53 protein-coding genes, 1 tRNA gene and 1 riboswitch (2 of these 55 only partly in view) are annotated in these 55,059 nt (G+C 71.4%); of the genes, 29 read left to right on the top strand and 25 right to left on the bottom strand.

Annotated features, from left to right (window positions below; all coding sequences use genetic code 11):
- On the top strand, nucleotides 1-662 hold the 3' portion of the coding sequence (locus tag ACIOWN_RS25920) for a PDZ domain-containing protein (RefSeq protein ID WP_362353295.1). It extends 436 nt beyond the left edge of the window; only the last 662 of its 1,098 coding nucleotides appear in the window; its start codon lies off the left edge, out of view; it ends in the stop codon at nucleotides 660-662.
- A 63-nt stretch (nucleotides 663-725) separates the two neighbouring features.
- Here ACIOWN_RS25920 and ACIOWN_RS25915 read toward each other — a convergent pair whose 3' ends face one another.
- Complete coding sequence (locus ACIOWN_RS25915; protein ID WP_362353293.1) at nucleotides 726-1,268, bottom strand: PPA1309 family protein; 543 nt, start codon at nucleotides 1,266-1,268, stop codon at nucleotides 726-728.
- Between the two features lie 176 nt (nucleotides 1,269-1,444).
- Here ACIOWN_RS25915 and ACIOWN_RS25910 point away from each other — a divergent pair, with 176 nt between their 5' ends.
- From ACIOWN_RS25910 to ACIOWN_RS25900, 3 genes are all read left to right on the top strand, one after another.
- Nucleotides 1,445-4,459 (top strand): UPF0182 family protein, encoded by a 3,015-nt coding sequence (locus tag ACIOWN_RS25910; protein ID WP_401983472.1) that lies wholly within the window; start codon nucleotides 1,445-1,447, stop codon nucleotides 4,457-4,459.
- 217 nt (nucleotides 4,460-4,676) lie between these two features.
- Nucleotides 4,677-6,506 (top strand): tetratricopeptide repeat protein, encoded by a 1,830-nt coding sequence (locus tag ACIOWN_RS25905; RefSeq protein ID WP_401983427.1) that lies wholly within the window; start codon nucleotides 4,677-4,679, stop codon nucleotides 6,504-6,506.
- A gap of 87 nt (nucleotides 6,507-6,593) precedes the next feature.
- Nucleotides 6,594-6,667: transfer RNA gene (locus ACIOWN_RS25900), tRNA-Met, on the top strand.
- A gap of 157 nt (nucleotides 6,668-6,824) precedes the next feature.
- Here the strand turns inward: ACIOWN_RS25900 and ACIOWN_RS25895 are convergent.
- Nucleotides 6,825-7,241, bottom strand: coding sequence for a Fur family transcriptional regulator (locus ACIOWN_RS25895; RefSeq protein WP_362353289.1), 417 nt, complete (start codon nucleotides 7,239-7,241; stop codon nucleotides 6,825-6,827).
- A 143-nt stretch (nucleotides 7,242-7,384) separates the two neighbouring features.
- Here ACIOWN_RS25895 and ACIOWN_RS25890 point away from each other — a divergent pair, with 143 nt between their 5' ends.
- Nucleotides 7,385-8,836, top strand: a complete 1,452-nt coding sequence (locus ACIOWN_RS25890; RefSeq protein WP_401983426.1) for a catalase — start codon at nucleotides 7,385-7,387, stop codon at nucleotides 8,834-8,836.
- A gap of 72 nt (nucleotides 8,837-8,908) precedes the next feature.
- Here ACIOWN_RS25890 and ACIOWN_RS25885 read toward each other — a convergent pair whose 3' ends face one another.
- Together ACIOWN_RS25885 and hisN are read right to left on the bottom strand one after the other, a co-directional pair.
- Nucleotides 8,909-9,319: a cyclic nucleotide-binding/CBS domain-containing protein gene (locus ACIOWN_RS25885; protein WP_100568159.1), complete on the bottom strand. Its 411-nt coding sequence runs from the start codon at nucleotides 9,317-9,319 to the stop codon at nucleotides 8,909-8,911.
- Nucleotides 9,320-9,496: 177 nt separating this feature from the next.
- Nucleotides 9,497-10,294, bottom strand: a complete 798-nt coding sequence (gene hisN / locus ACIOWN_RS25880; protein ID WP_401983425.1) for a histidinol-phosphatase — start codon at nucleotides 10,292-10,294, stop codon at nucleotides 9,497-9,499.
- Between the two features lie 204 nt (nucleotides 10,295-10,498).
- Here hisN and ACIOWN_RS25875 point away from each other — a divergent pair, with 204 nt between their 5' ends.
- Complete coding sequence (locus ACIOWN_RS25875) at nucleotides 10,499-11,104, top strand: TetR/AcrR family transcriptional regulator (protein ID WP_362353283.1); 606 nt, start codon at nucleotides 10,499-10,501, stop codon at nucleotides 11,102-11,104.
- 25 nt (nucleotides 11,105-11,129) lie between these two features.
- Here the strand turns inward: ACIOWN_RS25875 and ACIOWN_RS25870 are convergent, their stop codons facing one another.
- From ACIOWN_RS25870 to ACIOWN_RS25855, 4 genes are all read right to left on the bottom strand, one after another.
- Entirely contained in the window at nucleotides 11,130-11,453 is a 324-nt protein-coding gene (locus ACIOWN_RS25870) for a multidrug efflux SMR transporter (protein ID WP_100568156.1), read from the bottom strand.
- Nucleotides 11,454-11,571: 118 nt separating this feature from the next.
- Complete coding sequence (rsgA, locus tag ACIOWN_RS25865; protein WP_401983424.1) at nucleotides 11,572-12,582, bottom strand: ribosome small subunit-dependent GTPase A; 1,011 nt, start codon at nucleotides 12,580-12,582, stop codon at nucleotides 11,572-11,574.
- Between the two features lie 18 nt (nucleotides 12,583-12,600).
- Nucleotides 12,601-13,917 carry a 3-phosphoshikimate 1-carboxyvinyltransferase gene (gene aroA, locus ACIOWN_RS25860; protein ID WP_362353279.1) on the bottom strand — a complete coding sequence of 439 codons (1,317 nt, stop codon included), beginning with the start codon at nucleotides 13,915-13,917 and terminating at the stop codon, nucleotides 12,601-12,603.
- A gap of 109 nt (nucleotides 13,918-14,026) precedes the next feature.
- Nucleotides 14,027-14,749 carry a M50 family metallopeptidase gene (locus ACIOWN_RS25855; protein WP_362353277.1) on the bottom strand — a complete coding sequence of 241 codons (723 nt, stop codon included), beginning with the start codon at nucleotides 14,747-14,749 and terminating at the stop codon, nucleotides 14,027-14,029.
- A 50-nt stretch (nucleotides 14,750-14,799) separates the two neighbouring features.
- On the opposite strand from ACIOWN_RS25855, the gene ACIOWN_RS25850 reads away from it, so the two are divergent.
- The 10 genes from ACIOWN_RS25850 (at nucleotide 14,800) to ACIOWN_RS25805 (ending at nucleotide 25,045) form a co-directional block, all read left to right on the top strand.
- Nucleotides 14,800-15,615, top strand: a complete 816-nt coding sequence (locus ACIOWN_RS25850; protein ID WP_362353275.1) for an SOS response-associated peptidase — start codon at nucleotides 14,800-14,802, stop codon at nucleotides 15,613-15,615.
- A gap of 28 nt (nucleotides 15,616-15,643) precedes the next feature.
- On the top strand, nucleotides 15,644-16,288 hold the full coding sequence (locus ACIOWN_RS25845; protein ID WP_401983470.1) for an alpha/beta family hydrolase: 645 nt from the start codon (nucleotides 15,644-15,646) through the stop codon (nucleotides 16,286-16,288).
- 254 nt (nucleotides 16,289-16,542) lie between these two features.
- Nucleotides 16,543-17,238: an RNA polymerase sigma factor SigR gene (gene sigR / locus ACIOWN_RS25840; protein ID WP_362353273.1), complete on the top strand. Its 696-nt coding sequence runs from the start codon at nucleotides 16,543-16,545 to the stop codon at nucleotides 17,236-17,238.
- Nucleotides 17,235-17,546: a mycothiol system anti-sigma-R factor gene (rsrA, locus tag ACIOWN_RS25835; protein ID WP_100568150.1), complete on the top strand. Its 312-nt coding sequence runs from the start codon at nucleotides 17,235-17,237 to the stop codon at nucleotides 17,544-17,546. The genes sigR and rsrA overlap by 4 nt, the downstream gene beginning before the upstream one ends.
- A 137-nt stretch (nucleotides 17,547-17,683) precedes the next feature.
- On the top strand, nucleotides 17,684-19,126 hold the full coding sequence (locus ACIOWN_RS25830; protein ID WP_362353271.1) for an HD-GYP domain-containing protein: 1,443 nt from the start codon (nucleotides 17,684-17,686) through the stop codon (nucleotides 19,124-19,126).
- Nucleotides 19,123-20,364 carry an HD-GYP domain-containing protein gene (locus ACIOWN_RS25825; protein WP_401983423.1) on the top strand — a complete coding sequence of 414 codons (1,242 nt, stop codon included), beginning with the start codon at nucleotides 19,123-19,125 and terminating at the stop codon, nucleotides 20,362-20,364. The genes ACIOWN_RS25830 and ACIOWN_RS25825 overlap by 4 nt, the downstream gene beginning before the upstream one ends.
- Before the next feature lie 131 nt (nucleotides 20,365-20,495).
- On the top strand, nucleotides 20,496-21,476 hold the full coding sequence (locus ACIOWN_RS25820; protein ID WP_362353267.1) for a hypothetical protein: 981 nt from the start codon (nucleotides 20,496-20,498) through the stop codon (nucleotides 21,474-21,476).
- Between the two features lie 162 nt (nucleotides 21,477-21,638).
- On the top strand, nucleotides 21,639-22,289 hold the full coding sequence (gene def / locus ACIOWN_RS25815; protein WP_362353265.1) for a peptide deformylase: 651 nt from the start codon (nucleotides 21,639-21,641) through the stop codon (nucleotides 22,287-22,289).
- A gap of 300 nt (nucleotides 22,290-22,589) precedes the next feature.
- Nucleotides 22,590-23,675: an epi-isozizaene synthase gene (cyc1, locus tag ACIOWN_RS25810; RefSeq protein ID WP_362353263.1), complete on the top strand. Its 1,086-nt coding sequence runs from the start codon at nucleotides 22,590-22,592 to the stop codon at nucleotides 23,673-23,675.
- Nucleotides 23,672-25,045, top strand: coding sequence for a cytochrome P450 (locus ACIOWN_RS25805; RefSeq protein ID WP_362353261.1), 1,374 nt, complete (start codon nucleotides 23,672-23,674; stop codon nucleotides 25,043-25,045). Before cyc1 ends, ACIOWN_RS25805 begins: the two co-directional genes overlap by 4 nt.
- Before the next feature lie 21 nt (nucleotides 25,046-25,066).
- Here ACIOWN_RS25805 and ACIOWN_RS25800 read toward each other — a convergent pair whose 3' ends face one another.
- On the bottom strand, nucleotides 25,067-25,810 hold the full coding sequence (locus ACIOWN_RS25800) for a helix-turn-helix domain-containing protein (RefSeq protein ID WP_362353259.1): 744 nt from the start codon (nucleotides 25,808-25,810) through the stop codon (nucleotides 25,067-25,069).
- Here ACIOWN_RS25800 and ACIOWN_RS25795 point away from each other — a divergent pair.
- Nucleotides 25,809-26,063, top strand: coding sequence for a hypothetical protein (locus ACIOWN_RS25795; protein WP_401983422.1), 255 nt, complete (start codon nucleotides 25,809-25,811; stop codon nucleotides 26,061-26,063). The genes ACIOWN_RS25800 and ACIOWN_RS25795 overlap by 2 nt on opposite strands.
- Here ACIOWN_RS25795 and ACIOWN_RS25790 read toward each other — a convergent pair.
- The 6 genes from ACIOWN_RS25790 to ACIOWN_RS25765 all read right to left on the bottom strand — a co-directional run bounded on the left by ACIOWN_RS25790 (nucleotide 25,976) and on the right by ACIOWN_RS25765 (nucleotide 33,083).
- Nucleotides 25,976-26,989: a ribonucleotide-diphosphate reductase subunit beta gene (locus ACIOWN_RS25790; protein WP_362353256.1), complete on the bottom strand. Its 1,014-nt coding sequence runs from the start codon at nucleotides 26,987-26,989 to the stop codon at nucleotides 25,976-25,978. The two genes, ACIOWN_RS25795 and ACIOWN_RS25790, sit on opposite strands and share 88 nt — an antisense overlap.
- Nucleotides 26,989-29,355, bottom strand: a complete 2,367-nt coding sequence (locus ACIOWN_RS25785) for a ribonucleoside-diphosphate reductase subunit alpha (RefSeq protein WP_362353254.1) — start codon at nucleotides 29,353-29,355, stop codon at nucleotides 26,989-26,991. The genes ACIOWN_RS25790 and ACIOWN_RS25785 overlap by 1 nt, the downstream gene beginning before the upstream one ends.
- Before the next feature lie 122 nt (nucleotides 29,356-29,477).
- Nucleotides 29,478-29,632: riboswitch (cobalamin riboswitch) on the bottom strand.
- 45 nt (nucleotides 29,633-29,677) lie between these two features.
- Entirely contained in the window at nucleotides 29,678-30,184 is a 507-nt protein-coding gene (locus tag ACIOWN_RS25780) for a GNAT family N-acetyltransferase (protein WP_362353252.1), read from the bottom strand.
- 87 nt (nucleotides 30,185-30,271) lie between these two features.
- Nucleotides 30,272-31,882, bottom strand: coding sequence for a monocarboxylate uptake permease MctP (mctP, locus tag ACIOWN_RS25775; protein WP_362353251.1), 1,611 nt, complete (start codon nucleotides 31,880-31,882; stop codon nucleotides 30,272-30,274).
- The gene (locus ACIOWN_RS25770) at nucleotides 31,879-32,178 is read right to left on the bottom strand and encodes a DUF3311 domain-containing protein (RefSeq protein WP_362353249.1); all 300 of its coding nucleotides are present in this window, start codon (nucleotides 32,176-32,178) and stop codon (nucleotides 31,879-31,881) included. The genes mctP and ACIOWN_RS25770 overlap by 4 nt, the downstream gene beginning before the upstream one ends.
- Before the next feature lie 140 nt (nucleotides 32,179-32,318).
- Nucleotides 32,319-33,083 carry a GntR family transcriptional regulator gene (locus tag ACIOWN_RS25765; RefSeq protein WP_362353247.1) on the bottom strand — a complete coding sequence of 255 codons (765 nt, stop codon included), beginning with the start codon at nucleotides 33,081-33,083 and terminating at the stop codon, nucleotides 32,319-32,321.
- 462 nt (nucleotides 33,084-33,545) lie between these two features.
- Here ACIOWN_RS25765 and ACIOWN_RS25760 point away from each other — a divergent pair, with 462 nt between their 5' ends.
- The 4 genes from ACIOWN_RS25760 to ACIOWN_RS25745 all read left to right on the top strand — a co-directional run bounded on the left by ACIOWN_RS25760 (nucleotide 33,546) and on the right by ACIOWN_RS25745 (nucleotide 38,246).
- A complete protein-coding gene (locus ACIOWN_RS25760; protein WP_362353245.1) occupies nucleotides 33,546-34,829 on the top strand; it encodes an extracellular solute-binding protein in 1,284 nt (427 codons plus the stop codon).
- A gap of 103 nt (nucleotides 34,830-34,932) precedes the next feature.
- A complete protein-coding gene (locus ACIOWN_RS25755) occupies nucleotides 34,933-35,919 on the top strand; it encodes a sugar ABC transporter permease (protein WP_362353243.1) in 987 nt (328 codons plus the stop codon).
- A complete protein-coding gene (locus tag ACIOWN_RS25750) occupies nucleotides 35,916-36,746 on the top strand; it encodes a carbohydrate ABC transporter permease (protein WP_362353241.1) in 831 nt (276 codons plus the stop codon). The genes ACIOWN_RS25755 and ACIOWN_RS25750 overlap by 4 nt, the downstream gene beginning before the upstream one ends.
- Before the next feature lie 9 nt (nucleotides 36,747-36,755).
- On the top strand, nucleotides 36,756-38,246 hold the full coding sequence (locus ACIOWN_RS25745) for a glycoside hydrolase family 3 protein (RefSeq protein ID WP_401983421.1): 1,491 nt from the start codon (nucleotides 36,756-36,758) through the stop codon (nucleotides 38,244-38,246).
- Nucleotides 38,247-38,346: 100 nt separating this feature from the next.
- Here ACIOWN_RS25745 and nagB read toward each other — a convergent pair whose 3' ends face one another.
- The gene (gene nagB, locus ACIOWN_RS25740) at nucleotides 38,347-39,132 is read right to left on the bottom strand and encodes a glucosamine-6-phosphate deaminase (RefSeq protein ID WP_362353237.1); all 786 of its coding nucleotides are present in this window, start codon (nucleotides 39,130-39,132) and stop codon (nucleotides 38,347-38,349) included.
- Between the two features lie 730 nt (nucleotides 39,133-39,862).
- Here nagB and ACIOWN_RS25735 point away from each other — a divergent pair.
- A complete protein-coding gene (locus tag ACIOWN_RS25735) occupies nucleotides 39,863-41,329 on the top strand; it encodes a PAS domain-containing sensor histidine kinase (protein WP_362353352.1) in 1,467 nt (488 codons plus the stop codon).
- 182 nt (nucleotides 41,330-41,511) lie between these two features.
- On the opposite strand, the gene ACIOWN_RS25730 is transcribed toward ACIOWN_RS25735, so the two are convergent.
- Complete coding sequence (locus tag ACIOWN_RS25730) at nucleotides 41,512-41,769, bottom strand: WhiB family transcriptional regulator (RefSeq protein WP_016639615.1); 258 nt, start codon at nucleotides 41,767-41,769, stop codon at nucleotides 41,512-41,514.
- Between the two features lie 317 nt (nucleotides 41,770-42,086).
- Entirely contained in the window at nucleotides 42,087-43,055 is a 969-nt protein-coding gene (locus ACIOWN_RS25725; protein ID WP_398142824.1) for a diacylglycerol/lipid kinase family protein, read from the bottom strand.
- Nucleotides 43,056-43,171: 116 nt separating this feature from the next.
- On the opposite strand from ACIOWN_RS25725, the gene ACIOWN_RS25720 reads away from it, so the two are divergent.
- On the top strand, nucleotides 43,172-43,666 hold the full coding sequence (locus ACIOWN_RS25720) for a hypothetical protein (protein WP_401983420.1): 495 nt from the start codon (nucleotides 43,172-43,174) through the stop codon (nucleotides 43,664-43,666).
- Between the two features lie 56 nt (nucleotides 43,667-43,722).
- Here the strand turns inward: ACIOWN_RS25720 and ACIOWN_RS25715 are convergent, their stop codons facing one another.
- The 3 genes from ACIOWN_RS25715 to ACIOWN_RS25705 form a co-directional block, all read right to left on the bottom strand.
- Nucleotides 43,723-44,838, bottom strand: a complete 1,116-nt coding sequence (locus tag ACIOWN_RS25715) for an RNA polymerase sigma factor SigF (RefSeq protein ID WP_362353233.1) — start codon at nucleotides 44,836-44,838, stop codon at nucleotides 43,723-43,725.
- 17 nt (nucleotides 44,839-44,855) lie between these two features.
- Complete coding sequence (locus ACIOWN_RS25710; RefSeq protein ID WP_067236910.1) at nucleotides 44,856-45,272, bottom strand: anti-sigma regulatory factor; 417 nt, start codon at nucleotides 45,270-45,272, stop codon at nucleotides 44,856-44,858.
- Nucleotides 45,273-45,521: 249 nt separating this feature from the next.
- The gene (locus tag ACIOWN_RS25705; protein ID WP_326804054.1) at nucleotides 45,522-45,782 is read right to left on the bottom strand and encodes a UBP-type zinc finger domain-containing protein; all 261 of its coding nucleotides are present in this window, start codon (nucleotides 45,780-45,782) and stop codon (nucleotides 45,522-45,524) included.
- A 77-nt stretch (nucleotides 45,783-45,859) separates the two neighbouring features.
- On the opposite strand from ACIOWN_RS25705, the gene ACIOWN_RS25700 reads away from it, so the two are divergent.
- Nucleotides 45,860-47,455 carry a Na+/H+ antiporter gene (locus ACIOWN_RS25700; RefSeq protein ID WP_401983419.1) on the top strand — a complete coding sequence of 532 codons (1,596 nt, stop codon included), beginning with the start codon at nucleotides 45,860-45,862 and terminating at the stop codon, nucleotides 47,453-47,455.
- A gap of 141 nt (nucleotides 47,456-47,596) precedes the next feature.
- Here ACIOWN_RS25700 and ACIOWN_RS25695 read toward each other — a convergent pair whose 3' ends face one another.
- Nucleotides 47,597-48,514 carry a pyridoxal-phosphate dependent enzyme gene (locus tag ACIOWN_RS25695; RefSeq protein WP_362353229.1) on the bottom strand — a complete coding sequence of 306 codons (918 nt, stop codon included), beginning with the start codon at nucleotides 48,512-48,514 and terminating at the stop codon, nucleotides 47,597-47,599.
- Nucleotides 48,515-48,734: 220 nt separating this feature from the next.
- Here ACIOWN_RS25695 and ACIOWN_RS25690 point away from each other — a divergent pair, with 220 nt between their 5' ends.
- From ACIOWN_RS25690 to ACIOWN_RS25680, 3 genes are all read left to right on the top strand, one after another.
- On the top strand, nucleotides 48,735-50,141 hold the full coding sequence (locus tag ACIOWN_RS25690) for a family 2B encapsulin nanocompartment shell protein (protein ID WP_362353227.1): 1,407 nt from the start codon (nucleotides 48,735-48,737) through the stop codon (nucleotides 50,139-50,141).
- Nucleotides 50,142-50,267: 126 nt separating this feature from the next.
- Nucleotides 50,268-51,434 (top strand): family 2 encapsulin nanocompartment cargo protein polyprenyl transferase, encoded by a 1,167-nt coding sequence (locus ACIOWN_RS25685; protein ID WP_362353225.1) that lies wholly within the window; start codon nucleotides 50,268-50,270, stop codon nucleotides 51,432-51,434.
- A gap of 173 nt (nucleotides 51,435-51,607) precedes the next feature.
- Entirely contained in the window at nucleotides 51,608-52,255 is a 648-nt protein-coding gene (locus ACIOWN_RS25680) for a GNAT family N-acetyltransferase (protein WP_401983418.1), read from the top strand.
- A 37-nt stretch (nucleotides 52,256-52,292) separates the two neighbouring features.
- Here ACIOWN_RS25680 and ACIOWN_RS25675 read toward each other — a convergent pair whose 3' ends face one another.
- Together ACIOWN_RS25675 and sodN are read right to left on the bottom strand one after the other, a co-directional pair.
- Nucleotides 52,293-52,955: a class I SAM-dependent methyltransferase gene (locus ACIOWN_RS25675; protein ID WP_362353221.1), complete on the bottom strand. Its 663-nt coding sequence runs from the start codon at nucleotides 52,953-52,955 to the stop codon at nucleotides 52,293-52,295.
- Between the two features lie 284 nt (nucleotides 52,956-53,239).
- Nucleotides 53,240-53,635, bottom strand: coding sequence for a superoxide dismutase, Ni (sodN, locus tag ACIOWN_RS25670; RefSeq protein ID WP_069765939.1), 396 nt, complete (start codon nucleotides 53,633-53,635; stop codon nucleotides 53,240-53,242).
- A 146-nt stretch (nucleotides 53,636-53,781) separates the two neighbouring features.
- Between sodN and sodX the strand changes: the two genes are divergently transcribed.
- A complete protein-coding gene (sodX, locus tag ACIOWN_RS25665; protein WP_362353218.1) occupies nucleotides 53,782-54,216 on the top strand; it encodes a nickel-type superoxide dismutase maturation protease in 435 nt (144 codons plus the stop codon).
- Here sodX and ACIOWN_RS25660 read toward each other — a convergent pair.
- On the bottom strand, nucleotides 54,120-54,749 hold the full coding sequence (locus ACIOWN_RS25660) for a CGNR zinc finger domain-containing protein (RefSeq protein ID WP_401983417.1): 630 nt from the start codon (nucleotides 54,747-54,749) through the stop codon (nucleotides 54,120-54,122). The two genes, sodX and ACIOWN_RS25660, sit on opposite strands and share 97 nt — an antisense overlap.
- A 98-nt stretch (nucleotides 54,750-54,847) precedes the next feature.
- Between ACIOWN_RS25660 and ACIOWN_RS25655 the strand changes: the two genes are divergently transcribed.
- On the top strand, nucleotides 54,848-55,059 hold the beginning of the coding sequence (locus ACIOWN_RS25655; protein WP_401983416.1) for a class I SAM-dependent methyltransferase. Its footprint extends 565 nt past the window's final position; only the first 212 of its 777 coding nucleotides appear in the window; the start codon lies at nucleotides 54,848-54,850; its stop codon lies off the right edge, out of view.

Here is a 55,059-nt window from a genome sequence, read left to right as displayed (position 1 = left end):
TCATCAAGGACACCCCGGCGCAGGGCAGGCTGCACGCGGGCGACGTCATCAGGGCCGTCGACGGCACGCCGGTCAAGCAGCCCTCGGACGTCGCCAGGCTGGTCACCAGGCACGAGCCCGGACAGGCCGTGGTCTTCACGATCGTGCCGGCCAAGGACCAGGCCGCCGCCGCGAAGCAGCACAGGGCGGCGACCGTCACCAAGGACGTCACCATCACCACCGCGCAGTCCGCCGACACCGGGACCAAGCGCGCCATCGTCGGGATCTCCGCAGGGACCGACCACACGTTCCCGTTCGAGATCAACATCAAGCTCGCCGACGTCGGCGGACCGAGCGCGGGGCTGATGTTCGCGCTCGGCCTCTACGACAAGCTCACACCGGGCAGCCTGACCGGCGGGAAGTTCGTGGCCGGCACCGGGACGATAGACGACGACGGCAAGGTCGGCCCGATCGGCGGCATCGAGATGAAGACCGTCGGCGCGCGCAGCAAGGGTGCCCAGTTCTTCCTCACCCCCGCCGAGAACTGTGCGGCCGCCGCCAAGGACACCCCCTCGGGGCTCACCCTCGTCAAGGTGCACACGATCGGCGACGCGCTCAGCGCCCTGAAGGACATCCGCGGCGGCAAGGCCGCCGATCTGCCGAAGTGCACGGCCAAGGGCTGACGGGCAGCGCCCCGGCCGTGTGCCGGTCGGGTAGGGGAGTGCGGCGGGCCCAGGGCCCCCGGCTCAGTCCTCGAAGGTCGCGGTCAGGGCCTCGGCCAGCCCCGGCACCAGGTCGGAGCCGGTGAGGACCTCCGTGGCGGAGTCCTTCTCACGCAGGCGCAGGGCCGACTCCCGGGCGCCGTCGCGCAGGACCGCGACCGTCATGCGGACCTCCTGGCGCTCGGGGTGGGCGGCCACCCACTTCGCCAGCTTCGCCCCGTCCAGTCCCTGCGGGACCTGTGCCTCGGCGGACGGGGGCAGCATCATGCGCTCCACGGTCAGCGCGCAGCCGGCCACCGCCTCGGGCCAGGCGATGGTGGCGAGAAACTCGTCTAGGGGCCGGTCGGCAGGGACCTCGTCCTGCTCGACCGGGGTGAGACCGGAGGTCTCCTGCTCGTCCGCCAGGCCGAGCTGTGCCGCGAGGGCGGGTTCCTGGGCCCGCAGCCGCGCGGTGTCTACGAGGGCGAAGAGGCGAGCGGGCTGGTCCCAGCCGAGGCCGGAGGTGTACTCGTCGATCTCGAGTACCGCCCGGGTGAGCGGGTTCGCTGCCATGGGAGTGTTGGACATGGTCACAATCCTGCCTCGTTCCTGGGCGGAATCGGGAACCGAGTAAACGGTGAGTAAGTTGCATAGGTGTGGGCCCACGATTTTTGGGGCCCACCGTACGGTCCGCGGACTCGGGGGCCTGACGCAACGAATCCGAACCAACAGCGACTTTCGAGGTGCACACCTTGGCTTTCCAGATGCCGGACCGCGGCGGAGGCCCGACAGGGCCGCGGATGAGAGTGGGCCGCCCGTCCCGGCGTGCCAGGACCCTGCTCATGACACTGGGCGTCCTCGCCGTCCTCGGCATGGTCTTCGCCATGTTCGCGGGCTTCTGGACGGACTGGCTGTGGTACCGGTCGGTGCACTACTCGTCCGTGTTCACCACCACCCTGTGGACCAAGATCGGACTGTTCTTCGTCTTCGGCCTGCTGATGGCGGCCGCGGTCGGGCTGAACATCTGGCTGGCCCACCGGCTGCGGCCGCCGCTGAGCGCCATGTCGGTGGAGCAGCAGAGCCTTGACCGCTACCGGATGAGCATCGCGCCGTACAAGAAGTGGCTGCTGTGCGGCATCACGGCGCTGGTCGGGCTGATCGCCGGTGCCTCCGCCGCGAGCGAGTGGCGGACCTGGCTGATGTGGGTCAACGGCGTGGCCTTCGGCAAGACGGACCCGCAGTTCCATCTGGACGTCTCCTTCTACGCCTTCGACCTGCCCTGGTACCGCTTCCTGCTGGGCTTCGGCTTCGCCGCCACGATCCTGTCCCTGATCGCCGCGGTGCTCACCCACTACCTGTACGGCGGGCTGCGCGTCACCAGCCCCGGCGCGCGTGCCACGGCCGCCGCGACCGGGCATCTGTCGGTCCTCCTCGGCGTCTTCGTGACGCTGAAGGCGGTGGCCTACTGGCTGGACCGGTACGGACTGGCGGTGAAGTCCAGTGACTTCAAGGCGACCGGCAACTGGACGGGCCTGAGGTACGTCGACGCCAACGCCTATCTGCCGGCCAAGACGATCCTGTTCTGCATCGCCGTGATCTGCGCTGTGCTGTTCTTCGCCACCCTGTGGCGGCGCACCTGGCAGCTGCCGGTCATCGGCTTCGGCCTGATGGTGCTGTCGGCCATCCTCATCGGCGGCCTGTACCCGGCGATCGTCCAGAAGTTCCAGGTCGAGCCCAACGAGCAGGCCAAGGAAGCCGCGTACGTCCAGAAGAACCTCAAGGCGACCCGCGAGGCGTACGGCATCGACGACACCAAGGTCACCGACTACGCGGGCACGAGCGACACCCAGGACAAGGCGAAGCTGCGGGACGCCGCCGCCGACGCGGCCAGTTACCGGCTGATGGACCCCAACATCGTCTCGCCGACGTTCGAGCAGCTCCAGCAGGTGCGCAACTACTACGGGTTCCCGTCCAACCTGGCCGTCGACCGTTACAAGACCAAGGACGGCAAGGTCCAGGACACGGTCATCGGCCTGCGCGAGCTGAACCTCGCCGGGATCCCGAAGAACAACTGGATCAACGACCACTTCCGCTACACCCACGGATACGGCGTGGTCGCGGCCAAGGGCACCGAGGCCGACTCCGAGGGCCGCCCGGTGTTCACCGAGTACAACCTGCCGTCCACGGGCGATCTCCCGCGGTACGAGCAGCGGATCTACTACGGCGAGAAGACCAGCACCTACTCCATCGTCGGCGGTCCCCAGAAGGAGATCGACTACTCCGACGACAGCGGTGAGAAGACCACCAGCTACAAGGGGAACAGCGGGGTCAGCCTCTCCAATCCGCTGAACCGGGCCGCGTACGCGATGGCGTTCAACGAGCCGCAGATCCTCTACTCCGGCGCGATCGGCGACGGTTCGCGGATCCTGTACAACCGCACGCCCAAGCAGCGCGTCGAGGCGGTCGCCCCGTGGCTGACGATCGACGGGGTCTCGTATCCGGCGGTGGTCGACGGGCGCGTCCAGTGGATCGTCGACGCCTACACGACGACCAACGGCTACCCGTACTCCTCGCGCACCACCCTCGGTGACACGACGCTGGACTCGCTGACCGCCGCCAACAACCAGCGGGTGGTGGCCCAGCAGAACCAGGTCAACTACATCCGCAACTCGGTCAAGGCGACCGTCGACGCCTACACGGGCGAGGTCAAGCTGTACCAGTGGGACACCCAGGACCCGGTCCTGAAGACCTGGATGAAGGCGTTCCCGGGCACGGTCGAGCCGAAGAAGGACATCTCCCCGGAGCTGTTGTCCCACATCCGGTATCCGCAGGACCTGTTCAAGGTGCAGCGCGAACTGCTCACGCGCTACCACGTCACGGACGCGCAGACCTTCCTCAGCGGCAGCGAGGTGTGGCAGATCCCCAACGACCCGACGAACAGGTCGGGCGACGCGGTGCCGCCGTACTACCTGAGCCTCAAGATGCCCGGTGAGTCGTCCCAGACGTTCTCGCTGACGACGACGATGACGCCGAACGGCCGTGACAACCTGAGCGCGTTCATGACGGTCGCCGCCGACGCGAACACGAGCGACTACGGCAAGATCAGCATCCTGAAGCTACCCACGGGCAAGACGATCGACGGCCCGAAACGGGTGCAGAGCCAGTTCAACTCCGAACCCTCGATCGCCGAGTCCATCCGGCTGCTGAAGGGCGGCGACTCGGAGGTCGAGTACGGCAACCTGCTGACGGTGCCGCTCGACGGCGGACTGCTCTACGTGGAGCCGGTCTACCTGCGCGGCGGCGGCCTCAAGTACCCGCTGCTGCGCAAGGTCCTGGTGACGTACGGCGGCAACACCGCCTTCGAGGACACGCTCGACAAGGCGCTCAACAAGGTGTTCGGCACGGAGGGTTCGGCCACCGAGCCGCCCGGCTCCGGCACCGGCACCGGCACCGGCTCCGACACCGGCGGTGGTGGCACCGGCAGCGGCGAGAAGAACCCGCCGGCGTCGGACAACCCGACGGTCCAGGACGCGCTGAAGGACGCCCAGAAGGCCTTCGAGGACGGTCAGACCGCCCTGAAGAACGGCGACTGGCAGGCGTACGGCCAGGCGCAGAAGGACCTTCAGGACGCCCTGAAGCGGGCCGAGGACGCGCAGGCGCAGGCGGAGAAGCCCGGCGCCGGCGGCAAGAACGGCGACGGGAAGGGCGGCGCGAGCCCGGGTGCGAGCGCCAGTCCGGCACCAAACAGCAGTCCAAGCGGTAGCCCGAGCGGGGGCTGATCGCTCCCGCCGAGTCCAAGGGCCCGGATCCGTCCCGCGGATCCGGGCCCTTCGCCGTGTGCGAACGCATGTACCGACGTGCCCTGCGGCCGTGCCGCCGTGGGGAGTTGAGCGATCTGTGTTTGACTTGTCTCTCTGTGGGCATGTCGACAAAACGCTGAAGTGACCTCACTGGCTGGGGTATTACGGATGTACCCGGGTTGCAGGTGGTGCGACGATGGACGTTATGGGGGACAAGGCAACTCTGTTCGGGACGGGGCGATTTGTGCAGGATTCCGGCTCTGGTGAGACCGGAGGCGAGGCGCGCGACGAGTCCGTGGCGGCCGCGGACGAGACCGCGGAGCTGGCGCGCCGTCGCCTCGCCGCCGAGGCGGGCGACGTCGAGGCCATGAGCGTTCTCGGGGCCATGCTGCTGCGGCGCGGTGACCTCGACGCCGCCGAACCTCATCTGCGCTCCGCCACCGCGGGCGGCGACCGCGCCGCGGCCAACAACCTGGGAGTCCTGCTCCACCAGCGCGGTTACGCCGACGAGGCCGCCGGATGGTGGCGCATCGCCGCCGTCGCCGGCTCCGCGGCGGCCGCGCACGCGCTCGGCCGGTACCACCGCGAGCGCGGCGACGAGCCCGCCGCCGAGTACTGGCTGCGCCAGTCCGCCGAGCAGGGGCACGTCCTCGGCGCCTACGCCCTCGCCGACCTGCTGGAGCACCGCGGCGACGCCGGGGCCGAGCGCTGGATGCGGGTCGCCGCCGAGCGGGGGCACCGGGAGGCGGAGTACCGGCTGGCGCGGGCACTGGACCGGCGGGCCGGCCGGCAGTCCGGCGGAGAGGGTCCCGGCCTGCTGGCGGAGGCCGAGCAGTGGTACCGCCAGGCCGCCGCGCGCGGGCACCGGCGGGCCGCCCTGCACCTCGGCGCCATCCTGGAGAAGCGCGGCGACCTCAAGGAGGCCGGCCGCTGGTACCTGACCTCCGCCAAGGACGGCGAGGCCAGGGCCGCCTGCGCGCTCGGGTTCCTGCTGCGGGACGCCGGCGACCCCGAGAACGCCGCCCTGTGGTGGCTGAGGGCCGCGCAGGACGGCGACGGCAACGCGGCGAACGCGCTGGGCGCGCTGCACGCCGAGCGCGGCGAGACGCAGACCGCCGAGCGGTGGTACCGGGCGGCGATGGACGCGGGCGACATCAACGGCGCCTACAACCTCGGACTGCTCTGCGCCGAGCAGGGGCGTACCGCGCAGGCCGAGCAGTGGTACCGGCGCGCGGCGTACGCCGGGCACCGGGAGGCGTCGAACGCGCTGGCCGTCCTGCTGCTCCAGGGCGGGGACACCAGTGGGGCCGAGCCGTGGTTCTCCAAGGCGGCGGAGGCCGGGAGCGTCGACGCCGCGTTCAACCTGGGGATCCTCTACGCCGGACGGAGCGAGGACGCCCAGGCCCTGCGGTGGTACGAGCGGGCGGCGGCGGCCGGGCACACGGAGGCCGCGTTGCAGGTGGGGATCGCCCGGCTGCGCGCGGGCGACGAGCGGGCGGCCGAGCGGCACCTGCGGTGCGCGGCAGGCGGCGGCAGCCCGGAGGCGGCGTACCGGCTCGCCACCGTGCTCGACGCCCGGCGGCCACCGGCGGCCGCGCACGAGCTGGGGGAGCCGGCGATCCAGGAGAAGACCGAGTGCGAGGAGTGGTACGAGCGGGCGGCCGGCCAGGGACACCGGCGCGCGCAGGTGCGGGTCGGGATGCTGGCCGCGACCCGCGGGGACGTGGTCGAGGCGGCGCGGTGGTACCGCAGGGCGGCGGAGTCCGGCTCCCGCAACGGCGCGTTCAACCTGGGACTGCTGCTCGCCCGGGAGGGCAGTGAGCCGGAGGCGGCCACCTGGTGGGCGCGGGCGGCCGACGCCGGGCACGGGCGGGCGGCGCTGCGGCTCGCCCTGGTGCACGCGCGCCGCGGCGAGCTGGCCGAGGGGCAGGGGTGGGCCGACCGGGCCGTGGCGCTGGGGCCGGCGGAGGTCGCCCAGCGGGCCGCGCGCCTGCGGGACGCGCTGCGCGAGGAGCTGTCGGCGTGACGCGGGTCGTGTGACGCAGGTCCTTCCCGCGTCCCCGTAAACGATTTGCTTCTCGGTGCGCCGGTCACGTAATGTTGCATTCACCGACGCGGGGTGGAGCAGCTCGGTAGCTCGCTGGGCTCATAACCCAGAGGTCGCAGGTTCAAATCCTGTCCCCGCTACTGAAGGCCGAGGGCCGGAATCCGATCAAGGATTCCGGCCCTCGGTGTTTTCCGGAGACGCTTCGGGGAGCGGATCGCAAAAGAAGGACCCCCGCGCACCGTCGAGGTGCCGGGGGTCCTTCTCTCGTCTCGCGAGTGTGGCTTGCGAATGGGGCCGTCAGGCCGCCGCGCAGTTCGGGCAGAGGCCGCGGTAGGTGACCTCCACGTCCGAGACCGTGAAGCCGAAGCGCTCCGAGTCGGGCAGGTCGGCCAGCGGGTTGCCACTCGGGTGGACGTCCCGGATCGCGCCGCAGCCGGCGCAGACCAGGTGGTGGTGCGGCCGGTGCGCGTTGGGGTCGTACCGCTTGGCGCGCTTGTCGGTGCTGACTTCCAGGACCTCGCCGAGGGAGACCAGTTCGCCCAGCGTGTTGTACACGGTCGCCCGGGAGATCTCGGGCAGCTTGGCGACAGCCCGGGCATGGACCTCGTCGGCCGTCAGATGGACGTGTTCGCCGTCGAGGACCTCGGCCACCACACGCCGCTGCGCGGTCATCCGCCATCCGCGTCCGCGCAGCCGTTCCAGAAGGTCACTCATACCGACCAGCCTAACAGCAAGGGGGAATAGATCCCGAATCAGTGTGAATTTGGAGCTCTGCTTGACTTGGACTAAGTCCATTGTAGGATCGAGACTGGCTTTGGCCAAGCGACAGGAACGATGGAAATGACGCAGGAGGCGACGTGACCCAGGGGCCGCTCACGACGGGGACCGGTGCTCCGGTTGCCGACAACCAGAACAGCGAGACGGCGGGGGTCGGCGGCCCGGTGCTCGTCCAGGACCAGCTCCTGCTGGAGAAGCTCGCCCACTTCAACCGCGAGCGCATCCCGGAGCGCGTGGTGCACGCCCGTGGCGCCGGCGCCTACGGCACCTTCACGGTCACGGCCGACGTCACCCAGTACACGCGTGCCGGGTTCCTCTCCGAGGTCGGCAAGCGGACGGAGACCTTCCTGCGCTTCTCGACCGTGGCCGGCAACCTCGGCGCCGCGGACGCGGTCCGCGACCCGCGCGGCTTCGCGCTGAAGTTCTACACCGAGGAGGGCAACTACGACCTCGTCGGCAACAACACCCCGGTGTTCTTCATCAAGGACGCCATCAAGTTCCCCGACTTCATCCACACCCAGAAGCGCGACCCCTACACGGGCAGCCAGGAGGCGGACAACGTCTGGGACTTCTGGGGCCTGTCGCCGGAGTCGACGCACCAGGTGACCTGGCTGTTCGGCGACCGCGGCATCCCGGCGTCGTACCGCCACATGGACGGCTTCGGTTCGCACACCTACCAGTGGAACAACGAGGCCGGCGAGGTCTTCTGGGTCAAGTACCACTTCAAGACCGACCAGGGGATCAAGAGCCTCACCGCCGACGAGGCCGCCGTGCTCGCCGGCGCGGACCCCGACTCCCACCAGCGGGACCTGCGTGAGGCCATCGAGCGCGGTGAGTACCCGTCCTGGACCGTGCAGGTGCAGATCATGCCGGCGGCCGAGGCGGCGACCTACCGCTTCAACCCGTTCGACCTCACCAAGGTGTGGCCGCACGAGGACTACCCGCCGATCGAGATCGGCAAGCTGGAGCTCAACCGCAACCCGGAGAACATCTTCGCCGAGGTCGAGCAGTCGGTCTTCAGCCCCGCCCACTTCGTGCCGGGCATCGGTCCCTCCCCGGACAAGATGCTCCAGGGCCGCCTCTTCGCGTACGGCGACGCCCACCGCTACCGCGTCGGCATCAACGCCGACCAACTGCCGGTGAACCGTCCGCACGCCACCGAGGCGCGCACCAACTCCCGTGACGGTCATCTGTACGACGGCCGCCACAAGGGCGCGAAGAACTACGAGCCGAACAGCTTCGGCGGGCCGTTCCAGACGGACCGGCCGCTGTGGCAGCCCGTGCCGGTCACCGGCGTCACCGGTGACCACGAGGCGCCGGTCCACGCCGAGGACAACGACTTCGTCCAGGCCGGCAACCTCTACCGCCTGATGTCGGACGAGGAGAAGGAGCGCCTGATCGGCAACCTGGCGGGCTCCATCGCGCAGGTCTCGCGCGAGGACATCGCCGAGCGGGCGATCAGCAACTTCCGTCAGGCGGACGACGACTTCGGCAAGCGGCTGGAGGCCGCGGTCCAGGCCCTGCGCGGCTGACTCCAGCACTGGACACGCTTGTCGTGGACGGCGGGCCGGGTCCCTTCGGGGGCCCGGCCCGCCGGCGTGCGTTCAGGCCGTGCCCGCGCCCGCGGCCGCCGCGTGCTGCCGGACCGGCGCCCAGCAGCGGATGATGTCGCGGACCGAGACGATGCCCGCCGGCTCGTCGTGGTCCAGGACGATGAGGTGCCGGAAGCCGCCCCGGGCCATGGCGCCCGCCGCCTCCTCCAGGGTCCAGGACGGCGCGGCGAACACGACGTCGGTGGTGGTGTGCGCGTGCACGCGCTCCGTGTCCGGGTTCTGGCCCAGACCCACGGAGTTGAGGACGTCGCGTTCGGTGAGGATGCCGATGCCGCCCGCGTCGGGGTCGTGGACGACGGCGGCGCCGACGTGGCGCGCGGACATCAGGGCCGCCGCCTGTCGGAGGGTGTGTGCGGGACCGATGGTGAGGACCACCGTGCTCATGGCGTCGCGGACGAGCATGGGATGGAGCCACCTCCTCGGGGGAATCCGGCTGGTGCGTGCCCGGCGGGTGGGCTGCCTCCCGGACACTGCACAAGTTCACAAGGGGGGAACTCCCAGAGTCTCAGGCAAAGCACGGGTCAACAAGGGGGCGTGCGCGGTCCGGCGGGGGCGCGCGCAGGCGTTGCCCGTCGCCCGTCAGCGCCGGCTGAGATACCCCAGCATCTCGTCGTGCAGCAGCCCGTTGGACGCGGCGGCGTTGCCGCTGTGCGGACCGGGCCGGCCGTCGAGGCCGGTGAAGGTGCCGCCGGCCTCGGTCACGATGATCGCGTTCGCGGCCATGTCCCACAGGGACAGCTCCGGCTCGGCACAGAAGTCGACCGAGCCCTCGGCGACCATCATGTACGGCCAGAAGTCGCCGTAGGCGCGGGTGCGCCAGACCGCGCGGGTCAGATCAAGGAAGCCGTGCAGGCGGCCCTGCTCCTCCCAGCCGCTGAGCGAGGAGTACGCGAAGGAGGCGTCCGAGAGGTCCGCCACGCGGGACACCCGGAGCCTGCTCGCCTGCGCCAGGCTGCGGCCCATGAAGGCGCCGTGGCCCTTCGCGGCCCACCAGCGGCGGCCCAGGGCGGGGGCGGAGACGAGGCCCACGACGGGCTGGAAGCCGCCCTCGCCGGCCTCCATCAGGGAGATGAGCGTGGCCCAGACCGGGACGCCGCGCACGTAGTTCTTGGTGCCGTCGATCGGGTCGACGACCCAGCGGCGGGGGCCGGTGCCCTCGATGCCGTACTCCTCGCCGAGGACCGCGTCGCGGGGGCGGGCGCGTTGGAGCTGGCCGCGGATGAGTTCCTCCGCCGCCTTGTCCGCCTCACTGACCGGGGTCATGTCCGGCTTCGTCTCGACCTTGAGGTCGAGTGCCTTGAAACGGTCCATGGTCGCGGCGTCGGCGGCGTCCGCGAGGACGTGGGCCAGGCGCAGGTCGTCGAGGTAGTCCGGCATGCCAGAACCGTATCCGCCCGGGGCGACCCGGGGCCACGGGGGGCGGAGCGGGCCGGGGTACGCGCGAGCCGGGACGCTCCCTGGGGGCAGTCAGCGGACGCGCGGGTGGGCACCCCCTGGTGCGCACGTGCCGTCACGGGCCCTTGACAGTGCGTTCAGGGGCGTCAAATCTGGGCGCAGAGCCGCTCGCCCAGGGAGGCGTAGATGCCTGCAGCGCGGGAATCCCTGCTGGACGCCGCCTACTCGGCGCTGACAGGGCGGCCGTGGTCCGCGGTCCGCATGGTCGACGTGGCCGCGGCCGCCGGGGTCTCCCGGCAGACGCTGTACAACGAGTTCGGCAGCAAGGACGGACTGGCGCGGGCCCTGGTCAGGCGGGAGGCGGACGGCTATCTCGCCGGGGTCGACCGAGCCCTGACCACCCCCGCCGACCCGCGCGAGCGGCTCACCGCCGCCGCCGAGTGGACCGTGTCCGCCGCCCGGGACAACGTACTGGTGAAGGCGATGCTCACCGGCTGCTGGAGCGAACGGCTGCCCTCACCCCCGCTGCCGGCGGTGCCGTCCTCCAGCGCGGTTCCCGCGCAGCGCCGGGCCGACGGCCCGCTGCCGTCGCCCGGCGACTTCGTGGCGATCGTCCGCGACCGCGCCGCGACCCTGCTCTCCGCCCCCGGCACCCCCAGGGCCGACACCGCCGAACTGGCCCGTGCCTGCGAGCTGGTGATGCGCCTGGCCCTGTCGTGCGTGGCCGCGCCGCCGGACCGGGGCGGGGTCGCCGGCCTGGCGCGCGCCGCGCTCCCGCGCCACCTGGCCTGACCCGGCCGCGCCCAGCGCCGTCGCGTCAGTGCGCGGAACCGGACAGCTGGAGCCCGATCACCCCGATGATGACCAGGCTGATCGAGACGATCTTCAGGGTGGAGACCAGGTCGCCGAGGAAGACCATGCCGTAGATGGCGGTGCCCGCCGCGCCGATGCCGGTCCACACCGCGTACGCGGGGCCCACGTCGAGCTTCTTCAGGGACAGGGTGAGCAGCCCGAAACTGCCGAGGGCGAAGCAGCAGAAGGCGATGGTCGGCCAGAGCCGGGTGAACCCGTGCGACAGCTTCAGGCACACGGCGAAGCCGGTCTCGAGCAACCCGGCGACGATCACCAGCAGCCACGCCATGCAGTCCTCCCGAGCGTCCGCGTGCCGTGACCGCTTCGTCGTGCTTGGGGCAGGTCATGATCCGGCTCCGTGCGATTATGCACTTGCCGGACCGCGCCGCACCCAAACAACGCGGAGGTCAGTCGCCCTCCTTGCGCTCCCGCGTGGCCAGCAGCCGGCGCAGCGAGTACAGCCGGGCCGGGTCCGCGTGGCCCTCGGCGACCCACGCGTCCAGGGCGCAGTCCGGCTCGTCGTGGCTGCACGCGCGCGGGCAGCCCTCGGTGCCCGGCTCCAGGTCGGGGAAGGCGTGGATCACCCGGGACGGATCGATGTGCGCGAGCCCGAACGACCGTACGCCCGGGGTGTCCACGACCCAGCCGTCCCCGCCCGCCAGCGGCAGCGCGAGCGCGGAGGTAGTGGTGTGGCGGCCGCGGCCGGTCACCGCGTTCACATGTCCCGTCACCCGCCGCCGGTCCTCCGGCACCAGCGCGTTGACCAGGGTCGTCTTGCCCACGCCCGAGTGGCCGACGAACGCCGTGACCTTCCCGTCGATATGCTCACGCACCCGGTCCGCCGCCGCGCCGTCGTCCAGCTCGGCACGGCTGGTGACGACGTAGGGGATGTCCAGGTCCCCGTACAGCTCCAGGAGCTTGTCCGGCGGCGCCAGGTCCGACTTGGTCATGACCAGCAGCGGCTCAAGACCGCCGTTGTACGCCGCCACCAGGCAGCGGTCGATCAGGCGCGGGCGCGGCTCGGGGTCGGCGAGCGCCGTGACGATGGCCAGTTGGTCGGCGTTCGCGACGACCACGCGCTCGTAGGGGTCGTCGTCGTCCGCCGTGCGGCGCAGGACCGAGGTGCGTTCCTCGATGCGGACGATGCGCGCGAGGGTGTCCTTCGTGCCGGACAGGTCGCCGACCAGGGCCACCCGGTCGCCCACGACGGCGGCCTTGCGGCCCAGTTCGCGGGCCTTCATCGCGATGATCGGGCGGCCGTCGACGAGGCAGGTCAGCCGTCCCCGGTCGACGGTGAGGACCAGGCCCTCGGCGGCATCCTCGTGCTTGGGGCGGATGTTGGTGCGCGGCCGGTTGCCCTTGCGGTTGGGGCGGCTGCGGATGTCGTCCTCGTCGGTGTGCTTGCCGTAGCGGCGCATGACGTGTTCCCCGCGTCCCTACGCCCCGAGCATCCCGGTCCACAGGTCGGGGAAGTCGGGCAGTGTCTTCGCCGTGGTCGCCACGTTCTCGATCTGCACCCCCTCGACCGCCAGGCCGAGGATCGCTCCGGCCGTCGCCATGCGGTGGTCCTCGTACGTGTGGAAGACCCCGCCGTGCAGGCGGCGCGGGCGGATGTGCAGGCCGTCGGCCGTCTCGGTCACGTCACCGCCGAGCTCGTTGATCTCCTTGGTCAGCGCGGCCAGGCGGTCGGTCTCGTGCAGTCGCAGATGGGCCACGCCCCGCAGGGTCGAGGGCGAGTCCGCGAGCGCGGCGACGGCCGCGATGCCCGGCGTCAGCTCGCCGACCTCGCCGAGGTCCACGTCGATGCCGTGCACCGCACCCGAACCGGTGAACACCAGGCCGTAGTCGGTGAGTTCGCAGGAACCACCCATCTCGGTGAAGATCTGCCGCAGCCGGTCACCCGGCTGGGTCGTCCGGGCCGGCCAGTCGGGGACGACGACCTTGCCGCCGGTCACCAGCGCCGCCGCGAGGAAGGGCTGGGCGTTGGACAGGTCGGGCTCCACGGTCAGGTCCCGGCCGAGCAGGGCGCCCGGGGTGACCCGCCAGACGTTCGGCTCGCCGCCCGACTCGGGGGTGTCCACCTGGGCGCCGACCGCCCGCAGCATGTCGACCGTCATCCGGATGTGCGGCAGCGACGGCAGCGACGACCCGGTGTGCCGGACCTCCACGCCCTGGTTGAAACGCGGCCCCGACAGCAGCAGGGCACTGACGAACTGGGACGAGGACGAGGCGTCGATCTCCACCGGGCCGCCGTCCAGCGCGCCGCTGCCCTGCACGGTCATCGGCAGCGCGCCGCGGCCGTCGTCGTCGATCCGGGCGCCCAGGACGCGCAGCGCGTCGATGACGCCGTCCAGCGGGCGTTCGTACGAGCGCGGGTCGCCGTCGAAGCGGATGGGGCCGTCGGCCAGCGCGGCGACCGGCGGCAGGAAGCGCATCACCGTGCCGGCGTTGCCGACGTCGACGGTGGCCGGGCCGTGCAGCCCCGCGGGGATCACGCGCCAGGCCTCCCCGGTGCCGTCCGGCCCGACGCCCTCGTCGATGCCGACACCCATGGCCCGCAGCGCGCCGGCCATCAGCAGCGTGTCGCGGGAGCGCAGGGGGCGGCGCAGCCAGCCCGGCTCGGAGGCGAGGGCGGCGAGCACCAGCGCGCGATTGGTGACGGACTTCGACCCCGGCACGTGGACCGTCGCGTCGACGGCTCCGCTCGCGTGCGGGGCGGGCCAGAGGGCGGTATGTGCGGGGTTCGGGGCCATGGTCCCCACCTTAGAGCCTGTACCGAGTCCCCCGCCTGCGCCCTCACGCCCGGCACACGCGTCCGCCGCACGGCGCCGGCGGACGTATCGAGGGGGCGGAGGGATCGCCTCAGCCCGCCAGCAGCCACCGGCCGCCGCCGATCAGCGAACACAGCGACACCGCGTGGAACAGGAACAGCCACAGCGCCGCCGGGACGTGCGTCAGCCGCGACAGCTGGTCCGCGTCCGAGTCCCCGGCGCCCCCGCGCGCCCGCTTGGCCTGGAGCTCGAAGGCCGGGCGCACCCCGCCGAGCAGCAGGAACCACACCACCGCGTACGCGAACGCGGCCTGCACCTGCGGCCCGGTCAGCCAGGACACCAGCAGGAACATGCCGCCGGTGAGGAGAACGGTGAGCGCCCCGTAGGCGTTGCGGATCATCACCAGCATGGCCACCAGCAGCGCCGTGGCCACCCACAGCAGCAGCGTGATGCGGCCGGTGGCGAGCAGGGCCGCGCCGCCCAGACCCAGCAGCGGGGGAGCGGTGTAGCCGGCGGCCGCCGTGAGGATCATGCCGATGCCGTGCGGCTTGCCCCGGCTGACGGTCAGGCCGCTGGTGTCGGAGTGCAGGCGTATGCCGGTCAGGGTGCGTCCGGTGAGCAGCGCCACCAGCCCGTGCCCGCCCTCGTGCGCGATGGTGATCGCGTTGCGCGAGAGGCGCCACAGAGTGTGCGGGACGACCACGGCGAGCGCGGCGGCCGCGGTGGCGATCACCACCCACAGGTCGGGGTCGGGCTGGGTGCCGACGAGCCGGTCCCAGAGATCGGGCAGCGCGGTGGCGGCGAGGCTGTCCATGTGTCCGAGTGGCTCCCTGTCCGTGTGCGCGGTCTGGCAGTGTTGCACGTATGTGCGGACGGTATGCGGCGAGTCGCGGCCCCGAGGATCTCGCAGGAGTCTTCGAGATCCAGAGATGGGACCCGGAGGAGACCCTGGAGCCCGATTACAACGTGGCCCCGACCAAGGAGGTCCACGTGATCCTGGACCGTCCCCTGAAGGACGCCGGCGACCGCGGTCCGGTTCGCCAGCTGCGGAAGCTGAGGTGGGGGCTCGTACCGTCCTGGGCGAAGTCCCCCGAGGGCGCCGCCCGGATGATCAACGCGCGCGCGGAGACCGTGCACGAGAAGCCGTCGTACCGCCGCGCCTTCGCCGCCCGGCGCTGTGTCGTGCCCGCCGACGGCTACTACGAGTGGGTCACCGGCACCCAGGAGCGGGAGCTGGAGGTCGAGGGCCGGCGCAAACGGCCGCGCAAGCAGCCCTACTTCGTGACCCCGGCGGACGGCTCGGTCTTCGCGATGGCCGGGCTCTACGAGTTCTGGCGGGACCGCACCCTGCCCGACGACCACCCGCGGGCCTGGTGGGTGACCTGCTCGGTGATCACCACGGAGGCGGAGAACACCCCGCTGGCCGTGGCCCCGGCCGAGGGCCCTGGCTCGCTGGCCGAGATCCACCCCCGGATGCCGCTGATGCTGACCCCGGACCGTTGGGACGCCTGGCTGGACCCGGCCCGCACCGACCCGGACGACCTGCGCGAGCTGCTCACCCCGCCGCCCCCCGGCCTGATGCGCGCCTACCCGGTGTCCACGGCCGTCAGCAACGTCCGCAACAACGGACCGCAGCTGCTCAAGGAGCTCCCCGCGCCCGAAGAGGGCACACTCTTCTGACGTGGGCGACCCGAGCGACGTGAGGGACATGAGCGACCTGAGCGACCTGAGCGAGACCGTCGAGACGGAGGCGGGCGCGGCCCGCGTCACCTGGCACCGGGCCCCCGCGGCACACCTGGTGCTCGCCGTGAGCCACGGAGCCGGCGGCGGTGTCGAGGCCCGCGACCTCCAGGCCCTGGCGCGCACCCTCCCCGGGCACGGCGTCACCGTCGCACTGGTCGAGCAGCCCTGGCGGGTGGCCGGCAAGAAGATCGCGCCCGCGCCGAGGACGCTGGACACCGGCTGGCGCGGACTGTGGCCCGCCCTCACCCGGCCGGGGCTGCCGGTGGTCGCCGGCGGCCGCAGCGCCGGGGCGCGCGTCGCCTGCCGTACGGCGGCCGGCCTTGGCGCGCACGCCGTCCTCGCCCTCAGCTTCCCGCTGCACCCGCCGGGCAGGCCCGAGAAGTCCCGCGCCGACGAGCTGCTCGGCGCGGGTGTGCCCACGCTCGTCGTCCAGGGCGGCAACGACCCGTTCGGCAGCCCCGCGGAGTTCCCGGAGGGCTCCTACCGGCTCGTCGAGGTGCCGTACGGCGATCACGGCTTCGCCGTCCCGAAGCGGGCGTCCATCAGCCAGGACCGGGCCCTGGAGGTCATCGCCGACGCCGTCGCACAGTGGACCGCGTCACTCGGGTGACCCGCGGGAATGCCCGGCGGACCGCCGCTGTTGAGCCGGTCAGAAGTGCCGCTCACGGCGCCGACGTCACACGAGAGGGAGTCCGCCGCATGGGTTCGACCGTTTGCCCGAGCCGCAGCAGCCGCACTGACCTGGACTGGACGGTGCTGCACGCGGCGCGGACCGCTCCTGTTCGAGCGGCGGCAGGCACGGCTCGTCGTCTATCCTCCGATTCGAGTGGAACCGCATTCGGTGCCACGACGTCGCTTGAGGAGGTGGGTCCGGTTCCCGGTACCGACGCAGGGACCGACAACGGCCAGGCGGAGCAGCCCGAGAGCCGGGGCACGAGCGTGGGCGGATCCGTGGAGTCGACGACCGAGCGCAGCGCGCGCTTCGAGCGGGACGCGCTGGAGTTCCTCGACCAGATGTACTCGGCCGCGCTGCGCATGACGCGCAACCCGGCCGACGCCGAGGACCTGGTGCAGGAGACCTACGCCAAGGCGTACGCGTCCTTCCACCAGTTCCGCGAGGGCACCAACCTCAAGGCGTGGCTGTACCGGATCCTCACCAACACCTTCATCAACTCGTACCGCAAGAAGCAGCGCGAGCCGCAGCGCAGCGCCGCCGAGGAGATCGAGGACTGGCAGCTCGCCCGCGCCGAGTCGCACATGTCGACCGGTCTGCGCTCCGCCGAGTCGCAGGCGCTCGACCACCTGCCCGATTCGGACGTGAAGGAAGCGCTGCAGGCGATCCCCGAGGAATTCCGCATCGCCGTCTACCTCGCGGATGTAGAAGGCTTTGCGTACAAGGAGATCGCGGACATCATGGGGACACCCATCGGGACGGTGATGTCCCGGCTGCACCGGGGCCGCCGTCAGCTGCGCGGCATGCTCGAGGACTACGCCCGCGAGCGCGGACTGGTCCCGGCCGGCGCCGGAGAGTCGAACGAAGCGAAAGGCTCGGGCTCATGAGCTGCGGAGACCCGCACGAGACGGACTGCGGTGAGGTACTCGACCACCTCTACGAGTTCCTCGACAGTGAGATGCCGGACGTCGATCGCACCAAGTTCGAGCACCACTTCGAGGAATGCTCGCCGTGCCTCGAGAAGTACGGCCTGGAGCAGGCCGTGAAGAAGCTGGTCAAGCGGTGCTGCGGGCATGACGACGTGCCCGCGGACCTGCGCGCCAAGGTCATGGGGCGGATCGATCTCATCCGCTCCGGCCAGACCGTCCCCGAGCATGACGTGACCGCGGCACCGGTGACTCCGCAGGAGTCCTGACCCGCCGTACGCGGACGCCCGCCCGGCGCCCCGCCCCCTTCACCCGAACGTGCTAATCCCTGGGACCAGGCCTCGTGGGCTCCCCGCCGCGCCCCCTACGCTCCCACCGTGGACAGGCATGACCGGGGAGGGGCGGCATGGAGGCGGTTGCCCCGCGGGCCCGTGCGTATGTCGCCTGTGCCGTCCTCGCCGCCCTGGCCTGTCTGCTGCCGCTGCCGCTGACGCGCACCTCCTGGTGGGCGGTCGCCCTGCTCACCGGGGTGTACGCCGGGTGCAGGCAGCTCGCCCGGCGCAGCCTCGCCGGGCCCTTCTACCCCGTACTGCTCGCGGCGGCCTTCCTGCTGCCGCCGCCCGCCGCCGCCGCCGTCGCGCTGCCGGGTGTGCTGCTCGCCCGCGCCGGGCGGCGGCCCGAGGGGCTGCGCCGGATCTGGCGGGCCGCGCAGCTCGCCCTCGCGGTGTGGGCGGCCGCCCGGGTGCACGGGGCGCTCGGCGGCCCGGACGCCGTCGCCGGCTGTGACTTCCCCTACGTCCTCCTGCCCGCGGGCGCCGCCGTGCTCGCCTTCTGCCTGGTGCTGACGGCGCTGGACGGCGGGGTCCTCGCGCTGGCCGAGCACGTGCCGGCCCGGCGGGCGTGGCAGGGGCTGCTGGCCCGGTCGCTGGCGCCCGTCGCGGTGCACGGGCTCGCCGGGCTGATGATGGCCGTGCTGTGGGTCAGCCCCTACGGTCCCGTCGCCGCGCTGCTCGTCCTGCTGCCGATGTGCGTCTCCGGCTGGGTGTACGCCCAGTACCACCGCGAGCGGTCCGCGCACCGGGCCACCATCCGCGCGCTGGTGCAGGCCGTCGACATCAAGGACGGCTACACGCGCGGGCACAGCGAGCGGGTGGGGCAGGCCTCCATGCTGATCGCGCGCGAGCTGGGCATGGACGACGAGCGGGTCGAGGTGCTGCGGTTCGCCGGCATCCTGCACGACGTGGGCAAGCTGGGCGTGCCCACCCGGCTGCTGCGCAAGGACGGGCCGCTGACCCCCGAGGAGCGGCGCGTGCTCGAGCTGCACCCCGAGTACGGGCACGAGATGGTGCGCGGGATCTCCTTCCTCGGTGAGGCCCGCTCGGCGATCCTGCACCACCACGAGCGGCTCGACGGAGGCGGCTACCCGTACGGGCTGACGGGCGGTCAGATCCCGGAGTGCGCACGGGTGGTGGCCGTCGCGGACGCCTTCGACGCGATGACGTCCACCCGGTCCTACCGGCGGGCCCGGCCGGTGGCCGCCGCGCTGGCGGAGCTGGAGCGCTGCGCGGGGACCCAGTTCGACCCGCGGATGGTCACGGCGCTGGTCCGGGCCCTGGACCGGTACGGCTGGCACCCGGCGGTCACCGCGCAGGACGGTACGCCCGTCGCTCCGCCCGCACCCTTCCGTGCCGTCCCCGGCACCTCCGGCCCGGCCTCGGCGGCTCCCGGCGGCGCGGACGGCACGCCCGCCGTCCCTCCGGACGCGGCATCCGGCGGGGTGAGCGGGCCGGCGGTTCCGTGCGCCACCGAGGACGGCGGCCCCGGCGGCCGGCCGGAAGCCCGTCGATGAGCAGGCCCCTCCTGCTGCTCCTCATCCGCGGCTCGGCGGCCCTGGTCGCCCTGCTGTCCCTCACCGTCACTCTGTGGACCGGCCTGGAGGAGCGCGGGGCCGCCCTCGCCTTCGGGGCGCTGGTCCTCGTCGGTGAGCTGACCCGGTGGACCGGGTCCGAGTCCCGGGAGGCCGCGCCGCTCGGCGCCGCCGGGGCGCTGTCGTACGCGCTGCTGGGCGCGGACGCGGGCCGGCCCAGTCACCACGGCGCCTGCCAGGTCGTCGCCGTGGTGCTCGCCGCCTGTCTCCTGGGCGGCGTGCCGCACATCGCGCGCGGGCGCGGGCCGACGCCCGACCACCTGGCGCGGCGGATCCTCACCGTCGCCTTCGCCGCCGTCTGCTTCCAACCCCTCTACGGCGAAGGGGCGTTCGAGGGCTGGGTCGGTCCGGCGTACGCGCTGCTGCTGCTCGCGCTCCTGGCGCTCACCGCGCTGTGCGGCGCCGTGCTCGCCGCCACGCAGGCACACGGGCGCACCCGGTGGCCGTTCGGGCCGCTGCTGCGGGAGGAGCTGCGGGGCCTGCGCGGGATCGGCTCGGCGGTGTGCGCGACCGGCGCGGTGATGGCCCTCGCCGTCGCCGTGGCCGGGCTGTGGGCGCTGCCCGTCTTCTCGATGCCGCTGCTGCTCACCCAGCTTTCCCTCGGACGGTACGCGGCCGTGCGCAGGACCTACCGGCAGACCATCGCGTCCCTGGCCCGGGCCACCGAGGTGGCCGGGTACACCCCGGCCGGGCACGCCCGGCGGGTGGCCGCGCTCAGCCGGGCCGTGGGCCGGGACCTGGGCCTTGCCGAACCGGAGCTGACCGTCCTGGAGCACGCGGCCCTGATGCACGACATCGGGCAGCTCAGCCTGGTCGACCCGGTGCCCGCCGGGGCCACCGCGGGGCTGCCCGCCGAGGAGCAGCGGCGGATCGCGCTGCTCGGCGGGGCCGTGGTGCGGCAGACCGGGGTCGACGCCCGGGTCGCGGTGGTGGTGGAGCGGCAGGCCGACCCCTGCCGGGAGCAGCCGCTGCCCGCGCGGATCGTGCGAGCCGTCAACGCCTACGAGGAGAAGGTGCGCGACGCCGGGCCCGGCGGTCCGCTCAAGGCCCTGGAGGCTCTGCGGCTGGCGGGAGCCGACGCGTACGCCCCCGAGGTGGTGGAGTCGCTGGGCCGGGTGCTGTCGCGGGACAGCCTGACTCTGCCCGCGAGCCCGGCCTGATCCGAACGAGAGGCCCTTGGGGTAACCCATGGGTAATGAGCGTCCCTCCAGTCGTACGTGGTTGGATGCGAATGAGAGGGTGTCCGGGGGGCAGAAGCCGGCCCACTCGACGGAACTGGCAGGCGGGAATCGTGAGGATCTTCGGCAAGGGACGGCACCGGCCCTCCGCCTCCTGGCGGCAGGCCACCGACCGGGCGTTCACGCTGATCGGCGACGGCCGGTACGAGGACGCGGGCGCGCTGCTGACACGCGCCGCCGATCTGGAGCCCTGGCTGGCCGAGTCCTGGTTCAACCTCGCCCTGCTGCACAAGTTCCGCCACGACTGGGAGCAGGCGAGGGCGGCGGGCCTGCGGGCCGTGGCCCTGCTGGAGAAGGAGAGCGGGGCGCCCGACTGGTGGAACGTCGGCATCGCCGCCACCGCCCTCCAGGACTGGCCGCTGGCCCGGCGGGCGTGGCAGGCGTACGGGCTGAAGGTGCCCGGAGGCGCGGCCGCCGCCGGGGAGCCGGTGGGCATGGAGCTGGGCAGCGCGGCCGTGCGGCTGTCACCGGAGGGCGAGGCCGAGGTGGTCTGGGGCAGACGTCTTGATCCGGCCCGGATCGAGGTGCTGTCCATTCCGCTGCCCTCCTCGGGGCGGCGCTGGGGCGAGGTCGTGCTGCACGACGGAGTGCCCCACGGGGAACGGACCACCGCGGCCGGCCACACCTACCCCGTGTTCGACGAGATCGAGCTGTGGGCGCCCTCCCCGGTGCCCACCTGGGTGGTCCTCCTTGAGGCCGCTACCGAGGCCGACCGGGACGCGCTGGAGCAGCTCGCCGCCGACGCCGGCTTCGCCGCCGAGGACTGGTCGTCGTCCGTGCGGCTGCTGTGCCGGATGTGCTCGGAGTCGCGGATGCCGTCCGACGAGGGCGACGGCGTGCACCTCGACCCGCACGACCACAGCGAGCCGGGGCACCCCGGGCCGCTCGGGCACCGCACCGACGGGCAGATGTGGGTGCCGGAGCGTGAGTGCGGAGTGGCCGCTCCGGCCTCCCTGGTCCGCGGGCTGCTGGACGGGTGGGTGGCCGACAGCCCGGACTCGCGGGACTGGCGGGACCTGGAAGAGGTCTGTTGAGGACGCCGGTCCGCCCCCGGCCCGCGAGCGGGCCCGTCGGGGCCGGCCGGTCCTCCCGGCAGCGTCGCATATCGGACACTCGCGGGTCCGGTCGGGGGCACGGGCCCCGTACCCTGTAGCAGGACTCACTCCCCGTTCTTGTCAGGAAGGCGTACGTCGGTCATGGCGCAGCAGGACACCGATCAGCAGCACGCGGGCGTGCTCCCCGTCGACGACGAGGGCTACGTCGTCGACTCGGAGGACTGCGAGGAGCGCGAGACGGCCTGGCGTGAGCGCGGCACCTCCCGGCCCATCACGGTCGTGGGGAACCCCGTGCTGCACAAGGAGTGCAGGGACGTCACGGACTTCGGCGAGGAGCTCCAGCAGCTCGTCGCCGACATGTTCGCCAGCCAGCACACCGCCGAGGGCGTGGGCCTGGCCGCCAACCAGATCGGCGTGGACCAGAAGGTCTTCGTCTACGACTGCCCGGACGACGAGGGCGTCCGGCACGTGGGGGTCGTCTGCAACCCCCGGCTGGTCGAGCTGCCCGCCGAGCGGCGCCGGCTGGACGACAGCAACGAGGGCTGCCTGTCCGTGCCCACGGCCTACGCGCCGCTCGCCCGCCCCGACTACGCCGAGGTCACCGGGCAGGACGAGCAGGGCAACCCGGTCAAGGTGCGAGGCACCGGCTACTTTGCGCGGTGTCTCCAGCACGAGACGGACCACCTCTACGGCTACCTCTACATCGACCGGCTCTCCAAGCGCGAGCGCAAGGACGCGCTGCGGCAGATGGCCGAGAACGAGCCGCGCTACCCCGTGGTCGCCAACGACTGAGCAACGTCGGTTCCCTTGCCGCCCGTTGGGGCGCGAGGGACTCGCGCGCACGGCGCCCGACCGGAACGTCCGGTCGGGCGCCGTACTTGTGTCCGTCGCCGTTCGATCCTTTGTGCGCTTCTACTGATTGGTAATCAGTCACACAAGGGGAGATTCACGGCACCCGGCGGTGGTCGACGGAGCAAATCCATTCCCAGAACGGTCAGTTGTGGTGCTGAATGGGGGTGCGGGATACGCGACGGCGTGCGCCCGGCACGACGGAAGGGGTGTACGCCACCGGCGGCTGAGAGGGGTTTGTCCGTGCCAGCTTTCCCATACAGCACCACATCGACAACGACAGCGGTCCCAGTCCCACCATCGCTCGCACTTCCGGTGATCGAGGCCGAGTTCCCCAGGCAGTTGCACGGGTATTGGCCCCAACTCCAGGAGAGGACACGCGGCTGGCTGCTGGAAAAGCGGCTCATGCCGGCGGACAAGGTCGAGGAACACGCCGACAGCCTCTGCTACACCGACCTCATGGCGGGGTACTACATCGGCGCCCCCGACGAGGTGCTCCAGGCCATAGCGGACTTCAGCGCGTGGTTCTTCCTCTGGGACGACCGCCAGGACCGCGACGTCGTCCACGGCCGGCCCGCCGCCTGGGAGCGGCTGTGCCGTGCGCTGCACACGGCCCTGGACTCCCCCCAGGACCATCTGCAACACCAGGACCCCCTGGTCGCGGGGTTCGCGGACAGCGTGCTGCGGTTCTACTCGTTCCCGTCGGCCCGGTGGAACGCCCGCTTCGCGCGGCACTTCCACGCCGTCATCGACGCGTACGACCGGGAGTTCCGCAACCGCACCGGGGACGTCGTGCCCACGGTCGAGGAATATCTCGCGCTGCGCCGGTTCACCTTCGCGCACTGGATCTGGACCGACCTGCTGGAGCCGAGCGCCTGCTGTGAACTCCCGGACATCGTCCGGAAGGATCCCGCGTACCGGCGTCCGGCACTGCTCAGTCAGGAATTCGCGGCCTGGTACAACGATCTGTGCTCCCTGCCCAAGGAATTGGCGGGCGACGAGGTGCACAACCTCGGAATCAGTCTCGTCAAACACGACGGACTGAGTCCGGAGGAGGCAATCGCGGACATGCGAGGGCGCATCGAGGAATGCGTATCCGAATTCCTGGCCGCGGAACAGGCGGGATTGACTTTCGCCGACGGCCTCGCGGACGGCACGGTGCGTGGAAAGGAACTGAGCTCCGCCGTACGGGCCTGCGTCGGCAATATGCGGAACTGGTTCAGTTCCGTCTACTGGTTCCACCACGAATCCGGCCGGTACAGGGTCGACAACTGGGAGGACCCGGCCACACCCCCGTACGTCGAAAGCGAAGGGGCAGGTGGGAAATGACCGCCGAATCAGTGCAGCCGGAAGCCCGGCACGACGCTCCAGGACCGCACGAGCCACCGGTGGCCGGGGGCGGGGTGCCGCTTCTCGGCCACGGTCTGAGACTGGTCCGCGATCCGCTGGCCTTCATGTCCCGGCTTCGCGACCACGGAGACGTCGTCCGCATCAGGCTCGGCCCGAAGACGGTGTACGCCGTCACCACGCCCGCCCTCACCGGGGCGCTGGCCCTCAGCCCCGACTACATCATCTCCGGCCCGCTGTGGGAGTCCCTGGAGGGTCTGGTCGGCAAGGAGGGGGTGGCCACCTCCAACGGCCCGCTGCACCGGCGCCAGCGCCGCACCATCCAGCCCGCCTTCCGGCTCGACGCCATCCCCGCCTACGGGCCGGTCATGGAGGAGGAGGCGCACGCGCTGACCGAGCGCTGGCGGCCCGGGGAGACCATCGACTGCGCCTCGGAGGCCTTCCGGATCGCCGTGCGCATCGCGGCCCGCTGCCTGCTGCGCGGCGCGTACATGGACGAGTGCGCCGACCGGCTGTGCGAGGCGCTGGCCACCGTCTTCCGCGGCATGTACCAGCGGATGGTGGTGCCGCTCGGACCGCTGTACCGGCTGCCGCTGCCGGCCAACCGCGCATTCAACCGCGCGCTCGCCGATCTGCATCTCCTCGTCGACGAGATCATCGCCGAGCGCCGGGCGTCCGGCCGGAATCCGGACGATTTGCTGACGGCATTGCTGACGGCGAAGGACGACAATGGCGAGCCGATCGGGGAACAGGAGATCCACGACCAGGTGGTCGCGATACTCACCCCGGGCAGCGAAACGGTGGGCGCCACGATCATGTGGCTGCTCCGGGTGCTCGCGATACATCCGGAACACGGTGACCGGATCCGTGCGGAGGTCGAATCCGTGACCGGCGGCCGTCCCGTCGGATTCGACGACGTCCGCGGGCTCACGCACACCAACAATGTCATCGTGGAGACGATGCGTTTACGTCCGGCCGTATGGGTATTGACGCGGCGGGCGGTGGCCGAAACCGAACTCGGCGGCTATCGCATTCCGGCCGGTGCGGACATCATCTACAGCCCGTACGCGGTCCAGCGTGACCGGCGCTCGTATCCGGACAGTCTGGAGTTCGACCCCGATCGCTGGCTTCCCGAACGCGCAAAGGACGTACCGAAATATGCCATGAGCCCGTTCGGAGTGGGTAACCGGAAATGCCCGAGTGACCATTTCTCGATGGCACTTCTCAGTCTCTTCACCGCCACGGTGGCGACGAGGTTCCGCTTCGAGGAGGTCCCCGGCTCGGACGGTACGCCACGGGTCGGTATCACCCTGCGCCCGCAGAAGATGCTGGTGCGGCCGGTGCTCAGGTGACCTGAGCGGCGCGGCGCGCGTTCAGGCGGCCTGCGGGCCCCGGAACGCGCGCCGGTAGGCGTTCGGGGTGGTGCCCAGCGCGCGGACGAACTGGTGCCGCAGCGCCGACGCGGTCCCGAACCCCGTACGGTCCGCGATCGTGTCCATGGTCTCGTCCGTCGCCTCCAGCAACCGCTGAGCCAGCAGCACGCGTTGGCGCAGGAGCCAGCGGTACGGAGTGGTGCCCGTCTCCTGCTGGAAGCGGCGGGCGAAGGTCCGCGGCGACATATGGGCGCGGGTGGCGAGCTGCTCGACGGTGACCTCCTGGTCCAGGTGCTCCTCCATCCAGACCAGCACCTCGCCGACCATGTCGCAGGAGGACTTCGGCAGCGGCCGCTCGACGTACTGGGCCTGCCCGCCGTCTCGGTGCGGGGGCACCACCATCCGCCGGGCGATCCGGTTGGCCACCTCCGGGCCCTGTTCCTTGCGCACGATGTGCAGACAGGCGTCGATGCCGGAGGCGGTGCCGGCCGAGGTGATCACCGGGTCCGCGTCCACGTACAGCACGTCCGGCTCGACCATCGCCCGCGGGAAGCGCCGGGCCAGCTCGTCCGCGTGCCTCCAGTGCGCCGCGCAGCGCCGCCCGTCCAGCAGACCGGCGGCGCCCAGCACGAAGACACCCGAGCAGACGCTGAGCACCCGCACGGCCTGGACCGGCTGGAGGAGGCCGACCTGATCACGGTGCCGGCCGCCGACGCCGTCACCTCCCGCGGCTATGGTGTCCATGACTACGACACAGCTGCAAGGCCTGATCTCGATGGTCGCCGTCCTGGGGCTCCTGGTCCTCATGGTCCTGCCGTCCGTGATCGGCATCGTCCACGACCGGCGTGCCGACCGCCGGATCCGTCAGGCCCGACAGGACCGGGAGGCCGGGGAGAACCGCGACGAGGCTCAGAAGTCCTCGTCCAGGTCGACGGTGCCCTCCACCGCCACCTGGTACGCCGACGGGCGCCGCTCGAAGAAGTTGGTCAGCTCCTGAACGCCCTGGAGCTCCATGAAGGAGAAGGGGTTCTGGGAGCCGTACACCGGAGCGAAGCCGAGGCGCGTCAGGCGCTGATCGGCGACGCACTCCAGGTACTGCCTCATCGACTCGGTGTTCATCCCCGGGAGGCCGTCACCGCACAGGTCCCGGGCGAACTGGAGCTCGGCCTCGACGGCCTCCCGCAGCATGTCGGTGACCTGCTGCCGGAGGTTGTCGTCGAAGAGCTCCGGCTCCTCCTTGCGCACGGTGTCCACCACGTCGAAGGCGAAGGACATGTGCATCGTCTCGTCCCGGAACACCCAGTTGGTGCCGGTGGCCAGACCGTGCAGCAGGCCGCGGCTGCGGAACCAGTAGACGTAGGCGAAGGCACCGTAGAAGAACAGGCCCTCGATGCACGCGGCGAAGCAGATGAGGTTGAGCAGGAAGCGCCGGCGGTCCGCCTTCGTCTCCAGCCGGTCCAGCTTCTCCACCGAGTCCATCCACTTGAAGCAGAACTCGGCCTTCTCCCGGATGGAGGGGATGTTCTCCACGGCCGCGAAGGCTGCGGCGCGGTCCTCGGGGTCGGGGAGGTAGGTGTCCAGCAGCGTCAGATAGAACTGGACGTGCACGGCCTCCTCGAAGAGCTGGCGGGACAGGTACAGCCGCGCCTCGGGGGAGTTGATGTGCTTGTACAGCGTCAGCACGAGGTTGTTCGCCACGATCGAGTCACCGGTGGCGAAGAAGGCCACCAGCCGCCCGATCAGGTGCTGCTCGGACGGGCTCAGCCTGGCGAGGTCGGCGACGTCCGAGTGGAGGTCGACCTCCTCCACGGTCCAGGTGTTCTTGATGGCGTCCCGGTAGCGCTCGTAGAAGTCCGGGTAGCGCATCGGACGGAGCGTCAGCTCGAAGCCGGGGTCGAGCAGGTTCTTGGTCTCGCTGGTCATTACTGGCAGGCCTCGCAGGACTCGGGGTTCTCAAGGGAGCAGGCGATCGCGTCGGCGTCCGGCGCCGCCTGCTGGACGGGGACGGTGGCGGCGGCCTGCGCCCGGGCGGCGCGCGCGATCCGGGTCGCCGGGCGGGACCGCAGGTAGTACGTCGTCTTGAGACCCTGCTTCCAGGCGTAGGCGTACATCGAGGAGAGCTTGCCGATGGTCGGCGTCTCCAGGAACAGGTTCAGGGACTGGGACTGGTCCAGGAACGCGGTGCGGGCGGCGGCCATGTCGATCAGGCCGCGCTGCGGGATCTCCCACGCCGTGCGGTACAGCCCGCGCACGTCCTCGGGGATCCAGGCGAAGTCCTGCACCGAGCCGTTGGCGTCGCGCAGCGCCTCGCGGGTGCGGGCGTCCCAGACGCCGAGCGCCTTCAGATCGTCCACCAGGTACGAGTTGACCTGGAGGAACTCCCCGGAGAGTGTCTCACGCTTGAAGAGGTTGGAGACCTGCGGCTCGATGCACTCGTACACGCCCGCGATCGAGGCGATGGTGGCGGTCGGGGCGATCGCGAGCAGCAGCGAGTTGCGCATGCCGACGGCGGCGATCCGCTCGCGCAGGGCCGCCCAGCGCTCCGGCCAGGTCAGCTCGACGTCGTAGTGGTCGGGGTGCAGCACGCCCCGGGCCGTACGGGTCTTCTCCCACGCGGGCAGCGGGCCGCTGCGCTCGGCGAGGTCGGCGGACGCCTCGTACGCGGCGAGCATGATCCGCTCGGCGATACGGGTGGACAGCGCCTTCGCCTCCGGGGAGTCGAAGGGCAGGCGCAGCTTGAAGAACACGTCCTGCAGGCCCATGGCGCCCAGGCCCACCGGACGCCAGCGGGCGTTGGAGCGGCCCGCCTGCTCGGTCGGGTAGAAGTTGATGTCGACCACGCGGTCGAGGAAGGTGACCGCGGTGCGGACGGTCTCGTCCAGCCGCTCCCAGTCGATGTCCCCGCCGGCCACGAACGCGCCGAGGTTGACCGACCCCAGGTTGCACACCGCCGTCTCGCCGTCGTCGGTGACCTCCAGGATCTCCGTGCAGAGGTTCGAGGAGTGGACCACGTGGCCCGGCTGCGCGGTCTGGTTCGCGGTGCGGTTGGCGGCGTCCTTGAAGGTCATCCAGCCGTTGCCGGTCTGCGCGAGGGTGCGCATCATGCGGCCGTACAGGTCGCGGGCCGGCATGGTCTTGCGCGCCAGGCCCCGCGCCTCCGCGGCCCGGTACGCGGCGTCGAACTCCTCGCCCCACAGGTCGGTCAGCTCCGGCACGTCCGCGGGGGAGAACAGCGACCACTGCCCGTCGGCGTTCACCCGGCGCATGAACTCGTCCGGGACCCAGTGCGCGAGGTTGAGGTTGTGCGTCCGGCGGGCGTCCTCGCCGGTGTTGTCGCGCAGTTCCAGGAACTCCTCGATGTCCGAGTGCCAGGTCTCCAGGTAGACCGCGGCGGCGCCCTTGCGTCGGCCGCCCTGGTTCACGGCGGCCACCGAGGCGTCCAGGGTCTTCAGGAACGGCACGATGCCGTTGGAGTGCCCGTTGGTGCCGCGGATCAGCGAACCGCGGGAGCGGATGCGGGAGTAGGCGATGCCGATGCCGCCGGCGTGCTTGGACAGCCGGGCGACCTGGAGGTAGCGCTCGTAGATGGAGTCCAGCTCGTCCTTGGGGGAGTCGAGCAGGTAGCAGGACGACATCTGCGGGTGGCGCGTGCCGGAGTTGAACAGTGTGGGGGAGGAGGGCAGGTAGTCGAGTCGGCTCATCAGCCCGTAGAGCGCCTCGACCTCGTCGACGGACCGCGCGGTGTCGTCCTGCGCGAGACCGGCCGCGACCCGCAGCATGAAGTGCTGGGGCGTCTCGATCACCTTGCGGGTGATCGGGTGGCGCAGCAGGTACCGGCTGTGCAGGGTACGCAGGCCGAAGTAGCCGAAGCGGTCGTCGGCGGCCCGGTCGATCATCGCGTCCAGGCGGTCGGCGTGGGCGCGGACGAACTCCGCGGTCCGGTCGGCGACGAGGCCCTCGCGGTGGCCCACGGCGACCGAGTCGGTGAAGGAGGCGACGCCCTGGGAGGCGGCCTCGGCGCGGACGGCGAGGGTCAGCAGCCTGGCCGCCAGCCGGGAGTAGGCGGGGTCCTCCGAGATGAGCCCGGCGGCCGCCTCCGTGGCCAGTTCGTGCAACTCGGCCTCGTCGGCCCGCGCCGACCGGCCGCGCAGCGCGGCGGCGGCGACCCGGCCGGGGTCGGCGTCGGGGAGGTCGGCGGTCAGCTCGGTCAGGGTCCGCAGCAGGACGGCACCCGGACCGTCGGTTTCCGTGGCTGCGACTGAAACCGGGTCGGCTGGCGCGATGGTCACGTGGAGCTCTCCCTCGCTCGGCACGGGGCCTCGCCGAGGGCAGGGGGCGGCACACGAGCGCACACGGCGCCGCGTCCACCGGCCCATTCCGCGAGGCCCGGACGTCAGGGCACCCGGACCGGACGGCCGGGCGCGCTGTCGGCAGGTCCTCGGACTGACGCTCGTGGCGGGCCTTGGGGGCAAACGCGCACGAGTACACCGTTGCGGGACAGTTCCGGATTCGCACCGGATTCCCCTGCGGCGACATTGAGCACGAGCATACATCTTGTGCTGAGCGAGTCGGGCACCCCCATATGTTGTGCCGCGCCGACTCCGGAGCGTGTCAGAGTGTCAACTCGTAGGTGAGCAGCATGATGTCGTCCAGCTGGGGGAGCGGGTTCCAGTCCCGGCCCGGTGTGCGGACGAAGCCCAGGCGCTCGTAGATGCGGTGGGCGGTGTGCATGGAGCTCTGGGTGGACAGCACCACGCGGACACAGCCCTCCACGGCCCGTGCCCGGTCCGTACAGGCCCGTACGAGGGCCTCGCCGACGCCCCTGCCGCGCGCCGCGTGTGCGACCGCGAGCATCCGTATCTCGGTCTCCCCCAGACCGGCGAGGTCGGCCATGGGGCCGGCGCCCGGGACGAAGGTCACCCCGCCGAGCACCTCCCCGTCCACCACCGCCACCAGTACCTCGGCCGCGGCCGCCCGCTTGGCCACGTCCCGCAGCTCGCCGAGATACCCGTCGCTCTCACCGAAGTCCAGGAGCCCGTCCCGGAGGTAGGCCTGGGCGGTGATCTCACCGAGGATGCCGTACTCGCCGGGCTCGGCCGGCCGGATCATGAAGTCCATGCGCCGAGTGTGCCGCACGGGCACGGCAGCGGGCCGCCGGATTCCTCCGGCGGCCCGCGGGGTGCCTCCGGTCCCAGTGCCGCGGTACTAGTGCGGGGCCGCCGTCGTGGCCGGCGGGAGCTCCGCCTCGACGCCCGGGTCGCCGGCGTCCGCCGTATAGTCCTCCGGACGGGTCTCGTCCACGCCCTGGGGCGCGTTGACCGCCCGCAGCACGAACGTCAGGACCACCGCGACGGCCGCGTTGAGTACGAACGCCGTCAGCCCGATGTAGCCGATCTCGCCGATGCCCGGGATCTCCTTCGCCGACCCGCCGAAGTGCTTCTGCGTCGGCGAGGCGACCCCGTAGGCGGCGACCGTGCCGTAGACCATGCCGACCGCCCAGCCCGCCAGCAGCGCCCAGCGGTGGAGCCAGCGGGTGAACAGCCCGCCGACCAGGGCAGGGAAGGTCTGCAGGATCCAGATGCCGCCGAGCAGCTGGAAGTTGATGGCGACCGTCTTGTCCATGGTCAGGACGAAGACCAGCGCGCCCACCTTCACGAGGAGCGACACGATCTTGGAGACCCGGGTCTCCTCCCGCGGTGTCGCCTGCGGGCGGATGAAGTCCTTGTAGATGTTGCGGGTGAACAGGTTCGCGGCGGCGATCGACATGATGGCCGCCGGCACCAGCGCGCCGATGGCGATCGCCGCGAACGCCACGCCCGCGAACCAGTCCGGGAACATGTTCTCGAAGAGCTGCGGAATGGCCAGCTGGCCGTTCTTCACCCGCACGCCCGCCGCGATCGCCATGAAGCCCAGCAGGGCGAGCAGGCCCAGCATCAGCGAGTACAGCGGCAGGATCGTGGTGTTGCGGCGGATCACCTCGCGGCTGCGCGAGGACAGCGTCGCGGTGATCGAGTGCGGGTACATGAACAGCGCGAGCGCGGAGCCGAGTGCCAGCGTGGCGTACGTCCACTGGCCGGCCGCCGCCGGGACCAGACCGCCCGAACCCGACTCGGTGAACTTCTGGCCCGCCTTGGCGAACACCTCACCGAAGCCGCCCAGCTTGATCGGGATGTAGATGATGGCCACCGCGATCACGATGTAGATCAGGGTGTCCTTCACGAACGCGATCAGCGCGGGCGCGCGCAGCCCCGACGAGTAGGTGTACGCCGCCAGCACGCCGAAGGCGATCAACAGCGGCAGGTCCTTCACGAACCAGTGGGTGCTGTCGCCGCCGCCGACGCCCATCACGTCCAGGACCGCCTGGATGCCGACCAGTTGGAGCGCGATGTACGGCATGGTCGCGAGGATGCCGGTGAGCGCCACCGCCAGCGACAGGCTCTTGGAGCCGAACCGGCCGCGGACGAAGTCCGAGGTGGTCACGTATCCGTGCCGGTGGGACACCGACCACAGCCGCGGCAGGAACGTGAAGATCAGCGGGTACACCAGGATCGTGTACGGCACCGCGAAGAAGCCGGCCGCCCCCGTCGCGTAGACGGCGGCCGGAACGGCCACGAAGGTGTAGGCGGTGTACAGGTCGCCGCCGAGCAGGAACCAGGTCACCCAGGTGCCGAACGACCGTCCGCCCAGGCCCCATTCGTCCAGGCTGTGCTCGTTCTCGGCCCGGCGCCAGCGCGCGGCCAGGAAGCCCATGACGGTGACGAGCAGGAAGAAGAAGACGCAGACGCCGAGCGCGACGCCGTTGACCCCGTCCTTCACTTGACCGCACCCCCGTCCTCGGCCGTCGCGGCGGAGGCCGGCCCGGCGGCCCGGGAGGTCCCGGCGGTGCGCCGGTCACGCTGCCACAGCCGGTACGCGGTCATCGTCAGGACCGCGGAGACGAGTACCCACAGCATCTGGTACCAGTAGAAGAACGGGATCCCGACGAGGGCCGGGTCCTTCCTCGCGTACGACCCCACCCACAGCAGCGCCACGAAGGGGGCGACGAGGCAGAGGGCGATGGCGACCCGTAAGGGGGTCACCACCGCTCTGGTGGCTTCCGGGGCATTCGACATGTGGCGACTCCGTCCCCTAGCTGATCACCGAGCGTCCGTGCGGTGCGCACGCAATGTAGATCACGGTGTCACAGGTGCGGAATCCCTCGTGCGCATGACGCCACGGACCGCCACGAGATTCTTACTCCGTCACAAGGCCCTTACTCCTGCGGGCGCTTGAGGCGGGCCACGAACTTGTAGCGGTCCCCGCGGTACACCGACCGCACCCACTCCACCGGACGGCCCTCGCGGTCCAGGGAGTGCCGGGAGAGCAGCAGCATCGGCAGGCCGACGTCGGTGCCGAGCAGGCCCGCCTCGCGCGGAGTGGCCAGCGAGGTCTCGATGGTCTCCTCGGCCTCGGCGAGATGGACGTCGTAGACCTCGGCCAGGGCGGTGTACAGGGAGGTGTACTTCACCAGGCTGCGCCGCAGCGCAGGGAAGCGCTTGGCCGACAGGTGGGTGGTCTCGATGGCCATGGGCTCGCCGTTGGCCATGCGCAGCCGCTCGATGCGCAGCACCCGCCCCCCGGCGGTGATGTCGAGCAGTTCGGCCAGGCGGTCGTCGGCGGTGACGTAGCCGACGTCCAGCAGCTGCGAGGTCGGTTCCAGGCCCTGCGCGCGCATGTCCTCGGTGTAGGAGGTCAGTTGCAGCGCCTGGGAGACCTTCGGCTTGGCGACGAAGGTGCCCTTGCCCTGGATGCGCTCAAGACGGCCCTCGACGACGAGCTCCTGAAGCGCCTGCCGCACCGTGGTCCGCGAGGTGTCGAACTCGGCCGCCAGGGTCCGCTCCGGCGGCACCGGAGTGCCCGGCGGCAGTGTCCGGGTGATGTCGAGCAGGTGCTTCTTCAGGCGGTAGTACTTGGGCACGCGCGCGGTACGGACGGTCGCCCCACCCTCGTTCTCCGCACTGCTGACGTCGGTGCTCATGCTCTGCCTTTCCGGCTCCTGTGCCGAAGCGGCCGACGTCCCGTCGGCCCCGGCTCACATCGTGGCACGGCTTCGCGCGCCGAGTGGTCACCCGTACGCTCCGTGATCTCCTCTGTATACCGTCGTGACCCCGGATGGTCTAGTCCATAGCTCCGGCCTGGGCGGGTGGTCCACCTGGCCAGGCCGGTCCGGCGGTCGCGTACGGTCGCCACTGGTCCAGTGGAGCGCGGGCGTCCATTTTGCCGGACGAACAATGAAAGGTCCCTGCATATCGCGGTCCCATAACGGACCGTCTGAGCGGGTCGGCGCACTCTTGACAGCCCTATTGGTCTGGGCCAAGCTCCCCCTACTGGTCTACACCATTGGTCCAGGTCCCGGCCCCACGGGCGGTTACGCCGACGCTCGGATGTCGCTCAACCGCGGGGAGGCAGGGGGGTTTGTGGCATCCCTGAGGAGGGTGGCGTGAAGCGCAAGCTGGTAGCCGCGATCGGTATCGCGGGCATGATGGTCTCCATCGCGGCGTGTGGGGGCGGCAAGGACGACGACGGGGGCAAGGCCAAGAGCGGCAAGGACGGCTACGCCGGCCAGACGCTCACCGTGTGGGTGATGGACGGCTCCTCCCCGGACCAGTGGCAGAAGGACGTCACCGCGGCCTTCGAGGCCAAGACCAAGGCCAAGGTCAAGTTCGAGATCCAGCAGTGGGACGGCATCCAGCAGAAGCTGACCACCTCCCTGTCCGAGGAGAACCCGCCGGACGTCTTCGAGATCGGCAACACCCAGACCCCGGCCTACGCCAAGACCGGCGGCCTCGCCGACCTCGCGGACCTGAAGTCCTCGATCGGCGCCGACTGGACCGAGGCTCTCAACAACTCCTCCGTCTACGAGGGCAAGCAGTACGCGGCCCCGTGGTACTTCGCCAACCGCGTCGTCCTCTACAACAAGAAGCTCTGGGCCGACGCCGGCATCAAGGACACCCCCAAGACCCGCGACGAGTTCTACGCCGACCTCAAGAAGGTCGGGGACAAGACCGGCGCCGAGCCGATCTACCTGCCCGGCCAGAACTGGTACCACTTCGTCGGCCTGGTGATCGGCGAGGGCGGCGAGCTGGTGAAGAAGGACGGCGACAAGTACGTCTCCAACCTGGCCGACCCGAAGATCGCCGCCGCCATGGAGACCTACAAGAAGTTCCAGGCCCTGTCCAAGGCGCCCAAGGACAAGGACGAGGCCCACCCGCAGCAGGGCGAGGTCTTCGCCAAGGGCAAGGTCGGCGCCTTCATCGGCATGGGCTGGGAGGCCGGCATCGCGATCAAGGCCAACCCGGAGATCGAGAAGGAGATCGGCTACTTCACCATCCCGGGCGCCACGGCCGACAAGCCCGAGGGCGTCTTCCTCGGCGGCTCCAACCTCGCCGTCGCCGCGGGCAGCAAGAAGCAGGAACTCGCCCGTGAGTTCCTGAAGATCGCCCTGTCCGACCAGTACGAGGGCCAGCTCGCCAAGGAGAACGGCGTCATCCCGAACAAGGAGTCGCTGCAGAGCAACCTCCAGGGCAACGCCGTCGCCGAGGCCGCCGCCCCGGCCGCCGCGGGCGGCGGCACCACGCCGCTGATCCCGGAGTGGGCCGCGGTGGAGAACGACCCGAACCCGGTCAAGGCCTACATGACCGCCGTGCTGAAGGGCAAGTCCCCGGCCGACGCCGCCAAGCAGGTCGAGGGCGAGTTCAACAAGCGCCTGGCGCAGAAGCAGTAGTACCGGGTGAGCCGGGGCGGGGCGGCCCAACCATGGACGGCCGCCCCGCCCCGGCACCTGTAGGCGGGTCGACCCACGCAGGCCGAGAAGAGAGATCGCGAGCATGACCGTGCAGACCGAACGGCCGCCCTCAGGCCCGGTGGACGCCCGCAGGGCGGACGGCCGGGCACCGGGCGGTCCGACACCGCGAGCCGCCTCGCGCAGCGGCGGGTTCGCCCCCTATCTGTTGCTGCTGCCCGCCTGCGCGGCCACCGTGCTGCTGCTCGGCTGGCCGCTGCTGAAGGACTTCCTGCTGTCGTTCCAGAACCTCAACATGACGCAGCTGATCCAGCACGTCACCGAGTGGAACGGCATCGAGAACTACACGGAGACCCTCACCAGCGAGGACTTCTGGGGGGTCACCCTCCGCTCCATCCTGTTCACGGCGGTCAACGTCGCCCTGATCATGGTCCTGGGCACGCTGGTCGGTCTGCTGCTCGCCCGCCTCGGCAAGCGCATGCGGTTCACCCTGATGATCGGCCTGGTGCTGGCCTGGGCCATGCCCATCGTGGCGGCCAGCACCGTCTACCAGTGGCTGTTCGCCCAGCGCTTCGGCGTCGTCAACTGGGTGCTGGACAAGCTCGGCTGGCACTCGATGGCCGACTACAGCTGGACCAGCAGCCAGATGTCGACGTTCTTCGTCATCACCGCGCTGATCGTGTGGGGGTCCATCCCGTTCGTCGCGATCAACCTGTACGCGGCGACCACCACCATCCCCGCCGAGCTGTACGAGGCGGCCTCCCTCGACGGCGCCGGTGCCTGGCGGAGCTTCACCACGGTCACCCTGCCGTTCCTGCGGCCCTTCCTCTACGCGACGACCTTCCTCGAGGTCATCTGGGTCTTCAAGGCGTTCGCGCAGGTACTGCTCATCAACAACGGCGGCCCGGACCGGCTCACCGAGACCCTGCCCATCTACGCCTACATCGAGGGCTTTGGCAACCAGCACTACGGCATGGGTTCGGCGATCGCCGTCCTGACCATCCTGATCCTGCTCGGCCTGACCGCCTACTACCTCAGGGTCGTGCTCAAGCAAGAGGAGGACGAGCTGTGAAGCGCTCGCTCTTCGGCCGCCTGTGGCCCAACGTCACGGCCGTCGTCCTGTTCATCGGCTTCGTCTTCCCCGTGTACTGGATGTTCTCCACGGCCTTCAAGCCGACCGGCGACATCATCTCCGAGGACCCGGTGTGGTTCCCGGTCGACTTCACCGTCGAGCACTTCAGGACGGCGACGCAGGTCGACCACTTCTGGACGTACGTCAGCAACTCGGTGACCGTCACCGTCCTCGCCGTCATCTTCTCGCTGTTCATCGCGCTGGCCGGTTCCTTCGCCCTGGCGCGGATGCGCTTCAAGGGGCGGCGCGGCTTCGTCATCGGCTTCATGCTGGCCCAGATGGCGCCCTGGGAAGTCATGATCATCGCCATCTACATGATCGTGCGCGACGCGTCGATGCTGAACAGCCTCGTGCCGCTGACGCTCTTCTACACCATGATGATCCTGCCCTTCACCATCCTGACGCTGCGCGGCTTCGTCGCCGCCGTGCCGAAGGAACTGGAGGAGGCGGCCATGGTGGACGGCTGCTCCCGGATGACGGCCTTCCGCCGGGTCATCCTGCCGCTGCTCGCCCCGGGCCTGATGGCCACCTCGCTGTTCGGCTTCATCACCGCCTGGAACGAGTTCGCCCTCGTCCTGGTGCTGAACAAGGACCCCGAGTACAAGACGCTGCCGCTGTGGCTGTCGAGCTTCCAGACCCAGTTCGGCGACGACTGGGGGGCGACCATGGCGGCCTCCTCCCTCTTCGCCGTCCCGATCCTGATCCTCTTCGTCTACCTCCAGCGCAAGGCCGTCAGCGGCCTGACCGCGGGCGCCGTGAAGGGATAACGCCACCCGATGACGACAATCGCCAGCGGCACCGACACACTCACCCGTGACGCGCTGACCGTCCTCCAGCCCGGCTTCACCGGGACCACGGCCCCCGACTGGCTGCTCCGGCGCCTCGGTGAGGGGCTGTCCTCGGTCGGACTGTTCGGCCGGAACATCGCCTCGCCCGAACAGCTGGCCGCGCTCACCGCCCAGTTGCGCGCCGAGCGCGAGGACGTCCTGGTCGCCGTCGACGAGGAGGGCGGCGACGTCACCCGTCTGGAGGTGCGCACCGGCTCCAGCTTCCCCGGCAACCACGCGCTGGGCGCGGTGGACGACGTGGAGCTGACCGAGGCCGTCGCGCGCGAACTCGGCCGGCGGCTGGCCGAGTGCGGAGTGAACCTCAACTGGGCGCCCTCCGCCGACGTCAACTCCAACCCCGGCAACCCGGTCATCGGCGTACGGTCCTTCGGTGCCTTTACCGACCTGGCCGCCCGGCACACCGCCGCCTACGTCACCGGCCTCCAGTCCGCGGGTGTCGCCGCCTGCACCAAGCACTTCCCCGGGCACGGCGACACCGCCGTGGACTCGCACCACGCGATGCCCCGCATCGACGTGGACGCCGAGGTGCTCCAGGCGCGCGAACTGGCCCCGTTCCGCGCGGCGATCGCCGCCGGCAGCAAGGCCGTGATGAGCGCCCACATCCTGGTCCCGGCCCTGGACCCGGAGCTTCCGGCAACGTTGTCCCGCCGGGTGCTGACCGACCTGCTGCGCGGCGAACTCGGCTACGAGGGCCTGATCGTCACCGACGGCATGGAGATGCGGGCCATCGCGGACAACTACGGCATCCGGCGCGGCAGCGTCCTGGCCGTCGCCGCCGGTGCCGACGCGATCTGTGTGGGCGGCGGACTGGCCGACGACGAGACCGTGACCGGTCTGCGCGACGCCCTGGTCGCCGCCGTCCGCTCCGGGGAACTGCCGGAGGAACGGCTGGCGGACGCGGCCGAACGGGTCCGCGCCCTCGCCCGCTGGACCGCCGCGGCCGGGAACCGGGCCGGGGCGCGGGGCGCCGCCGACCCGGAGGTCGGACTGCGGGCGGCCCGGCGCGCGCTGCGCGTCACCGCCGCGGACGGCTTCACCCCGCTCACGGAGCCGCCCTACGTCGCCGCCTTCACCCCCGTCGCCAACATCGCTGTCGGCGACGAGACCCCGTGGGGCGTGGCCGCCGAGCTCGGCCGCCTCCTGCCGGGCACCCGGACGGGCAGCTTCGCCGGCGAGGACGCGGGCCGCGCGGCCCTCCAGGAGGCCGGCGCCCGGCGTGTGGTGGCCGTCGTCCGCGACGAGCACCGCCACCCCTGGATGGCGGCCGCCCTGGACACCCTGCTCGCGGCCCGCCCGGACACGGTGATCATCGAAATGGGCGTCCCCCAGGCACCCCCGCGCGGCCCCCTCCACATCGCCACCCACGGCGCGGCCCGCGTCTGCGGCAGAGCGGCGGCGGAGATCCTGACGGGCGGGTGAACCGCCCACCGGCCTCTCGCCAGGGCCGAGCCGCACGGCTGCCGAAGCGGTGACGCCGGCCACCCCCAGGGGGTGGCCGGCGTCAGTGTGGGCCGGAGGGTCAGATGCCCTGCCAGTTGGGCTTGTTGACGTAGGTGTGGCGGAAGTAGCCGGCCAGCTTCAGCTTGGACGCGGCGGCCTCGTCGGCGACGACCGTGGCGTGCGGGTGGAGCTGGAGGGCCGAGGCGGGGCAGACGGCCGCCAGCGGGCCCTCGACGGTCGCCGCGACCGCGTCCGCCTTGCCCTCGCCCGTGGCCAGCAGCACCAGGTGCCGGGCCTCCAGGATCGTCCCGATGCCCTGCGTGATCACATGGTGCGGCACCTGCTCGACATCGCCGTCGAAGAAGCGCGCGTTGTCGGCGCGGGTCTGCTCGGTGAGCGTCTTGATCCGGGTGCGCGAGGCGAGCGACGAGCACGGCTCGTTGAACCCGATGTGCCCGTCCGTCCCGATCCCGAGCAGTTGCAGGTCGACGCCGCCGGCCTCGGCGAGCGCCCGGTCGTAGGCCGCGCAGGCCGACCGGACGTCGTCGGCCGTGCCGTCGGGCCCGAGGAAGGCGTCCATCCCGATGCCGAGCGGCTCCAGCACCTCCCGGCGCAGCACCGAGCGGTAGGACTCGGGATGTTCGGCGGGCAGCCCCACGTACTCGTCGAGCTGGGCGATCCGCGCTCGCGAGAGGTCCGCCGCACCGGAGCGCACCTTGGCCGCCAGCGCCTGGTACACGGGCAGGGGAGTGGAGCCCGTGGCCACGCCGAGCAGGGCGTCGGGCTTGCGCCGGAACAGCTGCGCCATCGCCTCGGCGATGAGTTCGCCGCCCGCTCTGGCGTCCGGAACGATGACAACTTCCACGCTGGGCCTGCCGATCTGAAGTGGATCTGAAGGGGACGGACCCGGTAACGGGGGTCGTGTGGTTTAGACCAATCCACGCCCAATCTAACAGAGTCGGGCCTCGCCGCGTCCTGCCCGTCCGTCCCGTGCCCGAAGCGGCGGGGGCGGACGTCCGGGCCCGGATCGCGACCGGCGTACGACGGCGTGAGCCGGGGGAAGCCGAGGTACTCAAGGAAATCGCCCCCGCCATCCGGCCCCACCGCCGAGCGGGGCGGGCTAGGCTGCGGGGGGCACGCCGGATGATCCGGAAGTTCCGGTCGGCCGGCCGGACCGGGCCCCACCCCGACCGGTCGTTCGGTGAAGAAAGCACAACAACCGCCGTCCCGCGCATGGACAGGGCAAGTGGTCTAGTCCAGAATGCTGCGGAGGCGTCTCGAAGAGCGCACACGCGCGGCCCCGCCCGCGCACGACAGGTGAACGCACGAGCCTCCGCCTTCCCCGCACAGGAAGGCGGACCGAGGATCCGGAGCTCTCTGCCCTGACTGCCCCGGTTCCTCATCCTTCGGCCGACCGGGACCGCACGCCCGCGGCCGATGCTGCTCCGGGCTGCGGTGCCGGGAGGGTTGAGGGTCCCTCTCAGGCGCCGCGGCCCGCGGGTGTCTCCGGGGGCCGCGCGCCTTTGCCGCCTCCGCCGCCTCCGCTCGATTCGGGCCCGCACAAATGCACGGGTACGCTCACAGACGTGCCCTCCATGAACGAACTCGTACGCCAGCACACCGCGCTCGACGACTCCGATCTCGAGTGGCTGCACATGCTGGTCTCGGAGTGGCAGCTGCTCTCCGACCTCTCCTTCGCCGACCTGGTCCTGTGGGTCCCCACCCTGGACGGCACCCGGTACGTCTCGGTCGCCCAGATGCGCCCCAACACCGGTCCCACCTCGTACCAGAACGACATGGTCGGCCACCTCGTCCCGCGCGGCCGCCGCCCGATGCTGGACGCCGCACTCGACGAGGGCCGGATCGTGCGGGAGGGCGACCCCGAGTGGCGCGAGGAGGTCCCGGTCCGCGTCGAGTCCATCCCGGTGCGGCGCCAGGGACGTGTCCTCGGCGTCATCGCGCGCAACACCAACCTGCTCACCGTGCGCACCCCGAGCCGGCTGGAGCTGACGTATCTGCAGAGCGCCTCGGACCTGGCGCAGATGATCGCGGCCGGCTCCTTCCCGTTCCCGGACCAGCAGGTCGACATGGACGCCTCGCCCCGGGTCGGCGACGGCCTGATCCGGCTGGACGCGGACGGCATCGTCCAGTACGCCTCGCCCAACGCGCTCTCCGCCTACCACCGCCTCGGCCTCGCCGCCGACCTCGTCGGCCACCACCTGGGCGAGACCACCGCCGAACTCGCCCCCTCCCGGGCCCCGGTGGACGAGGCGCTGGTGAAGCTGGCCAGCGGCTGGGCGCCGCGGGAGTTCGAGATCGAGGCCCACGACGGGGTGATCCAGTTCCGGGCCATCCCGCTCAAACCCAAGGGCACGCGCATAGGTTCGCTGGTCCTGCTCCGGGACGTGACGGAACTGCGCCGCCGCGAGCGGGAGTTGATCACCAAGGACGCGACGATCCGGGAGATCCACCACCGGGTCAAGAACAACCTCCAGACGGTGGCGGCCCTCCTCAGGCTGCAGGCCCGGCGCATCGAGTCGGAGCGTGGCCGCGAGGCCCTGGAGGAGGCGGTCCGCCGGGTCGGCTCGATCGCCATCGTGCACGAGACGCTCTCCCAGACCCTGGACGAGCGCGTGGAGTTCGACGAGATCGCCGACCGGGTGCTCGCGATGGTCGCCGAGATCTCCCCGGGCAAGGTGGCCGGCCGGCGCAGCGGCCGCTTCGGGATCCTGGACGCGGAGGTCGCCACCCCGCTGTCCATGGTGCTGACCGAGGTCCTGCAGAACGCCCTGGAACACGGCTTCCGCGAGGGCGAGACGGGGACGGTGGAGGTCTCCGCGGTCCGCGGCGGCACCTCGCGCGAGGCCCGACTGCTCGTCACCGTCCAGGACGACGGCGTGGGTCTGCCCGACGGCTTCGACCCGCACAGCTCGGGCAACCTCGGCCTGCAGATCGTACGGACCCTGGTCGAGGGGGAGTTGGGCGGCACCTTCGACATGGTCCCGGCTCCGGAGCGCGGCACCCGAGTGGTCCTCGACATCCCCGTGCAGACGCACAAGTAGCCCGCACGGCAGGAACGCCGGCCCCGCACAGCAAAGAGCCCCGGACCGAAGTCGGTCCGGGGCCAGTCGCTCGTTGCGTCCTGTGTGCGCATCGGGGGTACTGCGCGCTGCGGCTCGGGGGCGGGAGATGCGTACTCGTTGCACGCGCCGCCAAGCTCAGGCTGTCAGCGGGGTGGCTGTGGTCAGGCGGAGGCCTGACGAGCCCGGTTGCGGGCGGCGCGGCGCTTCATCGCGCGACGCTCGTCCTCGCTGAGACCACCCCAGACGCCGGAGTCCTGACCGGACTCGAGCGCCCACTGCAGGCACTGCTCCATAACCGGGCAGCGACGGCAGACGGCCTTGGCTTCCTCGATCTGCAGCAGCGCAGGACCGGTGTTGCCGATGGGGAAGAACAGCTCGGGGTCTTCCTCGCGGCAAACGGCGTTGTGACGCCAGTCCATGGCTGCTACCTCTCTTGGTATTACATGCGGATTGCTTGTGAATGTGAACGCTTTCACGAATCCCTCAACAAGGGAAGGGCCGACTGCCAGGTTCCCTGGCGTGGTCCTGTGATTCGTAGAGGGGTTCTGGTGATCTCTGGGGCCCGTGTGGTGGGCCGTCCCGATCGCCACGTAGAGACTCGCAAACCTCAGCGGCGGATACAACCCCTTCCGGAAAGTTTTTTTTGATTCCTCGGTGTCGACTAGGTCACAGCCGTACTTCCATGGGGTGGATCCTGGCCTAAACGTTCGAGTGAAAGGACTTTCGCCCCTTCTACTCACACAATCACACGCAGTGCACGGCGTACGCCTGTGAACGTCACGCTTCGACGCAGCCCCAGGTGGTCACCGTCCATCTGGAGGGGTAGCGGCACCTTCGAATGCAAGGTGAAGCGGCTCAGATCGTGCAGGGAGGCCGCATGCCTGCCCTGGGGTCCTCGCTCGGGGGACGAAGTGAGCAACTGGGTGCCATACCGGGCAACCGCGGCGGTCGACAGGCGGCTGAGACCGAGCACATCGAGCCCGGTATCGAACGAGGCCTTAGGTGACGTGTACATCGGGCGATTGCCGAGATACGTCCACGGCGAGGTGTTCGAGACTATCGCCACCACCAGGTCGGTCAGCGGGTCCTCTCCGGCGCGCTCCAGGGTGATCGACCCGCGCCGCCGGCTCGACTCCCCGAGGAACTGGCGGACCACCTGCCGTACGTACAGGGCGTGCGTGGACTTCTTGCCGCGCTCGCGCTGCTGCTCCACCCGGCCGACCACACCGGCGTCGAAACCGAGCCCGGCGTTGAAGGTGAACCAGCGCTCCGGAACCGCCGCGTCGTCGGTGCCGGGCGTGCCCGAGGCCAGACCCAGGCCGACCGTGCGCTCGCTGCCCAGGCGCAGGGCGTCCAGGATCGCGCCGGTGGCCTCCACGGCGTCGTTGGGCAGACCCAGGGCGCGGGCGAAGACGTTGGTGGAGCCGCCGGGCACCACCGCCAGGCGGGGAAGGCGCTCGGGGTCCGGGCCGCGGTGCAGCAGACCGTTGACGACCTCGTTGACCGTGCCGTCGCCGCCGAGGGCCACCACCAGGTCGATGTCGTCGCTGTCCGCGGCCTGCCGGCCCAGGTCGCGGGCGTGGCCGCGGTACTCGGTGGTGACCGCGTCCAGCTTCATCTCACTCGCGAGCGCGTGGATCAGGACGTCGCGCGTACGTGCGCTTGTGGTGGTTGCCGCCGGATTGACCACGAGAAGTGCACGCATGAGGTGCAGCGTACCTACCGGACAGTACCGACCCCACCCCGAGGTAGGGATCGGGTAAGAGACCGGGGCGTGAGCCTGCACACGGTGGTCCTGACCGCGACGGCTACCCTGCTGGAGTGAGCAGTGACCGCGAATCCGCACCGAAGCCTACGAAGAACACGGAGCCCACGGACGCCACGGACACGGCGGACGCCGCAGGTCCGCGCCCGCGGCGGCTGACGTACGCGGCGGCGCTGGCCGGGCTGGAAGGGCTCGTGCTGGTCGTCGGCGGGATCTGGATGCTCGTCGCGGGCGTCACCGGCCACGACGGCGACCGGCGGACCGGCGTCACCGGCGGCATCACCGTGCTCGTGCTCGCGCTGCTGCCGCTGCTCGCCGCCCGCGGACTGCTGCTGCGCCGCGGCTGGAGCCGGGGGCCGGCGGTCATCACGCAGATCATGGCGCTGCCCGTCGCCTACAACCTGCTGCGGTCCGACGGCGTGGCCATCCCGGCCGGCATCGTGCTCGCCGCGGTGGCCGTCACGTCGCTGGTGCTGCTCGTCAACCCGGAGACGACCCGGGCCCTCGGCATCAAGGGCCCGGGCCGCGGCGGGGAGAGCGGACAGCGGTAGCCGGTGACGGCCGGCCTCCGCCCCGGCCGTCCCGGTTCCCGCGATCCCTCTTTCTCCTACTCCTCCACGAGCAGCTTCTCCCGCAGCTGGGCCAGTGTCCGGGCCAGCAGCCGGGAGACGTGCATCTGCGAGATGCCGACCTCCTGCGCGATCTGCGACTGGGTCATGTTGCCGAAGAAGCGCAGCAGCAGGATCCGCTTCTCGCGCGGCGGGAGATCCTCCAGCAGCGGCTTCAGCGACTCCCGGTACTCCACGCCCTCCAGCGCCTCGTCCTCGGCGCCGAGGGTGTCCGCGACCGCCGGGGACTCGTCGTCCGTGTCGGGGACGTCCAGGGACAGCGTGGAGTAGGCGTTGGCGGACTCCAGGCCCTCCAGGACCTCCTCCTCGGAGATGGCGAGCTTCTCCGCCAGCTCGTGCACCGTGGGGGAGCGGCCGTGGAGCTGGGACAGCTCGGCCGTCGCGGTGGTCAGCGCCAGGCGCAGCTCCTGGAGCCGGCGCGGCACGCGCACCGCCCAGCCCTTGTCCCGGAAGTGCCGCTTGATCTCGCCGACGACCGTCGGAGTGGCGTAGGTGGAGAACTCCACGCCGCGGTCCGGGTCGAACCGGTCGACCGACTTGATCAGGCCGATGGTGGCGACCTGGGTGAGGTCGTCCAGCGGCTCGCCGCGGTTGCGGAAGCGGCGCGCGAGGTGCTCGACGAGCGGCAGGTGCATGCGGACCAGCTGGTTGCGCAGCTCGGCGTACTGCGGGCTGCCCTCCTGCAGGGCGCGCAGCTGGACGAACATCGCACGTGCGCCACTGCGGTCCTGAGGGTCGTGCCGCGCGTTGCGCACGATCGGGGCGGCGCGCGACCCGTCCTCGCCGTTGCGCTCGTGCTCGCTCATCGTCCCGCCCGTCGCCCTTCCCCGAGCCCTCGCCTCCTTCCCCGCGTTCTCGCCTTCGCTCGAACGGGAGGAGTCCCCGTGAGGGGGAGGACCGCCGTGGCCGGCGACCAGCGGCTCGTCCTCCGGGTGCGGCCTGGCCTGCTCCGGGATGCCGTCGATACCGTCCGCCGCGCGCCGGACCGCGGCCGGACCGCCCCGGGCGGCGCCGCCCGGAGCCCCGGCCCCGTCCGCGCGCGCCGGGGGCCCGCCCTCGGGCAGCTCCCGTGTGCCGCGCTCTTCGTCCCGCACCGGACCGTCCCCGTTCCTCACGCCGGCCCGGGTCCCGCGCCGCGCTGTTTGTAGAGGCTGATCGACACGGTCCTGTCCTCGTCCACGGCGGAGGAGACCTTGCCCGCGAGCGCGGACAGGACGGTCCAGGCGAACGTGTCCCGCGAAGGCGCGTGACCGTCCGTCGTCGGGGCCGAGACAGTGACCTCGAGCGAGTCGTCGACCAGCCGGAAGACACAGCTGAGCACCGAGCCGGGCACGGCCTGCTGGAGCAGGATCGCGCAGGCCTCGTCGACCGCGATGCGCAGGTCCTCGATCTCGTCGAGGGTGAAGTCCAAACGGGCCGCGAGGCCGGCCGTGGCCGTCCGCAGCACCGACAGGTAGGCACCCGCAGCCGGCAGCCGGACCTCCACGAAGTCCTGGTTCGCCACGGGCTCGCCTGCGATCTGGGACACCCTCACCTCCAAGGTGGTACAAGCTCTCTCAGGGCCGGGGGCATCCCCCCGGGACAACGCGATTCATGGTTCAGCGGTGACGCTACCGCGCGCCCGGCCTTCCTGTCCCGGGGCCCCGACCCCTGCTGTCACTCATAGTAAAGCTACGGATACGCTCCGTGGCTAGGGGTCTGCGGGCCCAAATGGGAACGGCGGGCGCCGGGTTGACGTACCCAGACGTCAGACGGTCGAACCGTCCTCCGGTTCCGGTCACACGAGCACGTGGTCCACGAAGCACCAGCGCCAGTCCTCGCCGGGCTCGAAGGTCCGCATCACCGGGTGCCCGGTGTCCTTGTGATGCTTGGTCGCATGCTGTCCCGGTGACGAGTCGCAGCATCCGACGTGGCCACAGGACAGGCACAGCCGCAGCTGCACCGGATGCGTGCCGTCCGCCAGGCACTCCGGACACGTCTCGCACTCGGGCACGGGCTCCGGGTGCGGCAGCGTGCCGGCGTGCGTGCACTGTTTCATGATTGCCAGATTACGACGCTCGTGCGGGGGACCGCGCGGAAAGCGGCCGGGAGACGAACGACGGGTGGGCGAGGACCATGGACGTAGTGCCGCTGCTGTTCCTGGTGGCGGGCAGCGCCACGGTGGCCGGGGTCGCCCGGCGCACCCCGGTGCCGGCGCCCCTGCTGCTGGTCGCGGCCGGACTGGCGGTCTCCTACGTCCCCGGGGTCCCCGCCTACGCCCTGGATCCCGGCGTGGTCCTGCCCCTGCTGCTGCCGCCGCTGCTGTACACCTCCGCCAGTGACAGCTCCTACCTCGACCTGCGCGCGCAACTGCGTCCCGTGGCGCTGCTCTCCGTGGGCTACGTGCTGTTCGCGACCTTCGTGGTCGGCTGGGCCGCGTACCTGCTCGTGCCGGGGCTGCCGCTGACCGCGGCGCTGGTGCTGGGCGCGGTGGTGGCGCCGCCGGACGCGGTCGCGGCGACGGCCGTGGCCCGGCGGGTCGGGCTGCCCTCGCGGATCACCACGATTCTCCAGGGCGAGTCCCTGCTCAACGACGCCACCGCGATCACCGCCTACCGGGTGGCGCTGGCCGCCGCCGTCGGCGAGGGCGCGACCTGGGCGGGCGGCGTGGGGGAGTTCCTGGTCGCGGCGATCGGCGGCGTCGGCATCGGTCTGGTGGTGATGGCGCCGCTGCACTGGCTGCGCACCCACCTGAAGGAGGCGCTGCTGCAGAACACGCTCTCCCTGCTGATCCCGTTCGTCGCCTACGGCGTCGCCGAGCAGGTGCACGCCTCCGGGGTCCTGGCCGTCGTCACCGTCGCCCTCTACCTCGGGCACCGCGCCTGGGAGGTCGACTTCGCCACCCGGCTCCAGGAGGAGGCGGTGTGGAAGATGGTGGCGTTCGTCCTTGAGTCGTCGGTGTTCGCCCTCATCGGACTCCAGCTCCCGGTCGTCCTCGGAGGCCTCGGGACGTACTCGGGACCCGAGGCCGCCTGGTACGCGGTCGCCGTCTTCCTGGTGGTCGTCGCCACCCGGTTCGTGTGGGTGTACCCGGCGGCGTTCCTGCCCCGGCTGCTGTCCCGGCGCATCCGGGAGCGCGAGGAGAATCCCACCTGGAGGGGCGCGATGGTCACCGCGTGGGCCGGGATGCGGGGCGTGGTGTCCCTGGCCATCGCCTTCTCGATCCCGGTCACGCTGCACGACGGCGGGCCCTTCCCGAAACGGAACCTGCTGCTCTTCCTGACCTTCACGACGGTCATCGGGACCCTGGTGGTGCAGGGCCTGACACTGCCGCCGCTGATCCGGCTGCTGAAGTTCCCCGACCGCGACCCGCGGGCGGAGACCCTGGCCGAGGCGAACGCGCAGGCACAGGCGTCCCTGGCCGCCGAGCGGCGCCTGGAGGAGCTCCTGGCCGACGAGCGCAACGCCCTGCCCCCGCCGCTCGCCGACCGCCTCCGCTCGGTCCTGGAGCGGCGCCGCAACTCCGTCTGGGAGCGCCTCGGCCAGGCCAACCCCGTCACCGGCGAGTCCGTCGACGACACCTACCGCCGCCTGTCCCGCGACGTGATCGGCGCCGAACGCGAGGTCTTCGTACGCCTCCGTGACGGCCGCTACATCGACGACGAAATGCTGCGCACCTTGCTGCGCAGGCTCGACCTGGAGGAGGCGGCTGCCTATCGAGAGGCGGCGTGAGGGGACGGGCAGGGCCTGCGGAAGGCCGAGCCGGGTGGTGGTGCGGGCGCCGGGGGCGGGGCGTGAGGGGTCCGGGTGGCTCGGGCGGGTGCCGGGGTGCGGGCGTGACGGACCGGTGGCGGCGTTGTGGCGCCGGGCGGTTCAGGCCGTCGGCGGGAAAGGGGTGCCCGTGATGATCGCGGCGATCGTCGTGCCGCGCGGGAAGGCGTCCTCGGCGGCCAGGGTGACCAGGCCGTACAGCAGTTTGGCGACGTAGAGGCGCTCGACGGGGACGCCGTGCCGGGCGGTGAAGTCCTCGGCGAAGGCGTCGAGTTCGGCCGGGACACGGGCGTAGCCGCCGAAGTGGAAGCGCTCGTCGAGCGACCACGTGCCGCGCCGGGCGCCGAAGGCCCGCTCCTGGAGGGCCTCGATGTCCGCCGCCAGGAAACCGCCCCTGAGGACCGGTATGCCGAGGGCACGCCGGCCGGGCGCGAGACCGGCGGCCAGGCCGGCCAGCGTGCCGCCGGTGCCGCAGGCCAGCGCGACGACGTCCGCGTGCTCGCCCAGCTCCTCGCCCAGGGCCCGGCAGCCGCGTACCGCCAGGGCGTTGCTGCCGCCCTCGGGGACCACATGGGCGTCCTCGGCGCCCGCGGCGCGCAGCAGGGCCGCCAGCGTCTCCGGCTCGGCCTTGCGGCGGTACGTCGACCGGTCGGTGAAGTGCAGCCGCATCCCGTCGGCCGCGCAACGCGCCAGGGAGGGGTTCAGCGGGCGCCCGGCCAGCTCCTGGCCGCGGACCACACCGACCGTCGGCAGGCCCAGCAGGCGGCCCGCCGCGGCCGTCGCGCGCAGGTGGTTGGAGTAGGCGCCGCCGAAGGTCACCACCGTCCGGCCGGCCGCGGCCCGCAGATTCGGGGCGAGTTTGCGCCACTTGTTGCCGATCAGCTCCGGGTGGATCAGATCGTCGCGCTTCAGGAGCAGCCGCAGTCCGCGACGGGTGAACCGGTCGTCGGCGACCTCCTGGAGGGGCGAGGGCAGCCGGGGGGACAGCGCGGCGGGGCCGGGGGCGGCGGAGCGGGTCACCCGGCCATTGTCGCCGCCCGGCCCGGGAAGCGGCACGGCCGGCGAGGCACCGCGAACCCGCTGGTCACGCGAAGGGGAAACGCAAGTTCTGCCCGTGGCGACAGTGATCCATTCCCGCTCTTTCGGGTAATAGCACGACCACGCTCCGTGCTGGAAGGCTGGCGCACGCAAATCGATGCGCGGCCGAGCGTGCCGGGCATGAGCGGGAGGGCAATTCTCTATGTCGGTAGGCGAAGAGGTCCGCACGGAGCAGGACCGGCCGCAGCAGAGCCTCGGCACCGCGGCCGCGCGGAACCTGGCCACCACCACCAAGTCCGTTCCCCAGATGCAGGAAATCAGCTCGCGCTGGCTGCTGCGCATGCTGCCCTGGGTCGACGTGCAGGGCGGCACGTACCGGGTGAACCGGCGGCTCACCTACGCCGTCGGCGACGGCCGCATCACCTTCGTGAAGACAGGCGACCGCGTCGAGGTCATCCCGGCCGAGCTCGGCGAACTGCCGGCGCTGCGGGACTACGAGGACGACGACGTGCTCTCGGAGCTCGCCCAGCGCTGCCGCCAGCGCGAGATCGAGGCGGGCCAGGTCATCGCCTCCTTCGGCAGCCAGGCCGAGGAGGTGTACCTGCTGGCGCACGGCAGGGTCCAGAAGGTCGGCACCGGCCCCTACGGCGACGACCAGGTCCTCGGTGTCCTCGCCAACGGCGCGTACTTCGGCGATCAGGCTCTCCTCGACCCGGACGCCATCTGGGAGTACACGGCCCGCGCGGACACCGCGTGCACCGTCCTCGTGCTGTCCCGCCGCGACGTCGAGCAGATCGCCGAGCGCGCCGACTCGCTGCGCGCCCACCTCCGGCAGCGGGCCTCGACCTCCGACCAGAACGCCAACAGGTACGGGGAGAAGGCGGTCGAACTCGCCGCCGGACACAGCGGTGAGCCGGACATCCCGCACACCTTCGTCGACTACGAGGCCAGCCCCCGCGAGTACGAACTGAGCATCGCGCAGACCGTCCTGCGCATGCACACACGCGTGACCGACCTCTACAACCAGCCGATGAACCAGACGGAGCAGCAGATCCGGCTGACCGTCGAGGCGCTGAAGGAGCGCCAGGAGCACGAGCTGATCAACAACCACGACTTCGGCCTGCTCCACAACTGCGAGTACGACCAGCGGATCCACCCGCACGACGGCGTGCCAAGCCCCGACGACATGGACGAGCTGCTCAGCCGGCGCCGCGGCACCAAGCTGTTCCTCGCCCATCCGCGCGCGATCGCCGCGTTCGGCCGCGAGCTGAACAAGCGGGGTCTGGTCCCGGAGACCATCGACATGGGCGGCAACCGCATCCCCACCTGGCGCGGGGTGCCGATCTTCCCGTGCAACAAGATCCCGGTCACCGAGGCACGGACCAGCTCGATCATCGCCCTGCGCACCGGCGAGGAGGACCAGGGCGTCATCGGGCTGCGCGCGAAGGGCATCCCCGACGAGATCGAGCCGAGCCTGTCCGTGCGGTTCATGGGCATCAACGAGCAGGCGGTCATCAAGTACCTGGTGACGGCCTACTTCTCGGCGGCGGTGCTGGTGCCGGACGCGCTGGGAGTCCTGGAGGGCATCGAGGTCGGCCGTTGGCGCTGACCACACGCGCCGGCTCCCGGTGTCCCGGCCCGCCGGGCCGGGTACACCCCCGGGGGACGCGCCCAGTTCCGGCTGCGGAAGCGCCACCGTCCGCGGTCTCTTCGCGGGGGATCGGATGTGGATCGGATGGTTGAGTTCATGACGGAGACGACGCGGCGCCCGACCGGCGTGCCCCGCCCCGCGGGGGCCGAGCGGCCGGCGGGACCCGGCTCCGCCGAGAGCCTTCTCCCACGCGCCGCCCCTGGTTGGTCGGGCGGCCCGGCCGCGCCCGACGGACACGACGCGGCGGTGATCCTCGAACGCTCCCGGGCGTCGGTCGACCCCGAACTGCGGGCGGCCGTCGCCTCGCTGCCCGCCTCGATGCGCCGGATCGCGCGCTACCACTTCGGCTGGGAGCACGCGGACGGCACCCCGGCCGCGGGCAACGGCGGCAAGGCGATCCGCCCGGCACTGGTCCTCACGGCGGCCACCGCGCTCGGCGGGCCGCCCGCCCGGGCGATGGCGGCGCGGGCCGCGGCGGCGGTCGAACTGGTCCACAACTTCACGCTGCTGCACGACGACGTGATGGACCGGGACGCCACTCGGAGGCACCGGCCCACGGCGTGGACGGTGTTCGGCGAGAACGACGCGATCCTCGCCGGGGACGCGCTCCAGGCGCTGGCCCTGGGACTGCTCGCCGAGAACCCGCATCCGGCGTCACCGGCCGCCGCCGCCCGGCTCGCGGGCTGCGTCGTGGAACTCTGCGAGGGCCAGCGGACGGACACCGCCCTGGAACGGCGCGCTCCCGGCGAGGTCACACTCGCCGAGGTGCTCGCCATGGCCGAGGCGAAGACGGGGGCGCTGCTCGGCTGCGCCTGTGCCGTGGGGGGCCTGTACGCGGGGGCGGGGAAGGAGGCGGTCGAGGCGCTGGACGCGTTCGGCCGGCAGGCGGGGCTCGCCTTCCAGCTGATCGACGACGTGATCGGCATATGGGGCGACCCGGCCCGCACCGGGAAACCGGCCGGTGCCGACCTCGCCGCCCGCAAGAAGTCCCTGCCGGTGGTCGCGGCACTGACCTCCGGCACCCCGGACGCGGCCGAACTGGCCGAGCTGTACGCCCGGCCCCACCAGGAGGGGGAGGAGGAGCACCTGGCGCTGGTGGTGGAGCGGGCCGGTGGGCGGGACTGGGCGCAGGCCCAGGCGGCCGACCGGATGGCCCGGGCCGTGGCCGACCTGGCCCGCGCGGTACCGGATCCGGCGAACGCGGGCGGACTGCTGGCCCTGGCCGAGTTCGTGACCAGACGCTCCAGCTGACCCCGCCGGAGAAGACCCCGGAGCCACCGGGCCCGTACGGCTCCTGACCCCGTACGGCCGTCGGCGGCTCCGGCGCGGCGGACCCCGCACTGCCCCACGGTGTGCGGGGCCCGCCTCTTTCGCTAGGCTCAACTCCCTTATTTCGAGCGGTACTTGAGTTGAGAGGATGGACCATGGGCGTGGGGATCCGGGCGGCTGGGGAAGGCGACCGGGAACTGGTCGTGCGGCTGCTGGACGAGGCCTTCCAGGACGACCCGGTGAGCGGCTGGGTCTTCCCGGAGCGGGAGTACCGCCGCAGGACCCACCACCGGCTGATGGCCGCCTTCACCGACATCGTGCTCGCCGAGGGCCGGATCGACGTGACCGAGGACAGCACGGCGTGCGCCCTGTGGCTGTCGATGCCGGCGGCCGGCGGCGACGGCCCGGACGGCGGGGGAGGCGGGGGCGGCTCGGAAGAGGCCGACGACGCGGACGACGCGGTACGGCTGCGCGAGAGCGTCGACCCGGCGAACCCGCGGGTCGAGGAGATCGCCCGGCTGATGGCCGATTCCCATCCGGCGGACCGCGCCCACGAGTACCTGTGGATGATCGGCGTCGCACCGTCCCACCAGGGCGAGGGCCTGGGCGGCGCCCTCGTCCAGCACGTCCTCGACCGCTGCGACCGCGAGGGCCTGCCCGCCTACTTGGAGGCCAGCAGCGAGCGCAGCACGAAGCTCTACGAACGCCTGGGCTTCACCTTCGCCGACCACACCCTCGACCTCCCGGACGGCCCCCGGATGTGGCCGATGTGGCGCGAACCCGTCACCGGCCGGGGGCACTGACCGCCGGACCCACGAGCTCGGGACGGCTCAGGGCGGCTCACCGCGCCCCCAACGTGTTGCGGACTTCCCTCCAGGGGAGGCGGGCCAGCAAGTGGGCGTCGAGGAAGCCCCGTTCGGAGGCCGGGTCGTGGAGCAGCCGAGCGACCGTGACGAGCCCGGCCCCGGCCAGCAACTCGGCGAACCGGTCCACGGGCCAGCTGTAGGCGGGCGCCACCTTGTGGTCGAAGAGGACCGGCTCCGGTCCCTCGGTCCCGAAGAACGAGACCAGGAGCAGGCCCCCCGGCGCCAGGACACGTACCTGCTCGGCGAGCAGCGCGGGCAGTTCCCCAGGCGGGGTGTGGATCACCGAGTAGTGGGCCAGCACTCCGCCGAGGGCGTCGTCCTCGACCGGCAGGGCCTCCATGCGCGCCTCGCCGAACCGCAGCGCCGGATGGGCCCGCCGGGCATGGTCGACCATGCCCGGGGAGAGGTCGAGCCCGAAGGCATCCAGCCCCAAGTCGTGCAACATGGCCGTCAGATGTCCGGGCCCGCACCCGACATCGGCTGCCCGCAGGTTCCCCGTCTCGCGCACCAGCTCGGCGAAGGTGCCGACCATGGCTCGTGCGAACGGCTGCGTCTCCAGCCGATCGGCGAACAGCGACGCATAGAGCTCGACGACCCCGTCGTAGGCCGCCCTGGTCTCCTGCTGGTGTTCCACCACGGGGAAGAACCTAACACCCGTTCCGTTCACGGCCGTTCGCTGTTCGGCGAACCGCTCGACCTGCTCATCCGACGAACAAGGACGTGACCTGCCCTGCCCAGGCCACCGGCCAGGCGGGATCGGCGAGGACGCGGTCGGCGTGGCAGATCTACGCGCACCTGTGGCCGGGCGAAAAAGACCGCACCCGGGCCGCCATGGACGCCGTGCTCGGCGACCTGCGGACCGGGTGCGGACCGGAAGACCGTGCGACAAAGAAATCGCAGGTCAAACGGCATGATTCAAGATCAGGCCTTCTTGGTCTCCCAGAAGATCTTGTCGATCTGGGCGATGTAGTCGAGCGCCTTCTGGCCCGTGGCCGGGTCGGTCGAGGCCTTGGCGGCGGAGAGGGCCTTCAGCGTGTCGTTGACCAGCTGGTGCAGCTCCGGGTACTTCTCGAAGTGCGGGGGCTTGAAGTAGTCGCTCCACAGCACGGAGACATGGTGCTTCGCCAGCTCGGCGCGCTGCTCCTTGATGACGGTGGCACGCGTCTGGAAGTGCGGGTCGTCGTTCGCGGCCATCTTCTCCTGGACGGCCTTCACCGACTCCGCCTCGATGCGGGCCTGGGCCGGGTCGTACACACCGCAGGGAAGGTCGCAGTGCGCGCTGACCTTGACCTTGGGGGCAAACAGGCGGGAAAGCATGGAGCCATCCTTCCTCGTGATCGTCTTCTCAGGTGGGACATTACTCCCTGCCAGGCGTGTTTTCGCGAGTGCCCCCTAGGGCTTAGGACAAAAGTCCGGGGTGAGACTGAGACTGGTGGAGGAACGTGACCGGGGAGGTGCCGGGGATGCCGGAACTGTCGCAGGAGACCGAGCGCAGGGGCGCCGTACTGCCCTTCGGGCTGGCCGAGGTGACCGGGCCGTCCATGGTGCCCACGCTGTACCACGGGGACCGGCTCGTGGTGCAGTACGGCGCCCGGATCCGGCCCGGTGACGTGGTGGTCCTGCGGCATCCGTTCCAGCAGGACCTGCTGGTCGTCAAGCGGGCCTCGGAGCGGCGCGACAGCGGCTGGTGGGTGCTGGGCGACAACGCGTACGCGGGCGGGGACAGCACCGACTACGGGACCGTGCCCGAGGACCTGGTCCTGGGCAGGGTGTGGTTCCGCTACCGGCCGCGCAAGCGCGCTCAGCGCTCGCCGCTGGCGCTCGCGCGCTGGGTGCTCTCGGCGGCCCGGCCCGTGTTCACCGACCGGTCCGCCTCGAGGCGCTTGCGGGCCCGGTAGGCGGCGACGTTCGCGCGGGTCGCGCAGCGGTCGGAGCAGTAGCGGCGCGAGCGGTTGGTCGAGGTGTCCAGGTAGGCGTTGCGGCACGGCGCGGCCTCGCACAGGCCGAGGCGGTCGACGCCGTACTCCGTGAGGTGGAAGGCCAGGCCCATCGCCGCGATCGCCGCGTAGCCGGCGGTCGCGTTGGACGGGTGGTCCGCCAGGTGCATGTGCCACAGCGGGCGGCCGTCGTCGTCGCGGTGGTCGTGTCCCGAGATCTGCGGGCTCACCGGGAACTCCAGCAGCAGGGAGTTCAGCAGGGCCACCGCGAGCGTCTCGTCGCCCTGGTCGGCCGCCTCGAAGACCGAGCGCAGCCGGGCCCGTACCGAGCGGAAGCGCGTGACATCGGCGTCGGTGGCCCGGCGGGCCGCGGAGGCGTTGGCGCCGAACAGGTCCCGGACCGCGTCGACCGAGGTCAAAGTGTCCTTGCCCCGGGCCGGTTCCTCGCTGTTGACGAGCCGTACGGCGTAATCCGAGTAATAGGCCAGTTCCACTTGTAGTCCTTACTGGGGCACTCTATGGTCGGCAGGGCGGTCGGTAACAGCCGGCTGGCCTTCAAGGGTATTACGTGACGTGGGCAGGGAGGGCTTCGATGACGGACACGAGGACGGGCATCACCGCGGAGGGGGCCGACTGGGCGGCGTGGCAGGAGAGCTGGGACCGCCAGCAGGAGTGGTACATGCCCGACCGCGAGGAACGCTTCCGCATCATGCTCGACATGGTCGAGGCGCTCGTCGGCACCGCCCCGCGCGTCCTGGACCTGGCCTGCGGCACCGGCAGCATCACCGCCCGGCTGCTCACCCG

It is taken from the genome of Streptomyces sp. NPDC087787 (genome assembly GCF_044743035.1).
Lineage (GTDB): Bacteria > Actinomycetota > Actinomycetes > Streptomycetales > Streptomycetaceae > Streptomyces.
The sequence above is the reverse complement of the archived record's forward strand: the minus strand, read 5'-3'. Positions and strand labels throughout refer to the sequence as shown.

Bases quoted from the DNA above. Each gene is read 5' to 3' on its own strand.
- ACIOWN_RS25915 (WP_362353293.1), bottom strand. From the start codon at position 1,268: ATGTCCAACACTCCCATGGCAGCGAACCCGCTCACCCGGGCGGTACTC.
- ACIOWN_RS25910 (WP_401983472.1), top strand. From the start codon at position 1,445: ATGCCGGACCGCGGCGGAGGCCCGACAGGGCCGCGGATGAGAGTGGGC.
- ACIOWN_RS25905 (WP_401983427.1), top strand. From the start codon at position 4,677: ATGGACGTTATGGGGGACAAGGCAACTCTGTTCGGGACGGGGCGATTT.
- ACIOWN_RS25895 (WP_362353289.1), bottom strand. From the start codon at position 7,241: ATGAGTGACCTTCTGGAACGGCTGCGCGGACGCGGATGGCGGATGACC.
- ACIOWN_RS25885 (WP_100568159.1), bottom strand. From the start codon at position 9,319: ATGCTCGTCCGCGACGCCATGAGCACGGTGGTCCTCACCATCGGTCCC.
- hisN (WP_401983425.1), bottom strand. From the start codon at position 10,294: ATGCCGGACTACCTCGACGACCTGCGCCTGGCCCACGTCCTCGCGGAC.
- ACIOWN_RS25875 (WP_362353283.1), top strand. From the start codon at position 10,499: ATGCCTGCAGCGCGGGAATCCCTGCTGGACGCCGCCTACTCGGCGCTG.
- ACIOWN_RS25870 (WP_100568156.1), bottom strand. From the start codon at position 11,453: ATGGCGTGGCTGCTGGTGATCGTCGCCGGGTTGCTCGAGACCGGCTTC.
- rsgA (WP_401983424.1), bottom strand. From the start codon at position 12,582: ATGCGCCGCTACGGCAAGCACACCGACGAGGACGACATCCGCAGCCGC.
- aroA (WP_362353279.1), bottom strand. From the start codon at position 13,917: ATGGCCCCGAACCCCGCACATACCGCCCTCTGGCCCGCCCCGCACGCG.
- ACIOWN_RS25855 (WP_362353277.1), bottom strand. From the start codon at position 14,749: ATGGACAGCCTCGCCGCCACCGCGCTGCCCGATCTCTGGGACCGGCTC.
- ACIOWN_RS25850 (WP_362353275.1), top strand. From the start codon at position 14,800: ATGTGCGGACGGTATGCGGCGAGTCGCGGCCCCGAGGATCTCGCAGGA.
- ACIOWN_RS25845 (WP_401983470.1), top strand. From the start codon at position 15,644: ATGAGCGACCTGAGCGACCTGAGCGAGACCGTCGAGACGGAGGCGGGC.
- rsrA (WP_100568150.1), top strand. From the start codon at position 17,235: ATGAGCTGCGGAGACCCGCACGAGACGGACTGCGGTGAGGTACTCGAC.
- ACIOWN_RS25830 (WP_362353271.1), top strand. From the start codon at position 17,684: ATGGAGGCGGTTGCCCCGCGGGCCCGTGCGTATGTCGCCTGTGCCGTC.
- ACIOWN_RS25825 (WP_401983423.1), top strand. From the start codon at position 19,123: ATGAGCAGGCCCCTCCTGCTGCTCCTCATCCGCGGCTCGGCGGCCCTG.
- def (WP_362353265.1), top strand. From the start codon at position 21,639: ATGGCGCAGCAGGACACCGATCAGCAGCACGCGGGCGTGCTCCCCGTC.
- ACIOWN_RS25805 (WP_362353261.1), top strand. From the start codon at position 23,672: ATGACCGCCGAATCAGTGCAGCCGGAAGCCCGGCACGACGCTCCAGGA.
- ACIOWN_RS25795 (WP_401983422.1), top strand. From the start codon at position 25,809: ATGACTACGACACAGCTGCAAGGCCTGATCTCGATGGTCGCCGTCCTG.
- ACIOWN_RS25800 (WP_362353259.1), bottom strand. From the start codon at position 25,810: ATGGACACCATAGCCGCGGGAGGTGACGGCGTCGGCGGCCGGCACCGT.
- ACIOWN_RS25790 (WP_362353256.1), bottom strand. From the start codon at position 26,989: ATGACCAGCGAGACCAAGAACCTGCTCGACCCCGGCTTCGAGCTGACG.
- ACIOWN_RS25780 (WP_362353252.1), bottom strand. From the start codon at position 30,184: ATGGACTTCATGATCCGGCCGGCCGAGCCCGGCGAGTACGGCATCCTC.
- ACIOWN_RS25770 (WP_362353249.1), bottom strand. From the start codon at position 32,178: ATGTCGAATGCCCCGGAAGCCACCAGAGCGGTGGTGACCCCCTTACGG.
- ACIOWN_RS25765 (WP_362353247.1), bottom strand. From the start codon at position 33,083: ATGAGCACCGACGTCAGCAGTGCGGAGAACGAGGGTGGGGCGACCGTC.
- ACIOWN_RS25755 (WP_362353243.1), top strand. From the start codon at position 34,933: ATGACCGTGCAGACCGAACGGCCGCCCTCAGGCCCGGTGGACGCCCGC.
- ACIOWN_RS25745 (WP_401983421.1), top strand. From the start codon at position 36,756: ATGACGACAATCGCCAGCGGCACCGACACACTCACCCGTGACGCGCTG.
- ACIOWN_RS25735 (WP_362353352.1), top strand. From the start codon at position 39,863: ATGAACGAACTCGTACGCCAGCACACCGCGCTCGACGACTCCGATCTC.
- ACIOWN_RS25730 (WP_016639615.1), bottom strand. From the start codon at position 41,769: ATGGACTGGCGTCACAACGCCGTTTGCCGCGAGGAAGACCCCGAGCTG.
- ACIOWN_RS25725 (WP_398142824.1), bottom strand. From the start codon at position 43,055: ATGCGTGCACTTCTCGTGGTCAATCCGGCGGCAACCACCACAAGCGCA.
- ACIOWN_RS25705 (WP_326804054.1), bottom strand. From the start codon at position 45,782: ATGAAACAGTGCACGCACGCCGGCACGCTGCCGCACCCGGAGCCCGTG.
- ACIOWN_RS25700 (WP_401983419.1), top strand. From the start codon at position 45,860: ATGGACGTAGTGCCGCTGCTGTTCCTGGTGGCGGGCAGCGCCACGGTG.
- ACIOWN_RS25690 (WP_362353227.1), top strand. From the start codon at position 48,735: ATGTCGGTAGGCGAAGAGGTCCGCACGGAGCAGGACCGGCCGCAGCAG.
- ACIOWN_RS25685 (WP_362353225.1), top strand. From the start codon at position 50,268: ATGGTTGAGTTCATGACGGAGACGACGCGGCGCCCGACCGGCGTGCCC.
- ACIOWN_RS25680 (WP_401983418.1), top strand. From the start codon at position 51,608: ATGGGCGTGGGGATCCGGGCGGCTGGGGAAGGCGACCGGGAACTGGTC.
- sodN (WP_069765939.1), bottom strand. From the start codon at position 53,635: ATGCTTTCCCGCCTGTTTGCCCCCAAGGTCAAGGTCAGCGCGCACTGC.
- sodX (WP_362353218.1), top strand. From the start codon at position 53,782: ATGCCGGAACTGTCGCAGGAGACCGAGCGCAGGGGCGCCGTACTGCCC.